49 protein-coding genes and 5 pseudogenes are annotated in these 57,671 nt (G+C 68.4%); 22 read left to right on the top strand and 32 right to left on the bottom strand.

The window, feature by feature from the left end; translation table 11 throughout:
* Nucleotides 1–60 precede the first annotated feature (60 nt).
* The 15 genes from ABT186_RS23385 to ABT186_RS23315 form a co-directional block, all read right to left on the bottom strand.
* Nucleotides 61–225 (bottom strand): hypothetical protein, encoded by a 165-nt coding sequence (locus ABT186_RS23385; protein WP_351926626.1) that lies wholly within the window; start codon nucleotides 223–225, stop codon nucleotides 61–63.
* Nucleotides 213–512, bottom strand: a complete 300-nt coding sequence (locus ABT186_RS23380; protein WP_351926624.1) for a helix-turn-helix domain-containing protein — start codon at nucleotides 510–512, stop codon at nucleotides 213–215. The genes ABT186_RS23385 and ABT186_RS23380 overlap by 13 nt, the downstream gene beginning before the upstream one ends.
* 149 nt (nucleotides 513–661) lie before the next feature.
* Complete coding sequence (locus tag ABT186_RS23375) at nucleotides 662–1,072, bottom strand: hypothetical protein (protein ID WP_351926622.1); 411 nt, start codon at nucleotides 1,070–1,072, stop codon at nucleotides 662–664.
* The gene (locus tag ABT186_RS23370) at nucleotides 1,069–1,836 is read right to left on the bottom strand and encodes a hypothetical protein (protein ID WP_351926620.1); all 768 of its coding nucleotides are present in this window, start codon (nucleotides 1,834–1,836) and stop codon (nucleotides 1,069–1,071) included. The genes ABT186_RS23375 and ABT186_RS23370 overlap by 4 nt, the downstream gene beginning before the upstream one ends.
* Nucleotides 1,833–3,863: a hypothetical protein gene (locus ABT186_RS23365; protein ID WP_351926618.1), complete on the bottom strand. Its 2,031-nt coding sequence runs from the start codon at nucleotides 3,861–3,863 to the stop codon at nucleotides 1,833–1,835. Before ABT186_RS23365 ends, ABT186_RS23370 begins: the two co-directional genes overlap by 4 nt.
* Nucleotides 3,860–4,678, bottom strand: coding sequence for a hypothetical protein (locus tag ABT186_RS23360; RefSeq protein WP_351926617.1), 819 nt, complete (start codon nucleotides 4,676–4,678; stop codon nucleotides 3,860–3,862). Before ABT186_RS23360 ends, ABT186_RS23365 begins: the two co-directional genes overlap by 4 nt.
* Nucleotides 4,679–4,791: 113 nt before the next feature.
* Complete coding sequence (locus tag ABT186_RS23355) at nucleotides 4,792–5,361, bottom strand: Crp/Fnr family transcriptional regulator (RefSeq protein WP_351926615.1); 570 nt, start codon at nucleotides 5,359–5,361, stop codon at nucleotides 4,792–4,794.
* Between the two features lie 129 nt (nucleotides 5,362–5,490).
* Complete coding sequence (locus tag ABT186_RS23350; protein WP_351926685.1) at nucleotides 5,491–6,000, bottom strand: Pycsar system effector family protein; 510 nt, start codon at nucleotides 5,998–6,000, stop codon at nucleotides 5,491–5,493.
* A 1-nt stretch (nucleotide 6,001) separates the two neighbouring features.
* Entirely contained in the window at nucleotides 6,002–6,412 is a 411-nt protein-coding gene (locus ABT186_RS23345; protein ID WP_351926613.1) for a hypothetical protein, read from the bottom strand.
* A 104-nt stretch (nucleotides 6,413–6,516) separates the two neighbouring features.
* Complete coding sequence (locus ABT186_RS23340; RefSeq protein WP_351926611.1) at nucleotides 6,517–7,560, bottom strand: hypothetical protein; 1,044 nt, start codon at nucleotides 7,558–7,560, stop codon at nucleotides 6,517–6,519.
* Between the two features lie 127 nt (nucleotides 7,561–7,687).
* Nucleotides 7,688–8,461, bottom strand: a complete 774-nt coding sequence (locus ABT186_RS23335) for an AAA family ATPase (RefSeq protein ID WP_351926609.1) — start codon at nucleotides 8,459–8,461, stop codon at nucleotides 7,688–7,690.
* Nucleotides 8,458–9,978 carry a transposase gene (locus tag ABT186_RS23330; RefSeq protein ID WP_502973293.1) on the bottom strand — a complete coding sequence of 507 codons (1,521 nt, stop codon included), beginning with the start codon at nucleotides 9,976–9,978 and terminating at the stop codon, nucleotides 8,458–8,460. Before ABT186_RS23330 ends, ABT186_RS23335 begins: the two co-directional genes overlap by 4 nt.
* Before the next feature lie 586 nt (nucleotides 9,979–10,564).
* Nucleotides 10,565–13,777, bottom strand: a complete 3,213-nt coding sequence (locus tag ABT186_RS23325; RefSeq protein ID WP_351926606.1) for an AAA family ATPase — start codon at nucleotides 13,775–13,777, stop codon at nucleotides 10,565–10,567.
* On the bottom strand, nucleotides 13,774–14,001 hold the full coding sequence (locus tag ABT186_RS23320; protein ID WP_351926604.1) for an AAA family ATPase: 228 nt from the start codon (nucleotides 13,999–14,001) through the stop codon (nucleotides 13,774–13,776). Before ABT186_RS23320 ends, ABT186_RS23325 begins: the two co-directional genes overlap by 4 nt.
* 5 nt (nucleotides 14,002–14,006) lie before the next feature.
* Nucleotides 14,007–15,251 (bottom strand): metallophosphoesterase family protein, encoded by a 1,245-nt coding sequence (locus ABT186_RS23315; RefSeq protein ID WP_351926602.1) that lies wholly within the window; start codon nucleotides 15,249–15,251, stop codon nucleotides 14,007–14,009.
* Nucleotides 15,252–15,683: 432 nt separating this feature from the next.
* Here ABT186_RS23315 and ABT186_RS23310 point away from each other — a divergent pair, with 432 nt between their 5' ends.
* The 4 genes from ABT186_RS23310 to ABT186_RS23295 all read left to right on the top strand — a co-directional run bounded on the left by ABT186_RS23310 (nucleotide 15,684) and on the right by ABT186_RS23295 (nucleotide 20,577).
* Nucleotides 15,684–16,523 carry a hypothetical protein gene (locus tag ABT186_RS23310; protein WP_351926600.1) on the top strand — a complete coding sequence of 280 codons (840 nt, stop codon included), beginning with the start codon at nucleotides 15,684–15,686 and terminating at the stop codon, nucleotides 16,521–16,523.
* 123 nt (nucleotides 16,524–16,646) lie between these two features.
* Nucleotides 16,647–17,717, top strand: a complete 1,071-nt coding sequence (locus tag ABT186_RS23305; protein ID WP_351926598.1) for a nuclease-related domain-containing protein — start codon at nucleotides 16,647–16,649, stop codon at nucleotides 17,715–17,717.
* Nucleotides 17,714–19,216, top strand: a complete 1,503-nt coding sequence (locus ABT186_RS23300; protein ID WP_351926596.1) for a hypothetical protein — start codon at nucleotides 17,714–17,716, stop codon at nucleotides 19,214–19,216. Before ABT186_RS23305 ends, ABT186_RS23300 begins: the two co-directional genes overlap by 4 nt.
* Complete coding sequence (locus ABT186_RS23295) at nucleotides 19,213–20,577, top strand: AAA family ATPase (RefSeq protein WP_351926594.1); 1,365 nt, start codon at nucleotides 19,213–19,215, stop codon at nucleotides 20,575–20,577. Before ABT186_RS23300 ends, ABT186_RS23295 begins: the two co-directional genes overlap by 4 nt.
* A gap of 283 nt (nucleotides 20,578–20,860) precedes the next feature.
* On the opposite strand, the gene ABT186_RS23290 is transcribed toward ABT186_RS23295, so the two are convergent.
* On the bottom strand, nucleotides 20,861–23,026 hold the full coding sequence (locus tag ABT186_RS23290; RefSeq protein WP_351926592.1) for a P-loop NTPase fold protein: 2,166 nt from the start codon (nucleotides 23,024–23,026) through the stop codon (nucleotides 20,861–20,863).
* A gap of 139 nt (nucleotides 23,027–23,165) precedes the next feature.
* On the opposite strand from ABT186_RS23290, the gene ABT186_RS23285 reads away from it, so the two are divergent.
* Complete coding sequence (locus ABT186_RS23285; RefSeq protein ID WP_351616142.1) at nucleotides 23,166–24,002, top strand: hypothetical protein; 837 nt, start codon at nucleotides 23,166–23,168, stop codon at nucleotides 24,000–24,002.
* Nucleotides 24,003–24,123: 121 nt separating this feature from the next.
* Here ABT186_RS23285 and ABT186_RS23280 read toward each other — a convergent pair whose 3' ends face one another.
* A complete protein-coding gene (locus tag ABT186_RS23280) occupies nucleotides 24,124–24,324 on the bottom strand; it encodes a hypothetical protein (protein ID WP_351926689.1) in 201 nt (66 codons plus the stop codon).
* Between the two features lie 71 nt (nucleotides 24,325–24,395).
* On the opposite strand from ABT186_RS23280, the pseudogene ABT186_RS23275 reads away from it, so the two are divergent.
* The 4 genes and pseudogenes from ABT186_RS23275 to ABT186_RS23260 all read left to right on the top strand — a co-directional run.
* Nucleotides 24,396–24,992: pseudogene (locus ABT186_RS23275) on the top strand (telomere-associated protein Tap); the annotation flags it as partial.
* Between the two features lie 10 nt (nucleotides 24,993–25,002).
* Nucleotides 25,003–25,558: pseudogene (tpg, locus tag ABT186_RS23270) on the top strand (telomere-protecting terminal protein Tpg); the annotation flags it as partial.
* A gap of 235 nt (nucleotides 25,559–25,793) precedes the next feature.
* On the top strand, nucleotides 25,794–27,146 hold the full coding sequence (locus tag ABT186_RS23265; protein WP_351926590.1) for an AlbA family DNA-binding domain-containing protein: 1,353 nt from the start codon (nucleotides 25,794–25,796) through the stop codon (nucleotides 27,144–27,146).
* A 153-nt stretch (nucleotides 27,147–27,299) separates the two neighbouring features.
* Entirely contained in the window at nucleotides 27,300–27,527 is a 228-nt protein-coding gene (locus tag ABT186_RS23260) for a hypothetical protein (RefSeq protein ID WP_351926588.1), read from the top strand.
* 138 nt (nucleotides 27,528–27,665) lie between these two features.
* Here the strand turns inward: ABT186_RS23260 and ABT186_RS23255 are convergent, their stop codons facing one another.
* From ABT186_RS23255 to ABT186_RS23245, 3 genes are read right to left on the bottom strand one after another with little or no spacing between them, the layout of a single operon-like run.
* Nucleotides 27,666–29,690: a DNA recombination protein RecN gene (locus ABT186_RS23255; RefSeq protein WP_351926683.1), complete on the bottom strand. Its 2,025-nt coding sequence runs from the start codon at nucleotides 29,688–29,690 to the stop codon at nucleotides 27,666–27,668.
* Nucleotides 29,691–29,695: 5 nt separating this feature from the next.
* Nucleotides 29,696–30,274 carry an ABC-three component system middle component 2 gene (locus ABT186_RS23250; protein WP_351926587.1) on the bottom strand — a complete coding sequence of 193 codons (579 nt, stop codon included), beginning with the start codon at nucleotides 30,272–30,274 and terminating at the stop codon, nucleotides 29,696–29,698.
* A gap of 49 nt (nucleotides 30,275–30,323) precedes the next feature.
* Nucleotides 30,324–31,196, bottom strand: a complete 873-nt coding sequence (locus tag ABT186_RS23245) for a serine/threonine protein kinase (protein WP_351926586.1) — start codon at nucleotides 31,194–31,196, stop codon at nucleotides 30,324–30,326.
* A gap of 1,724 nt (nucleotides 31,197–32,920) precedes the next feature.
* On the opposite strand from ABT186_RS23245, the gene ABT186_RS23240 reads away from it, so the two are divergent.
* The 4 genes from ABT186_RS23240 (at nucleotide 32,921) to ABT186_RS23225 (ending at nucleotide 37,647) form a co-directional block, all read left to right on the top strand.
* A complete protein-coding gene (locus tag ABT186_RS23240; RefSeq protein ID WP_351926585.1) occupies nucleotides 32,921–34,999 on the top strand; it encodes a DnaB-like helicase C-terminal domain-containing protein in 2,079 nt (692 codons plus the stop codon).
* Entirely contained in the window at nucleotides 35,000–35,620 is a 621-nt protein-coding gene (locus ABT186_RS23235) for a hypothetical protein (RefSeq protein WP_351926584.1), read from the top strand.
* 166 nt (nucleotides 35,621–35,786) lie between these two features.
* On the top strand, nucleotides 35,787–35,948 hold the full coding sequence (locus tag ABT186_RS23230; RefSeq protein WP_351926582.1) for a hypothetical protein: 162 nt from the start codon (nucleotides 35,787–35,789) through the stop codon (nucleotides 35,946–35,948).
* A 931-nt stretch (nucleotides 35,949–36,879) separates the two neighbouring features.
* On the top strand, nucleotides 36,880–37,647 hold the full coding sequence (locus ABT186_RS23225) for a hypothetical protein (protein WP_351926580.1): 768 nt from the start codon (nucleotides 36,880–36,882) through the stop codon (nucleotides 37,645–37,647).
* Between the two features lie 87 nt (nucleotides 37,648–37,734).
* Here ABT186_RS23225 and ABT186_RS23220 read toward each other — a convergent pair whose 3' ends face one another.
* Nucleotides 37,735–39,231 carry a hypothetical protein gene (locus tag ABT186_RS23220; protein ID WP_351926578.1) on the bottom strand — a complete coding sequence of 499 codons (1,497 nt, stop codon included), beginning with the start codon at nucleotides 39,229–39,231 and terminating at the stop codon, nucleotides 37,735–37,737.
* Between the two features lie 374 nt (nucleotides 39,232–39,605).
* Between ABT186_RS23220 and ABT186_RS23215 the strand changes: the two genes are divergently transcribed.
* Nucleotides 39,606–40,031 carry a hypothetical protein gene (locus ABT186_RS23215; protein WP_351926576.1) on the top strand — a complete coding sequence of 142 codons (426 nt, stop codon included), beginning with the start codon at nucleotides 39,606–39,608 and terminating at the stop codon, nucleotides 40,029–40,031.
* Between the two features lie 725 nt (nucleotides 40,032–40,756).
* Here the strand turns inward: ABT186_RS23215 and ABT186_RS23210 are convergent.
* The 7 genes from ABT186_RS23210 to ABT186_RS23180 all read right to left on the bottom strand — a co-directional run bounded on the left by ABT186_RS23210 (nucleotide 40,757) and on the right by ABT186_RS23180 (nucleotide 45,460).
* A complete protein-coding gene (locus ABT186_RS23210) occupies nucleotides 40,757–41,206 on the bottom strand; it encodes a hypothetical protein (protein ID WP_351926574.1) in 450 nt (149 codons plus the stop codon).
* A gap of 344 nt (nucleotides 41,207–41,550) precedes the next feature.
* On the bottom strand, nucleotides 41,551–42,729 hold the full coding sequence (locus ABT186_RS23205) for an aminotransferase-like domain-containing protein (RefSeq protein WP_351926572.1): 1,179 nt from the start codon (nucleotides 42,727–42,729) through the stop codon (nucleotides 41,551–41,553).
* 80 nt (nucleotides 42,730–42,809) lie between these two features.
* Nucleotides 42,810–43,238 carry a nuclear transport factor 2 family protein gene (locus ABT186_RS23200; RefSeq protein ID WP_351926570.1) on the bottom strand — a complete coding sequence of 143 codons (429 nt, stop codon included), beginning with the start codon at nucleotides 43,236–43,238 and terminating at the stop codon, nucleotides 42,810–42,812.
* 15 nt (nucleotides 43,239–43,253) lie between these two features.
* Nucleotides 43,254–43,676, bottom strand: a complete 423-nt coding sequence (locus ABT186_RS23195) for a nuclear transport factor 2 family protein (RefSeq protein ID WP_351926568.1) — start codon at nucleotides 43,674–43,676, stop codon at nucleotides 43,254–43,256.
* A 25-nt stretch (nucleotides 43,677–43,701) separates the two neighbouring features.
* Nucleotides 43,702–44,568, bottom strand: a complete 867-nt coding sequence (locus tag ABT186_RS23190) for a 2-phosphosulfolactate phosphatase (RefSeq protein WP_351926566.1) — start codon at nucleotides 44,566–44,568, stop codon at nucleotides 43,702–43,704.
* Nucleotides 44,565–45,176, bottom strand: a complete 612-nt coding sequence (locus ABT186_RS23185) for a hypothetical protein (RefSeq protein WP_351926564.1) — start codon at nucleotides 45,174–45,176, stop codon at nucleotides 44,565–44,567. The genes ABT186_RS23190 and ABT186_RS23185 overlap by 4 nt, the downstream gene beginning before the upstream one ends.
* A complete protein-coding gene (locus ABT186_RS23180) occupies nucleotides 45,173–45,460 on the bottom strand; it encodes a hypothetical protein (protein ID WP_351926562.1) in 288 nt (95 codons plus the stop codon). Before ABT186_RS23180 ends, ABT186_RS23185 begins: the two co-directional genes overlap by 4 nt.
* A 119-nt stretch (nucleotides 45,461–45,579) precedes the next feature.
* On the opposite strand from ABT186_RS23180, the gene ABT186_RS23175 reads away from it, so the two are divergent.
* The gene (locus ABT186_RS23175; RefSeq protein ID WP_351926560.1) at nucleotides 45,580–47,229 is read left to right on the top strand and encodes a hypothetical protein; all 1,650 of its coding nucleotides are present in this window, start codon (nucleotides 45,580–45,582) and stop codon (nucleotides 47,227–47,229) included.
* Here the strand turns inward: ABT186_RS23175 and ABT186_RS23170 are convergent.
* The 4 genes from ABT186_RS23170 to ABT186_RS23155 all read right to left on the bottom strand — a co-directional run bounded on the left by ABT186_RS23170 (nucleotide 47,226) and on the right by ABT186_RS23155 (nucleotide 51,690).
* The gene (locus ABT186_RS23170) at nucleotides 47,226–47,831 is read right to left on the bottom strand and encodes an HAD family hydrolase (protein WP_351926559.1); all 606 of its coding nucleotides are present in this window, start codon (nucleotides 47,829–47,831) and stop codon (nucleotides 47,226–47,228) included. The two genes, ABT186_RS23175 and ABT186_RS23170, sit on opposite strands and share 4 nt — an antisense overlap.
* Before the next feature lie 235 nt (nucleotides 47,832–48,066).
* Nucleotides 48,067–48,591, bottom strand: coding sequence for a hypothetical protein (locus ABT186_RS23165; protein WP_351926557.1), 525 nt, complete (start codon nucleotides 48,589–48,591; stop codon nucleotides 48,067–48,069).
* Nucleotides 48,592–48,593: 2 nt separating this feature from the next.
* The gene (locus ABT186_RS23160; RefSeq protein WP_351926555.1) at nucleotides 48,594–51,047 is read right to left on the bottom strand and encodes a hypothetical protein; all 2,454 of its coding nucleotides are present in this window, start codon (nucleotides 51,045–51,047) and stop codon (nucleotides 48,594–48,596) included.
* A 436-nt stretch (nucleotides 51,048–51,483) separates the two neighbouring features.
* Nucleotides 51,484–51,690, bottom strand: coding sequence for a hypothetical protein (locus tag ABT186_RS23155; protein WP_351926553.1), 207 nt, complete (start codon nucleotides 51,688–51,690; stop codon nucleotides 51,484–51,486).
* 177 nt (nucleotides 51,691–51,867) lie between these two features.
* Between ABT186_RS23155 and ABT186_RS23150 the strand changes: the two genes are divergently transcribed.
* From ABT186_RS23150 to ABT186_RS23120, 7 genes and pseudogenes are all read left to right on the top strand, one after another.
* Complete coding sequence (locus ABT186_RS23150) at nucleotides 51,868–52,041, top strand: hypothetical protein (RefSeq protein WP_351926552.1); 174 nt, start codon at nucleotides 51,868–51,870, stop codon at nucleotides 52,039–52,041.
* 57 nt (nucleotides 52,042–52,098) lie between these two features.
* A complete protein-coding gene (locus ABT186_RS23145; protein WP_351926550.1) occupies nucleotides 52,099–52,767 on the top strand; it encodes a hypothetical protein in 669 nt (222 codons plus the stop codon).
* A gap of 277 nt (nucleotides 52,768–53,044) precedes the next feature.
* Nucleotides 53,045–53,874 (top strand): annotated as a pseudogene (locus ABT186_RS23140) (telomere-associated protein Tap); the annotation flags it as partial.
* A gap of 6 nt (nucleotides 53,875–53,880) precedes the next feature.
* Nucleotides 53,881–54,439, top strand: a pseudogene (tpg, locus tag ABT186_RS23135) (telomere-protecting terminal protein Tpg).
* A gap of 827 nt (nucleotides 54,440–55,266) precedes the next feature.
* The gene (locus ABT186_RS23130; protein ID WP_351926546.1) at nucleotides 55,267–56,121 is read left to right on the top strand and encodes a helix-turn-helix domain-containing protein; all 855 of its coding nucleotides are present in this window, start codon (nucleotides 55,267–55,269) and stop codon (nucleotides 56,119–56,121) included.
* Between the two features lie 390 nt (nucleotides 56,122–56,511).
* Nucleotides 56,512–56,733, top strand: a complete 222-nt coding sequence (locus tag ABT186_RS23125) for a hypothetical protein (RefSeq protein WP_351926544.1) — start codon at nucleotides 56,512–56,514, stop codon at nucleotides 56,731–56,733.
* 846 nt (nucleotides 56,734–57,579) lie between these two features.
* Nucleotides 57,580–57,671: pseudogene (locus ABT186_RS23120) on the top strand (enoyl-CoA hydratase/isomerase family protein); the annotation flags it as partial.

Here is a 57,671-nt window from a genome sequence, read left to right as displayed (position 1 = left end):
GCGCGGCCAGGTGCAGCCGGTGGGCATCGTCGGGGCGAAGCCGGACTCGTCCAGAAAAGATCAGGTCGCGTTCTCCGGCGTGTGCGGCTTACCGCAAGGCCGCAAGTGCTCCAGCTGGGCCCGGGCAGCCTGCTGGAGAACGGGGGCGGCCTTGTGCCGCACGCTGTCACGGGTGCGCTTCCAGCGGAAACCCTCGCGGTGCAGCAACTCGCTCAGCCAGTCCACAGAGATCTCCACCTCGCGCTCGACCCGAGCCAGTCGCACACGGCCGGGGCGCTCCACGTGATCCCCGCCTCGGCGGAGACATCGAGCAACTCGGCCAGAGCGGACCGGTCGTCCGGCCCCAGGAGCTTTGCCGGACGACCCTGCCGAGGGGCATCGGGCAGCGCCTCGATCCCGCCGTCCGCGAAGCGGTAGACAGCGGCGCGGACCGCGGCCGGACGACACTCCAGCAGGTCGGCGACCTCCGGAAACAGACCTGCCGCGGTCCAGGAAACGGATGCACTCCGCACGCTGCCGGGTATAGGCGGTCAGATCGCGGCGAGCCAGCAACGCGTGCAGCTCACGTCGCTGACCGTCGGTCAGCTTGACACGCAGGCTCATCGGCATGACGTCCCTCCCAAAGGAAACCTACCCAACGCAACCGCTTCACCGGATCCGCTCAGGGCTGTTCGCGGGTTTGTGACCAGGGGGGTGGCGTCGCATGGTGCTGGTCGGCAGGGATCGGCGGGCGGCCCCAGTCCAGGACGTGGAGGCCTGTGCTGAGGATGAGGCCGGCGTCGAGTTGGAGGAGCTGGATGGGGGAGTGCCCGTGTCTGCGCAGCCACCTGAGGCGGCGTTGCTGTTCGGCTTGGCTCAGTGTGTGCCAGTGGTCGTAGTGGACGCCGGGGGCAGCGCCGGGGTTCTCGCGGGCCCAGGCGCGCACGAGGGTGGTTTCGTCTGGTGCGCTGTGCAGGGTGATCAGGGCCCAGGCGGTGTCGTACGACAGCGTCGGCCCGTGCCGGGCCATGAGCCGGCGGGTGCGCAGCTGGCGCACAGGGGCCAGGAACCAGCGTGCGGTATGGAGTTTCATGCCGGTGTGCTCCCGGGATCGTGAGGGCGGTGCCGGAGGACGGCGGCGGTGGCCAGGCGCTGGTGGCCGAGGGCCGTGAGGGTCTGGACGAGGGCCTGGACGAAGACCTCGCGTTGCTGCGGGGTGTGCAGGGTGGTGACGAGGTCGTCGGTGAAACGCCGAATGTCACCGCGCAGGTCGTCGTCCTGCGCCTCCTGCGGAGCAGGCAGCCCCTTCAGCGCCTGGGCCAGGTTGTCGAGGTCGTTGAAGCGGTCGGGGAACTGGGCCATCCACCACACGCGGCGTAGGTCCGGGTCGGCGAGCACCCGCTGCAGCTGGGCCAGGCGATGCAGCTCCTCGCCGTGTTCGAGGTCTGCCGCCTGCTGCCGGCGGGCATGTTCCTCGGCCAGGGCGCGGTCCGCTGCCGCGACGCTCAGCTCGGCCATGCCGCTGACCTCTAGCCCAGGCATGGGGAAACCGCGTTGTGTCAGGGACGAGTTGAGGGCGTCGTGGGCCGATGCGAGATCCAGAACGGAGTGCTGACACAGGATTCCCGCGGCCTGCCGGCGCAGGTGCGCACGCGCCAGCATCGCCAGGTCGCCCTGGCCCGTGTCACCGGGGTGCGTCGTCCACTGCCAGCTCCCTGTGATGCGGACGGTGAAGCGCACACTGCTGATGCGGCTGGCCATCCGCTCGTCACTCAGCACGAGCGGATGAGCCGTGCTCGTGCCTGCCGTATCTGCTGCGAGCTGGGCCGGTCTGCTGCGCCGGCGCAGCAGACTCACGCCGTCACGGCGGCGCCGTCACCACCGGACCGCGCCATGGCGCTGGGGCTCGCAGGGGAGGCCACCTCGGAGATCAGCTGGGCGAACAGCTGTGCGCGCCGGGCCCGTCCCAGCTCGGAGCTGTCGGGCGAGCCCACCAGCAGGCCGGATGGGCCTTCCTGGCCCAGATAACCGCGCAGCACCTGCGCCGCCAGGGGCAGGACCTGGTCGTCCTGGAGCTTGGGCGAGTCCAGCCAGGCCGCCAGATGCCGATACGCCGCCTGCGCTGCCCTGGGCTCCTGCAGGGCCGCGCGCCAGCCGCGAACGAACAGCTGACCGGCCAGCACATCGGGAGCGCCGACGGCCTCGCCGGTGCACTCGTGGTTCGCGGGCAGCGGCAGGAGGATGTCGCTGGTGATGTCGGTCAGGGCCAGGAACGTGCCCGCTCCGGCCTTACGAATGGTGCTGTCGCTGGATTCGGCCCATTCCACGATCTCCGACAGCACCAGGACGCGTTGCTCGGGAGTGCTCACCAGGGTGCGCACCGCGTCGGCGACGGTGTCTCGGGCCTGGTCGTCATCGCGGGAGGCCAGCAGCCGCAGCCGGGTCAGGGCGACCCGGGGATACCGCTGGCCCAGCTCGCCCGCGCAGACCGCGGCGACCGCGGCGATCAGCTGTTCGCTGGTTGTCTTCTGCTGGGCCCAGTCGTACAGCTGCTTACGTACGGCGACGCCCGCGACCGGATGGAGCGCCATGGTCTCCAGGATGTGGATGGCAAGCTGACGGTGCGCCACACGGTCGGTCTCGATCCACCGCCTGGCCACGGACAGCACGGTCGAGCCGCCGGGCAGCAACGCCAGCGGCACCAGACAGTCGGCGATGCGCTGCAGATGACGCACGGCGATCTTGTTGGGTGCGCTGATCTGGGAGGCCCACTCCAGCAGCACGGGCCGCAGCTGCGGCCGCTGCCGCCACACATACTTCAGTGCAGCCCCGGACAGCCCACGCTGCTTCTCCTCCAGGGAGATGCCCTCGTCATCCCTGTACGAGGCGCCGATGGCGGCCAGCCGCTTGTCCAGGTCACGACCGTACAGCGCACCGCCACGCGGCAGTTCACCACCGACCTGCGTGAACAACTGGTCCGCGGCCCCGAGTACGACGGCGGCCGGGGCCCCATCCAGCAGAGCGGCCGCAATTAGAAGCGCGCGCTCCTGCAGGTCTCCCGGTGCGGAGTGCTCCTCGAACCAGGTTTCCAGGTGCTTCTGCCAGTCGGTGAACTGCTTGCCGACTGCGGATTGGCCGTCGTCCTTGGCCTCGGCGATGAGGCGTGCCAGCCGGGCGCCGTCGGATGCCGGCGCTGCGGGGGCGAGCAGGTCGTGGAGTGAATCATGCGTCAGCCAGTCCACCCGGCCAACAGCGAGGTGGCGCAGATGAGCCTCGGCGACCAGTGCGGCCGAGGGGCGTGCGAGGTGCACGGTCGGCACGGTCGCGAGGGTCCTGGGGTTCCAGCCGTTCGGATCGGCCAGGATGACCAGAACGGCGTCGGCGGCCTGTGCCTGCTTCTGGTAGTCGGCAAGGGCGGTGTAGAAGTCCTCCGACAGATCGCGGTAGTCCGTCAGGTCCAGAACGAATGCGCGCCCCTCGGTGTGGGGGATTTGCTCGGTGCGCGGCTGGTCCCAGTCCAGGACCAGCCAGCTGATCTGCTTCCTGGGCACCCCCGCCTTCCGCAGCGCATGCAGCGCGGCGGTGCGCCGTCCCGTGCCGGCCTGCCCGCACAGCACCAGGACGTGGCTCTTGCCGTAGGGGCGGCTGAGCATACTGACGGCCTGCGCCACTTGGCCGGATCCCTGCGGCCCGGGGGGATCGACGAACGCGTGTTCCGCGAGGTCCAGTTCGCCGTCGTCGACACTGGCGCTGCGCAGGTACTGCCAGCCCCGGACGTACTGGTGGTGGTGCTCTTCGTAGTCGCCGGCGACCTGCGTCACCTGTGCCTGGCCGGACGCTTCGATCTGCTGCTGCACCGCTGCAGTGCCCTCGGCGTCGGTCATGACTGCTCCTGGCTGGGGATGTAGTCGCGGCCGACCTGGATCAGCCGGGCCTTGCCGCTGGCCTTGCCCTTCTGGCGTACGGCGCCGCTGCTCTCGTTCGCGGTGGTGGCCTTTGTGCTGTGCTGAGCGGCCTGGCTGGGGCGGCCGCCGGGTACGGCGCCGCTGTCCTGTGCGAGGTAGGGGGCGAGTACCGAGGGGACCAGCCCGGGGACGAAGAGCCAGCAGATCTGCTCAAAGCCCGGCTTGCCCTCGACGCGGGCGGTGGCCCGGTGGAAGTGATGCTCCTTGAGAGCTGGCGTGCGGCCCGCGGCGACCGTGCGGCCAAAGACGGTGTCCGACACCACGGCAGCCAGCAGCACTCCGTGGTCCACCGCGGCGGTCATGGCTCGGCGGGCCGCGTCGCTGTCGACCAGCCGGCAGGCGTCGTTGACCGCGTCCCCCCGGTGCTCCGGCGGCGCCAGGGGCCCGACGTGCACGCTGGCCCGCAGCCGGATCGTCGGCGCGCTGGCCAGCCGGGTCTGTTCGCGCCGCTCGAGTGCCTGACCGAGGTGGACGAGGAGAGGGTCGATCAACCGTGCCGCGTGCCGGGCCGGCAGCACGAAGATGGCACCGTCTCCACGGTCCTTGACGGCGCCGAGCAGCGTCGCGTCGCCGATCCCGCACTGAGCGAACACCGTCGACAGCATGCTGTCCAGATCGGCCCGCGCGGGCGCCATCTTCGCCTCGGGGAGCTTGCTGTACTCCTTCATATCGACGGTCAACAGAGCATGCTCCGGCGGCACATCGGTGACGTCGGACGGGACGAGAGAGGGCATGGGCAGCAGCCTTTCCATCGTGTCGGGGAAATCCGAGTGGGTGTGCTGCCTCATGCTGGATGCGCCCGGGCGACGGCGGTGCCCAGTGCTGGGCACCGCGCCGGTGCGGTCGGTCACGTCTGCGCGTGAGCGTGTGACTGGATCGATGTGATGTCGCGGATGATGAGTCCGCCAGCGGCCTCCGTGGCGAGCCATCCCTGCTCGCGCCACGGTTTCAAGGCCGTTCCCACGGCGTTGCGGGACGCGCCGATCAGCTGTGACAGCTCCAGCTGCGTCAGCCGCACGAGGCATTCGGCGCCGCCCGCCGACGCGGCCTGGAGCAGCCGTGCGAGCGCCGAGGCCAGGCGCACGGGCACGGCCGAAGTGGCCATCTCGAGACGTACGGTCTCCGCTTCGCGTACCCGCGCGATGGCGTGACGCAGCAGCGCGGCCTGCAGATCGTGGCGGTCCACGAAGGCCAGGAAGTCAGGGGCAGGGATGATGTGCACCCGGCAGTCCTCTGCGGCGATGACCGACGCGGTGCGTGGCTGGTTGTCCAACACCGCCAGCTCGCCCAGCAGTTCACCTGCGCCGCGTACCGCCAGCAGCGTCCGTTCGCCATGCGATCCGGTGAGCGTGATCAAGGTTGATCCGGAGACCAGCAGGATGACGTGGGTGCCCGGATCCCCCTGCCGTAACAGCACGCTCCTGGCCGGGCGCACACGGACCGGAGCCAGCTGACACAACTGCGACCAAAGATCATCACCGATGACCGAGACATGCGGCTGATACATACACCCCCCGAGTGTGGTACCCGGCACGCCACGATGTTCTCAAGCAGTGATGTATCCGCTCAACAATCCAATTCCGGCCATGCCTATGGCAGTTGCCGTTAAATCGACTGCCCACTTCACCGCACGGAACTTCCGCTGCGCCAAGCCGGCGAACAACACCAGCCGCTCCGCCTCCGCCCGCGCAGGCTGGCCAGAGACCATCGCCGAGAACGTCGACACGAGTTCCTCGGCTCCGCTCTGTTCTGGGAGAGGACCTACGAACACCCTGAATCCACCGTGCCGTGGCAGCACAGGGCGGATCGCGGACAGGGCAACGACGAGTGCCGCACCAAGAAGAGCCGCAGCACACGCCAGCGCAGCCACCGACAGCCAACTGGACCCCGGCACAGTCGACAGCGTCGCAGCGTCCACGGCCAGCAGGCCGCCAGTCACGCCGCACAACGTCGTCGCCTTTGTGTCCGCCCGCTGCATCTCAACGAACATCTCCGCTGCCGCATCCCCAAGCCGCCGGCAACCCATGCAGTCAGCTGGAGTGAACCCCCCGCCCATGTCAGCCACGTCGTTCCTCCATCGGGGCTTCGGTTCTGCATCGCTCGGTTTTGCTCCACACCGTGCAGGAATCACGTCGGGGCCTGGGCACACTGCAGTGCATCACGCATGCCGAATCCGTCACAGTCCGGCTGCGCCCATGCGTCAGGGGCACCGAGCCGGGCTCCTCGGCGTGGGCGCCTGCCCGGCCCTGGCAGATGATCTCCACGCGGGGATGCGCGGTGAGCCACGCGGCGAGCGGTCCCGCTTCATGTCCGGACAGGACATCGGTCGGACGATGGCGTTTACCGTCCGTGATCGCAGTGGCGTACGACTGTCCGTGCCAGGTGGCGAAATCATCCATACCCAGCACCCGTGGCGTGCTGGGCTGCGGATCTGGCAGCGACATGACCCGGCGCAGCAAGGTCAGCATCTGCCCCATCCCCCGTCGCCCTCCGGCCGTGGGCGGCGGTGCCTGACGCGAACGGTGGCCTTAGCTGTGCCGTGTCTGTGGCGCGCAGCGGGCGGCACCCCAGCTCAAGGGACGAGGGCGCCGGCGGGCAGGGACAGGTCGAGCCGGGGCAGACGTCCGGCGTGCGCGCGCAGATGCCGGGCTTCGGCGAGCATGACGGGGGCGAACACGCTGTCCCCGGGCGGGCGGCCCGTCAGTCGGTGGTGGGCGCGGGTGCCGGCCAGTAGCGGGCGGGCCCAGGCAGGGACGGCGTGGAAAGGGCAGTGCCGATGGCCGACCCCGTGGAGCTTGACGGCGGAGACGTCGCCGGTGATGTCGAGGTCGCGGGTGAAGCGCAGGCTGCCCAGGCTGGCCCGGGTGAAGGCCAGCACGCTCAGCGTTCCGGCGATGAGCGGGTGTGCGAGAGTGGCTAGAGCGGCGGCCTCCTCGGACGCGATCTCGATGGCAGGAGCGGCCTGGACCAGCTGCGCCGTGGCCAGCGCACCGGCACAGGGGTGACCCCGCTGGCCGGGCCTCATCGACGCCGCCTCGGTCCCGCCCGGCTGCGGGGCGGCTGACTGCCTCGCGGCCACCGCCGTCGCCGCCGCTCCCGTCTTCGCCGGGAGAGCAGGAGGGAAGGACGGGCGCGCGGGTATCGGTCCCGGCTCGGCGAGGAGCGCCTTGAACTGGTCCCGGCCGCTGACGCGGCGCTCCACGCGGGCCAGCGCCGGCGGCAGTCCGCGCGGCGGCTTCTGCCACAGCAGCGTCAGCTGAGCTCCCGTCATCTCACGCCAGGCGAGCAGTTGGTCGATCCGGCGGATGGTCAGCAGATGGGCGCGGGGGACCAGGACGTGCCGCACTCCGGTCGCGACCGTCCAGGCGGCCGCGGCGAGCCAGGCCGTGTTCACCGAGTCCAGCCACACGTCGGGGGAGTGGGGCCCGGGAGCCAGCCGCTTGCCCAGCGCATACAGCATGTCGTGCGCCAGCGCGGCAGGGCTGCCGCTGGCCGGCGTCGGCTGCACGGTGATGCGGCCTTCCCCAGGCCGGTGCGCCTGCAGCGCCGCCCGGGTGTAGAACAGGTCGTCCCGCTCGTCCACCACGATCGTCACGTCGCTGTACGCCACTGCCACCGCCCTCTCCCGGCCGCGCCCCGCCACACCGCCCCGGACCGGCCAGGCACCAGGCCGGTCCGTACGGCGCGCCCGGTGGTCGGCGGCGGCCCGGGCTCGCCGGGCCGCCGCGCATGCGCGGCCGTTGCTACATACCGCCCAGCTTGCTGTACACCCAGTTGACGAGGTCCTGCTTGACCTCGGTCAGGCCTTTCATCTTCATGCCATTGAGCATGTGCTTGGTGATGGTGGCCCAGTTGCGGAAGTTCCCGTGGGCCGCGGCCCGGTCGATGTTGCGGATCATCTGCGGGGCAACCTTGGCCCACAGGGAGTGGAACGCCGGCAGCGTGGCGACGACCTCGTCCTCGGGCATGCGCGTGAACTTCTGCCAGATGAAGATCCGTGACGCCAGCATCGGTTCACGCTTGAGGACCTTGTAGCAGCCATCGCCGCCGGCGAAGATCACCGCGATGTCGGTGTTGCGGTCGTCCCACAGGTGGCGCCAGTACTCGAACGAACTGCGGCCCATCCACTGGGCCTCGTCGCACACCAGCACGCGGAACGTCTGCGACAGCGTCTCCTTCAGGAGGGTGTCGAATTCGATCGGCCGGGTCGGCGGTTCCCCGGGCAGCCCCAGGGCGTGGAACAGTCCGTGGCGGATGTCGCGGGGAGTCGGGCCCGAGCGCAGCTCCAGGCGGTAGGTGTTGTCGGGGGCGATTTTGCGCAGTGCCGAGTTCACCGACATCGTCTTGCCGTATCCGGCCGCTCCGTAGGCGACCATCATGGCCTTGGCGTCGATTGTCGCCTGGACGTCGTCCAGGGTCGTCATGAGCGTGTCGGTGGCCACCAGATGCGCATCGAGGCGGTGGAAGTGGTCCTCGTCCTCGGCGGGCAGCCTGCCGTAGTCCATGTCGCCGCTCACGCGTTCTCCTCGGGGGTGTCGTCTTCCGGCTCGTCCGCGGCCGGTGGGATCGGGCGGGCCCAGCCGTCCGGGACGGGCTGGTGCGGGATGTAGTCCGGATCGGCCCGCCGCAGGCCTGCGGCGGCCGAGTCAGCCAGTTCTGCCTCGGCCTCCGCCTCGGTCAGCGCACCCAGGCGCTCGGGCGGGGTGGCGGTGGTGACGGCCTCGAAGCGTTCGCGGCGCAGCCGTTCCGCGGCCTTCATGTCCGCGCGAAGCCGCCGCGCCTTGGCGGTGCGGGCGTTGCGGACCTTTTTGACCTGCTCCTCGCTGGCCGCCTCGGCCAGAACGGCGCTGCCCAGGTGCGCGCCGTCCAGGCCGAAGACCTCGATGGTCATGTCGTGGTGGGGCAGGTGGCGCACCGCGACGCGGACGCCGGCCTGGCCGACCATCCAGGGGGCGATGTAGTGGCGGTTGCGCCACCGCACGCCCTGCGTGGTGATGGTGCGGGTGCGTCCGTCGTCCTCGAGCCCGAAATGGGCCAACTGTTCGGCGGGAACATCGTGCAGGGGAGTGGGGTCGCACGACCACGCCTCCATCGGGGTGCGGCCGCCCAGCCCCCTGGGCTGGTGCTCGGTGTTCCACCAGTGCACCCACTTCAGCAGCAGCTCCACGAACGCCTCGAAGGAGAGCGCGGGCTCGTTGGGATCCGCGGTGCGGCCGCCGGTGAGCGTCTGCCGGTGCACGTAGCGCGGCATGGAGACGAACAGCATGTCCTCGACCGCGCCGTTGAGCGCCTCGATGGTGCCCTTCAGATGCGGGCTGTAGGCCGGGAGATCGACGACGGGCACGGCGAAGGCGCCCAGGGCCGAGGCCACGGTGGCACACAGGAACTCTTTGCCGCGGTCCACTCGGATCAGGCCCGGCAGGCCGCCGGCCGGGCCGAAGGGCTCGGCACGGTCCAGGGCCATCCGCAGGGCCGCCAGCACCGCATCTGCGCTGGGTGCGTGGGGCGTCACAGCCACCCCCGTGACGACTTTGGTGCGGCAGTCGATGAACCAGGTCACCCAGGGCTGCACGAGCTGGTCCTCGAGCAACACCCGCACGGGCACACACTTGTGGTCGCCCTCCCAGGCGGCGTTGCGGTGCGTGGGAGGGCGCTGTGCGAACACGTCGAAGGCCCGCCGGGCGGTCTCCCCCTTGGCGAGCCCGGCCCGCTCCCCAAGCGTCAGGTCCCGCCGCAGCGCCCGGTGGATCGTCGACAGCGACGGGGCCGCAGGCAGCCGGGGATCGGCCAGGGCCCGCTGCTTAAGCTCGCGGTGCACGGCGGAGGCGTTGCCTCCCCACAGCACCAGCAGCCGCCGGATCTCCGGGGTGACGCTGAACCGTGTCCGGGACGCCGCGTCGACGTGGCCGGTGGCGCGCGCTTTGGCAACCCACCGCCACACCGCCCGCTCCGAGCGGCCCACGGCCGTGGCGACCAGCTTCACGTGCGCGCTGGTCAGCTCGCCGCTCTGGTCCAGCGACAGCAACCGCGGCAGCGCGGCCAGCCGCCCCGAGCGGGCGGTGAAAACCGCTTTGCCGGCACCCTGCGTGCCGGCAGAAGAGTCATTCATGCGGTCTGCTCCTTACATGGATACGAATCGCGGAAGGGCCACAAGTGCCGTGCTTCCTCGGGGTGTTGGGGGTGTTCGGGCAGGACGTTGCGGGCGACGCCCGGCCGTCAGGGCCGTGAGGTGGCGTCATGCCAGGGGAGGCGGGCACGGCGGAGCCGTCAGCCTGCGCCGGGTGCGAGCGTCAGCAACTTCGCTGGGAAGGGGGGCGTGTTCCTCGATGGCCCGGCTGTTCCAAGGAGCACTCGCGTGCGCCGGGATACCGGGGAGGATCCGGCACTGGCCGTCCTGCTGCGGTGCCGTCGGGTGGGAGGCTGCGCTCGGCGCTGAGCCAGTTCTTGTCAGCGCCGGCCGCGGGCATGCAGGGGCGGCCTGTGATGCGCCGGGAAGGAAGTGCCGGGCCCGCCGGTCACCGCACGGGGGAGCTGCCGGCGCCCGAAGAGGCTGTTCGAGGGCCGGGAGATGGGCTTCTCGGCGACTGTGGTGCCCGGTTTGGTACTGGTACTGGTACTGCTCAGGTGTTTTCCAGCAGGCGCCGGATCCCGTCGTGGATGACTGAGGTGTGTTGTTGCGGTGTGAGCCAGGCGGCCGTGGAGCCCTGGTCGGTCTTGTTGACGAGCAGGACGTCGTCGACGACCTCGGCCACCGGGTACAGGTGGCTGATGACGATGACCCTCGTGTCCTGGGCCACGCTGTCGCTCAGGACAGCGAGGGTGTCGCCCAGGCGGGTGTTGTCCAGCGAGCCGAAGCCTTCGTCCAGGAACAGGCTTTCCAGCTTGTTGTGGCTGGTGTTGTGGAGTTCGACGAGCGCCAGCGCCAGCGCGAGGGAGGTCTGGAAGGTCTCTCCGCCGGAGAGGGTCTCCGGGTCGCGCGCGTGATTGGTGGCGCGATCAACGACCTTGAAGTCCTCAGTGAACGCGTAGTCACCCATGGAGATCTGCCGGAGGATCCTGCTGCCGTGCCTGAGCAGCGAATGGGTGCGCTGATCGGTGAGATAGGTGAGGAACCTCCCGTCGGTGAGCTGGTCGCTCACGCTCTTCCACACCGCGGCCTGCCGGTGGGCGGCTTCGAGGGCGGCGCCCAGCGCGTCGGCGTAGGGGATTTGGGACTGTGCGGTGCTCAGATCGGCCTTGGCCGTGTCGTGCGCTGCTTCGGCTTGGATGGTCTTGCGGCTGAGCGGGTCGAGAACGGCGGGGGCGAGCAGGTCGCTCTTCTCGGGCACCGGGAAGCCGGGTTCCGGGTCCGTCTCGTCGGCGGTGGCGCCGGCTTGGCGGATCAGCTCCTTCTCGAATGCGCGGACCTCGTCGGTGGCGTGCTGCGCGGCCTGCCCGAGCGTGCCGGTCAGACGCTGATGCAGCGAGGCGAGGGCCATGCAGTAGGTGTCGACGGCGGCCAGGTCGCCTGCGTCCGGGACGGGAGGCAGGTCGGGGGATGCCTCCACCTCGAGAAGGCCTGCGGCATCGGTGGCCGTGTCCGCCCAGCGCTCCAGCTGCTTGATGAGCTTGCGCGCGGGGGTCTCGATTGTGCGCCGGCGGCGTGCGTCCAGGGCCTGCAGGTTTTCGCTGTGCAGCGTGAGGGCCTGCCGGGCGTCGTCACGCTCCACTGTCTTCTGCTCGAGCCGTTCGAGGCGCTGGCCGGCCGCCTCCTTAGCGGAGGCGATGTCTTGCAGGGAGGGCAGCTGTGACGGGGAGGACTGGGCGGGGCGGATGGAGGGCGGCAGTTCGCCGACCTCCTTCAGCAGACTCGCCAGCTCGGTCTCGTACTGCAGCAGGGTCTTGTCCAGCCGTTTGCGTTCACGCTGCAAACGGCCGCGCTGGCGTTTGAGCTCGGCCCGGGCCGCCTCATGTTCGGCCTGCGCCGCCCCCAGCTCCGCCTGGGCGCTCGTGTGTGCCGTGAGGGCCTCACCCTCCGCGTCGCGTAGCAGCTGGGCAAGTGCTTTGACCGCACGGGTGATCTCCGCCCGGCCTACTGGTTCGCCCTCGGCAAGGGCATGCGCCTGAGCCGTCGCCTGCCCGCCCAGCGTGTTCAGGGCGGTGGCCGGGGCCGGAGCGCCGGCCGGGTGCACCGCATCTACGAGCTCTTGCACCTGGAGCAATGCCGCGTCCATGCGCTCGCGGGCGGCCAGGTGTCCGCGGCGGTGCTTTTCGACCTTCTGCTCGGACACCTTCAGCTGGGCGGCCGCCTCCGCCCTGGCCTCCACCGCCGCTTCAACGGCGTTCGAGCGTGTGGTGACCTTGCGTCTGGCCTGAGTAAGCGCCTTGCCGTCCAACAGCGGCGGGGGAGTGAAGTCGCTTGGGACGGGCCGGGTGCACACCGTGCAGGCGTCCCCGGGCGCCAGACCGGCGCCCGCCGCGTGGGCGGCCTCCCGGCGCTGCAGCGCAGCGAGGTCGTCCTGGGCTGCTTCCAGAGCGCCGCGCCGCTTCTTCAACTCGCTCTCCAGGCCGGCGCTGTGGCGGCGCTGTTCCTCCACCGTCTCAAGCGTCGTGCGCTGCGTCTGCAGATGCCCGGCCGCGGTGTTGGCCTCCTGCAGCGCTGCCCGGACGGCCTCCTGGATCTGTTCGGTGTGCGTGCGTGCCTCGCTCACCATGCGCTCGGCCCGGCCGGCGGCCTCGACGAGGGCCGCGTTGCGCTGCTCGTGCTTTTCCAGTTCCTGCCGTGCCTGCGTGTGCTCCTGGTCGTGCTCGGTGTGCTGTTCCTGCTCCTGCTTCAGCCGCTGTTCGACGGCGTCCAGGCCGGTTGCACGCTCCGGCAGGCGGGACAGGACAGCGAACGCGTTGGACAGGGATCGAAGCGTGTCACCGGCCTGTGCGGCCGTGTCCAGGGCGCCCTGCGCCGCCTCCAGTTTCGCGGTCAGGTCGCGTCCGGTGGTCTCCTGTTCTGCTGCCTCGGCATCGAGTTCCCTCTTCTTCCGCGCCAGCGCAGCCGTCGTGATGCTCGCATCCGCCACAGCGCGCTCACGCAGCAGCCGCGCCGCTTTGTCCACGCCCGTCTTGCGGTGCTTGTGCCCGACGGCCCGGTCCTGGGCCGCGCGCAGCGCATCCAGTCGCTCGCGCCGGCGCGCCGCGATACCCCGGGTGCGTTCCAGGTCCAGCAGCGCTTGGGAAGCGGCAGCATGAGGATCCGGCAGGAGAATCGCGCGGGCCCTGGTGGCCTCGGTGATCTGCGTATTCAGGCGCTCCAGTCGCACGCCCGCCCGCTTGCGTACACGCTCGAGCTCGTTGATGCCGAAAATGTGCCGCAGGATGTCGGCACGGATGGCCCTGGGGGCCTTGAGGAGGGTGCCGAACTTTCCCTGGCGCAGCAGGACCGTGCTGACAAAGCCGTCCCAGTTCAGCCCGATGATCCGGGTCACCGCCTGCGTCACCGCGGCCTTGCCGTCGACCCGCATGTCGGCGCTGTCTTCGGCGAGGGACTCGAGCACGGCCTGCGGCCCCTTCTTGCCGTCCGCATGCAGGGTGCGGCGCACACTCCATTCGCGGCCGTTCGCCGAGAACTCGAACGCCACGTCCATGCTGGGGCATCCCTTGCCGATCAGCTCGTAGGCGGCCTTGGGATCCTTGGACCACGAACACGTCCCGTACAGGGCGAAGATGATCGCCTCGAGGATGGTGGACTTGCCCACGCCGGTGTTGCCCAGGATGGCGAGCAGGCGCTTGCCGGTGAAGTCGATGCTGCAGGTGCCGGCGTAGCTGCGCACGCCCGTGAGGGTGAGCCGCAAGGGCTTCACGATGCCTCCATCCCGGTGTCTTCCAGCGCGGTGCACGGCAGTTCCTCAAAACCCCTGCTGTCCTTCGGCCACGGGCACGCCTCGTACAGCGCGAAAGCGATCGCCTCGAGGACGGCGGACTTGCCCGCGCCGGTATCGCCAGCGGTGCCAGGCAGATGCTTGCCGGTGACGTCGATGGTGCTGGCGCCGGGGTAACTGCGTACTGCTGTGAGGGTGAGCTGCAAGGGCCTCATGACGCCTCCGTCCAGGGGTTTTCCAGCGCGGCGCGCAGCTGTTCCTCGGCCGGGACCGGGGTCAGCGTCTCGTCGTCGAGTTCGTTGAGCAGGTGGAGGAATGCGGTGACGGTCGACTCCGCGGCATCTGCGTCCACTCCCTCACGTGCCAGGTAGGCCCGGAATGCGTCGGGGAGTTCCGGCTCGTCGCCCAGGTCACCGTCCAGGACGGCGCCGGCGGCCGCTTCCCGTGCCGGGGCCGGGTTGATGAGGATCGCGTTCGGGACGATGTCGGCGATCTTCTGGCTGAGGAGCCCGTCGGGCTCCTCGCCGGTGATCACCGGTTTGAGGAAGGTCCCGTCGTACTGGTCGGCGGCGGCCTTCAGCTCCTCGAGGGTTCCGGTGAAGTGGGTCAGCCGCCGGCCGCTGGAGAGCCGGCGCGGCAGTACCCGCACCGGCCGTCCCGGGTCGGCGTCGACGATCACGACGCTCTTGGTCTCGTCGGCTTCACCGAAGTCCATGGCAAGCGGGCTGCCCGCGTAGCGGGCGGTGAACTTCAGGCCCTCGATGGCCTGCGGGCGGTGGATGTGTCCGAGAGCGGCGTACGACACCACCGGAAGATCTTCGGGAGGGGTCTCGAAGGCCTCGTCCACGGCCCGTTCGCTCGGGGAGGTCCTGGCGCCTGTGATGAACACATGGGCCGTGAACAGCAGGATGTCCCGGTCGGGGTCGTACTCCTCGTGCAAGGCCTCCGTCAGTTCCCCCTGCAGGCCGCGCATCGCCGCGGTGTAGTCGGCATACGACGTGCCGGTGGTGGAATCGCGCCGCCAGAACCGGTTCGGGTGCACGAAGGGCAGGACAGCCAGCCGGATGCGCTGCTCACCGCCGCAGGCCTCGAAGGTCATCACGCCCCCGTCGTGTGCCGGGCGGAGCCGGTCGACGAAGAACAGGCCCCGGCCGTAGGAGGGACCGTTCATGGAGTGGAAGAACTCGAAGTAGTCGGGGGAGTCGTGGTTGCCGGCCACGACCACGGTGGGGGCGATGGCGGCGAGTTCGCGCAGGGTGCGCATGGCGCGGAACATGTCGCGGACGGTGGGACGGGAGGAGTGGAACAGATCGCCGCTGTGGACGATCAGGTCCGGTTTGCTCTCCTGGGCGATGGCCACGATCTCGGCCAAGACGGCGTCGAAGTCCTCGTCGCGTGGATGCCCGTGCAGGATGTGGCCTAAATGCCAGTCGGAGGTGTGGAGCAGTCTGCTCATGCCTTCATGCGCCCTTCTGGAAGCGAGGCGTAGGAGGGCACCGGTGGTGCCTTATGAGCCCGGGACTGTACATCAAAATCCCTGGAGTAAAACTGGACTTCCCGAGCATTCGTCGGCGTCCGGTATGGACGAGCACCTGATCGCTCTCGAGAAGCGCATGCAGCAGCTGCAGGAGGCGGTCCGGCAGGCGCTCGCGCAACACGGTACTTTCCAAGTGCGCCGCCTGACTGCGGATTTGACACGCAGTCGATGCGCCTGGAAGGTTCTGTGCGGGCTCGGTGATGTCCCGGACGCGGCCCAGCTGACGCCCGCGTTGATGGTCGCCGAGCCCCACCCGGGCGTACCCAATAGGCGACCAGATCCACCAGATGTCGGTCTTCGCGATTGCCTGGGGTAAAACTGGGAGTCCCGAGTGACTGCTAGCATGCGGGCATGGATGAGCATCTGGTCGCTCTCGAGAAGCGCATGCAGCAGCTGCAAGAGGCGCTCCGGCAGGCGCTCACGCAACACGACGACGCTCAAGTGAAGGTTCTGGGCGAGGAGTTGACCCGCACTCGGCACGCGTGGAACGTTCTGTGCGGGCTCAGTGAGGTCCCGGACACGGCCCAGCCGGAGGTCCAGCCAGGGGCCCGGCCGGAGCCCGCGCAGACGGTCACCGAGTCCAACCAGGGCGTGCCCGTACGCGACCAGGTCCACCAGGCGCTGGCCCTCCTCACCGTCCCCGCCTCGCCGAAACTGCTCAGCCAGGTCCACCAGGCGTTCTTTTCCAGCCCGCTGAACACGGCACGTCTGACCACCCTGCGCCGCGACGAGGAACGCTCCTTCCGCTCCGCCCCCTACGGCCGCGCCTATTACATCTGCCCTGCGCTGACCTCCGATCTGCTCTCACCGGCCCGCGGGTTGCTCGCCCTGAGCACCTGGCCGCTGGAGCAGCGCCTGGTGGGGCCGCTCACCCAGCGCGTCCACTTCCTCACCTCGGCCCTGCGGCTCGCGGACGCCGCCGAACACCTCGCCGACGAGAAGGGGATGCCGCAGCCCGTCCAGCAACTCCTGCTGCACTACAGCCGCAACATCCACGGCGACACCCCCCGGGGCCCGCTCGACCTGGATGCGCTGCGCCGGGCCGCCGCAGCGGAACTGGAGATCCACGCCGACGACGACGCCGACACCCGTGCCGAAGCGGCGCACCGCGCACGCGGGCAACTCGGCGACGTGGAGCAGATCTTCGGCAATATCCTGCGCGACACCGCCCGCCTGCGCCGCACTTCGTAAACCCGCCCCTGCAACCAGCACGGCTGTGCCCTGTCTTGCCCAAGGAAAACAGTGAGTTCGCTCGACGCACGACTGGGCGTATTACGCGGAACCGCGCCGCCCATCCCGCACAATGCACGCACCTTGGCAGCGCTGACCGCCAATCCGAGCTGCGACCGCCGCTCCCTGCTGGACGCGGCCGGCATCGACAAAGACGCCCTCGCCGCCCATCTGGGCCTGCCGCGGCCGCTGAGAAAATCCCAGCTCGCCCTCGACTACGGCCTCACCTTCGAACGCGAGGTCACCGCCCAAGCCGGAGCACCCCTGGTGCCGCTGCTCCGCCAAGCCCTGAGCCTGACCCCGTCCGAGGTGTCCTACGAGGACGTCAACAGCGTCGGCAGCGATGACGACAAGTCCCCCCTGAGGCTACGCCGCGCCCACACCCGCTCCCGCATCCTCAGCGCAGCACGCCGAAAGCCGGCTCCCCGCACCCTGCTCGACCACCCCGTACTGCGTCTGACCGTCGCCGGCCACCAGGCCTACCTCGAGCCCGACGTCATCGCCTTCCACCGCGACGGCCTCTTCCACGTCGTGGAGATCAAATCCTTCCCCGTCATCCACGGACAGCCCGACCCCATCAAGACCAACGCAGCGCTGACCCAGGCCGCAGCCTACGTCCTGGCCCTGCGGGAACTCCTCGCGGACAACGGCCTCCCGCCAGAGCGCGTCTCCGACACCGTGATCCTGGTCAACCCGCGCAACTTCACCCGCCACCCCACCGCCACGCCCTTCAGCGCCCACAAGCAGATCAAGAACCTGAGCCGCCACCTCGGCAGACTCCGGCGCCTGCCCGAACTGCTGGACAAGCTTCCCCCCGGCACCACCTTCGACCTGGCGCCCGGCCCCGACCAGAGACCGACCCGACCCCGCGGTGAACTCGTTGCCGCACTCGCCACCGTGCGGCCGTACTACACCCCCGGCTGCCGCCACCACTGCGACCTGGCCTTCCACTGCCGCACCGAGGCCCGCAACCAGGGCAGGACCGCGGCCCTGGGCACCGCAGTCCGCGACGACCTCGCGGGAATCGACATCATCGCCACGGCCCTGGCCCTCACCGACGGGCACCTGCACCCCTCACGGGGCCAGAAAGACATCACCCAGGCCCTGCGCCACGCACAGCGCATCCACGCAGACCTCCAGACGGACACCGCATGATCCGGCTCACCTCACTCCTGCGGATGCGCGCCGCCCACACCGGCAACGCCCAACGCACCAGCCAACTGCGCCACCTCCACCTCAGCGACCAGCCGCTGATGCTGCTGGCGCTGAAGCAATCCGGGCCCGCCGCACGACCGCTGGCCGTCATGCTGGGCACCGACCCGCGCCGCCCCCGGCTCCTGCTCGCGCCGCCCTCAGGCAGCACCGCCCCCATGCTCGCCACCCTGGCAGACGCCGTCACCGCATACATCGACGCCTGCCAGCGGCACAGCGAACACCTGCCCGCCACCTCCAGCAAGCCGGCACGCCGGCGCTACACCGACGCCCCCCAGATCCTCGTCCCCAACCCCCAGACCGTGCAGCACCTGAAAGACCTCGGAGACGCCCTGCGATTCCGCAGCGCCGACGGCCACAATCCCGACTCCCGAGCCGTCCAGCGCCTGGGACACTGGCTCACCTATCTCACCGACCGCGCCGACCTCCCCGGCTCAGCCGCCCTCATCCCCATGACCAGCTTCCTCGGCATGCACTGGGTCAGCGGCCAAAGCCCCCAGGAGGACGAGGACCTGGCCACCCTGCTGGCCTGGATCGACCCGCCCCGCCACGCAGCCTCGGGACGCGACGCCGCACTAGAAGCAGAAGACCCGGCCACCCACCGCCCGGCGGGACCAGCCACCGACGCCGCCTTCGACAACGACCAACTGGCGCCCCTGTTCGACGCCTACGCCCGCGCCCGACGCCAGGCCCGGGGCCAGGAGCAGACCCGCACCCTGCAAGAACTCGACCGCCTGCTGGCCACCTACATGCAGCCCACCTGGGATTTGATGTGGCAGGCCTACACGCTTCTGCAAGCTCTCCCCGAAGCCAAGGGCACCGCACGCCGCTGGGACTACGAACGTACTGCCTTCACCGACGAATGCATCTACCTGGCCCAGGACGGACGCCCCCGGCCGGCCCGCGACCACGCCGTCACCGCGGCCGTCCGCCTGGCCCACATGGAACGCGCAGCCGCCGCCTTCGCCGCCGAACGCGCCGCCGACGAGCCCTTCGTACGGGCAGAACTGCGCACTACCGGTGAAGCCTTCGGTGGTCCCGTCACCACGATCGACCCGGAGCACACCCTTCGCGGACCCACCGGACGAGCACAATGGCGGCCCCGCCTCGCCGTGTCCACCTCGGACCCCGTGCCCATGGAACCCGGCCAGCTCCTGGCCTGCCACACCCACCGCAACGCCCGCTACAAGATCTGCGAGGTCACTCCGGCCGACGGCGACACCCTCGTCGAACTCGAGATCACCGCCGGCATGGGCACAGTGGCCCGCCCCAACCATGCCGTCCTGCCCGAAGCCGGCGCCTTCCTCGTGTTCACCATCGCACCCGACCACTACCGGATGCCGGAATTCCCCTCACGAGACCAGACACCCTGGACCCACGGCGGGCCTCCTGCCGACCAACCGGACGACAGCGACGAGGACGAGGGCGAGGAAGAACAGTGACACCGCCCCATCAGGCATCGCCGCAGCAGCGGATGGACACGGCCGCCCGCGCCATCCTGGAGCAACTACCCACGCTCACCCACCGCGGACTCGTCGTGGACTCCCCGCCCGGCGCCGGAAAATCCACCCTGGTCGCCCAGGCTGCCGACGCCCTCGCGCAAGCCAGCGCCCCCTGCGTCGTCATCGCCCAGACCAACAGCCAGGTGGACCATCTCGTGCGGCGATTCGCCCGGCACCACCCGCATCTGCGCACCGCCCGGCTCACCGGAACGGAACACACCGTCCCGGATGACCTGCAGGCACATCCCGGCATCCGTATCGGCATCCGCATCGAAAACCTCGAAAAGACGGCCGACGTCATCGTGGGAACCGCCATGAAATGGGCCACGGTCACCGACCGCCGATGGCCATGGGCGATCATCGACGAGGCCTACCAGATGCGCTCCGACATGCTTTTGTGGACCGCCGGCCTCTTCGACCGGGCACTCTTCGTCGGAGATCCCGGCCAACTCGACCCCTTCTCCGCGGTCGAAACCGACCGCTTCCAAGGCCTGTCCCATGACCCCATGAACAGCGCGGTCGCCGTCCTGCTCGCCAACAACCGCGACCTGCCCGTCCACTCCCTGCCCGTGTCCTGGCGCCTGCCGCCCTCAGCCGTCCCCCCGATCAGCAACGCCTTCTACCCCTCCACGCCCTTCCACGCCGCAAGCCATGAAGCCGACCGCACCCTCACGTTCCCCATCACTGGCATGCGCACCCCCACCGACGAGGTCATCGAACACGCCGCCCGAACCGGATGGGCACTGTTCGAACTAGCGGCCCGCATCACCGGCCAGCTCGACATCGAAGCCTTCCACGCCGTCCTCGGCATCGCCGAGCGGCTGCTGACCCGGCGCGCCATCACCACCTGCGAGGAAAACCCCCAGGGGCACGCCCTGCAGCCCGGTGACATCGCCATCGGCATCGCCCACCGCAGTCAGGCCCACCACATCCGCGCTCTCCTGACCCGCCACTACCCCCGACTCCACGGCATCACCGTCGACACCGCCAACCGGCTCCAGGGCTGCGAATTCCGCGTCACCATCGTCCTGCACCCCCTCTCCGGCCGCGGCGACGCCTCCGCCTTCCACCTGGAAGCCGGCCGCCTGTGCGTCCTCACCTCACGCCACCGCCACGCCTGCATCGTCGTCGCCCGCGCCGGCATCACCGAACTCCTCGACGCCCACCCCTCCAACGACCCCGCATACCCCGGAGCCGCCTCCAAGGTCGCCGACGGCTGGGAGGCCAACCACGCAGTCCTCGCCCACCTGGCCGACCACACCATCCACGCCCGGGCACGGCCCGGCCGCCGACGCAGATGAGCAGCACGCGTCCGCAGCGTGCGCGTCGGCTGGGCTGCGGGCGCTGTGCATCAGGCTCCGGCCGTGACGAACGCCGTCAACACGCCGGAACTGCGTGCCGGTCCGGTGTCCGGGAAGCCGACATCCCCTCTACGCCCCGAGTCCACGCCCCACAGCAGGAAGAACAGAGAAGTGGGTGGGGGACAGGGCGCCGGGCAGGGGCGAGGGATCGGGGCGCCGCTGGTGCTCCTTGCACGCGACGGCGGGGCCGCGCGCGATGCGGGACGGACAAGCCGCCCGCCGGTCAGGGGGTCGTTGGCTGCTGCGGGTTTTGGTCGCGGTATCGGCGGAGGGTACTGAGGATGTGCTGCTGGTGCAGGTCCGGGGTTGCGAGGGTGGTGGAGAGCGGTAGCTGGGGCGGGGTGGCATCGATCTGGGGCGCGAGTTGGGCCATGATGCGATCGAGCCCGATGAGGACGTTGAACCGATCGAGGTCCACGGGGCTCAGGAGGGGCATCCCGTTCATGAGCTGGCGGGGCGTCAGGCTGACGAGTAGAGCGAGGAGTTCCCAGTCCTGATTGTCCAGGCGCTCTCGAGTCCATTCACCTGCCTGGTCCGGGGCAAGCATCGTCCAGGCGAGAAGCAGTTCGCGCTGTACGGGTGTGAGTTGGTCGGCGTCGTGTTGTGCCGCGGGCAGCAGGTGGTGGGCAAGGTGCGTGGCTAGGACGTCGCGGGCTGTGCGGGCCCAGGCAGCCAGGTTCGCATCTGTGGCGAGGTCGCCAGTCTGCTGCTCTGTGGGGTAGGCGGTGTTACGGAGGGTCTGGACGGCGAGTACGCCGCCGTCCGGGGTCTGGGCCATGCGGGCCAGTGCCTCAGGGCGCTGCTCGCTTGGCAGGTCGGCCAGGACGCGCCGCGCGAGGTGCTGGACGGCTGATTCGGGCCGGAGCAGGCCGAAGGCCTCGGCTGGGCCCTGGACGTGGCCGTACTCGTCCGCCAGCAGGGCCAGCAGCGCCTCGGATTCGGTGGCAGCCAGTGGGAGGCGCTGTTCGAGGCGGCGTATCACGCGGTGCGTATCAGTGCGCAGCCTCTCGAACAGGGCAGTTGCCTCGTCTGAAGTCTGTCCGCTGACGATCTGCTGGACGGCGCGGTCGAACGTGGCTTCCGGGAGGTCGTCGTCCGGCACACGGAAGGAGGTGTAGCGATCGAAGTAGTCGCTGCTGCCGATGCCGTGGCGCCGTTCCGCGTCGCCCGCCGCGGTTGCCTGCCAACTCTCCAGCACGTTGGCTACCGGGCTGAAGAGCATTCCGAGCAGGCCGATTACGGTGTCGATGTGCTGGTCCGCGACATCGGCGCGCTGGACGCGGTCTCGCCAGAGCTTCAGCCCATCAAGCTGAGTGTGGTGCCTGGGCGTGTAGGTGGTGCCCGTCAGTTCCGCACGGTGCCGCTTGATCATCGCGTACACGCCGGGTTCCATGGTTCGCAGGAACGTCACCAGCATGAAGTCGACGAGGTCCACGTCACCAACGACTGAGCCGAGGCTCGCGTCAGCCTGACCCATGAACCGCTTGATCGACCGTGGCGTCTGCAGACGCTGCTGCAGATACGACGCATACGCCTCGCCGAGTCGGGACATGTCCGTCGGCGTCAACTGCCGCTCATGGCGCTCAAGGAGCGCGGCGACATACAGATTCATCAGAGCGAGCGCCTCTTGCTCGCGAAAGGCTGGCAAGTCGAGGCGGACTTGCACGATCTTCTCCAGGAACTCCCGGGCTCGCGAGACCTCGCCGCCAACCAGGTCGCTGCGGGTGAGCACATCGAGCAGTGTGTGCTCGTCGTAGCTGAGCAGGTAGTGCACATTGGGCAGGCGCCCGATCAGCCGCACGAGCTTGAAGACTAGGAGCAACTCGTCGGGGGTGAGGCGGTCCAGGTCGTCCATCACGACCAAGATGGGAGTGTCGGCCTCGCGTAGCACGGCCTCGACTTTACGCTTCGTCGCCGTCGCGCTGGTCTCGCCCGCGATGCGCTTGCCTATTACCTTCATAACCCCCGAGGCGTTCACACCCGGGAGACCCGTCAGGCTGCCCAGCGGGGATACCTCCTGAGCGAACTTCCCCAGGTTCTCCCTCGCCGTCGACCACCGCTTGTCCTTAGGCAATGCGGCGCGGATCTCCGCGAACAGCCCCGACGTTAGCGATTCCAGGTCTGGGTACAACCACGGGTTGATCTCTGCAATCAGCCAGCGCTCTGTCCCAGCCGATTCCTCGCGCAGCGCGTCCATCGTCATCGTCAGCACGGACGACTTCCCAGACCCCCATGCTCCGATCAGCGCCAGCACACTTGAGTCGCTCTGCGTGCGGACGCTGCGCACAAGAGCTGCTGCCTCGCGCGCGTAGCTTCGGCGGCCCAGCAGATCAGGAGCAGAGGGCGATCCGTCGACGGGGTCATCGCTGAACAACGACAGGGAAGGCATGCCGGACATCATTGCGTATCCGCCGCTCTGCAGCCCGCTCTCGTACCGACGCGCAACGGCCTCAGTGCCACGTCCATGTCCGGTCAGCCGCATAGGAAACCCCGTCGTAGCGGCAAGGGCTGCGGAGTACGGTCGTCCTGTGAAGCGGAAGAAGCCAGTCGCGCCGGCCCCGGAGGAGCTCCGGGCGGAGGCTGCCGTCAACGAGATCTTGGGAACCTGGCGGGACGGCCACGACGACCAGACCGAGAACGGAATGGTGGACTTCCTCCTCGAGCCCGCCGTCGACGGAGCCGGGCCGAAGGTCGCGCTGGAGGTGTCCTCCACGATCGACCCAGACCGCCAGAACCTGTGGGCCGGCCTTGACCGCCAGTACGACCACCCGGTTCCGGGACTGCAAGGCGACTGGATCGTTGAGTTCACCCCCCAGGCACAGCTCAAGAAGATCTCGGGGCCCCTAGCGGCCCTCCTGCTGCGCCAGGAACAGGCGAATCTGGACACGATCGGCCTGAACGGCTGGGACGACAGCACCCCGGACGGTCAGTTGCCTACCCCGCCGCACGCGGCCGACCTTCAAGAGCTCGCCCAGCTCCAGGTCGTGCGGGCGCTTCGGATCCGCAGCGACAAGGCGTCGGGCCGGATCCTTCCCACCGAGTTGAACTTCGCCGTGGCCAGCAGCACCGTTGACACCATCTCGCCCTACGTCGACGCGTTCCTCGCCTCGAAGGGCGAGAACAAGGTGAAGAAGCTGGCCCGCCATCCCGACCGGGAGGGGCACCTCTTCCTGTGGGCCGATCCCGCCCATCTGGACATCACCATGTCGCTGTCCCGCGGGTTCGTGCCCACGGACAGCCCGAATGTTCCGGCAGAGGTGCACACGATCTGGCTTGGCTCGTTCCACGTCGACCAGGCAGTGTTCCGATGGACCCGCTCGGGATGGTCGATTCTCGAAGTGACTTCGTGGAGTGGACAGGTGTAGGCCCATGCTGCCCGTCAACTGCCCCACTGCTGCGAGTGGTAGCCCACTGCAAGCAGCACAATTCCCCGGGCCTCGAAAGGCGCGGATACCGGGGACAGGGAGGGAGCAGTCAGAGACTGTCTCAGTAGGAGTCCTCCCGTTCGGAGGGCGGCCCGTACTGCTCGATGAGGTCGCAGGTGCAGGTGCCGCCCTCGTGCAACTCCTTGTCGCACTCATCGTGGTGGTTCCGCTGCGGCAGTGGCTTCACCGGAACAGGATGCGTGGTGTCTGCGGTGGGCCGGGCTGGGGCGGGCCGGTCGGCGGCCCGGAGTTCGATGTCCACGACAGCGGAGGCGATTTCGTCTTTGCGCCATTGTTGGGGGAGTTGCGATTCACCAGGCCGCCTGCGTAGGCCATGCGGACGGCTGGCACAACCGGCTGCGCGACGCCTTCCTCGCCACAATGGCCGACCTCGGCGCGCACGCCGATACGCCGCCGGCCGACCTCCTCGCCGCGACGGACGGCTGGCGCGGCCCGTAGCTGGCGATCGTCGTGGACGCGGTCAAGGCGACGGTCAAGGGAGGGCCGGGCAAGCTGCGCGAGCGGCCCCGGGGCGAGGGTTGGAGGCCGGGCGAGCCGTGGCGGGCGCTGTCCCGGCCGACGTGGCGGCCGGACATCCGCGCGGCGATCATCTCCCGCACGCGGATCAATTTCCACCGGAAGATCGTCAAGCATGCGGCGTTCACCGGGCAGTACCCGGTGGCGATCCTGTCCGACTGCGTTGTGTACGCGGTCGATGGCGAGATGCCGCTGGACTTCCTGCCCTACCGGAACGGCAAGCCGCTGCCCGGCGGCTTCAAGCTCGGCATCAACCCGGGCCTGGTGAAGTGGGAGGGCACCCAGAGCGGGCTGTGGGGCGAGGGCGTGCGCGAGCAGTTCAACGCCCCGGAGCTCAACCTCACCCAGTACATCAAGGACGGCACCGTCACCGACCAGGACACCGGGGAGTAGGTAGAGCGCGATGAGCCTGTTCGGGGGACGGCCTGGACGCCGCGGTGCAGAAGGCGTTCACCCGCCCCGCGCCCAAGAGCGCGGGCGCGCAGATGCGCTACCTGGTCAAGCAGCTCAAGGGCACTAAGGCGATCGCCCAGATGCTGCGGATCTCGCAGCGCACCGTGGAGCGGTACGTGAAAGACCAGATCAAGAAACCCCGCCCGGACCTCGCCGCCCGCCTGGAGCGTGAGGTGAAGAAGCGGTGGCAGCCGCAGATCCGCGCCAAGGCGCGACAGAAGGCGGCGACCACCGGCGGCATCGTCATCGAAACCCGCGCACGGATCGGCTACACCGCGCCTATCGGCACGACGGACGAGGACCGGCTCCGGCACCTGACGGTCGCGCTGCCACCCCAGTACGCCGCCCAGCTCTTTGAGGCCCAGGAGCAGGGTGCCAGCGACCAGCAGCTCCAGCAGATCGCCGCCGAAGCGCTCAAGGAGGTGTACTTCCAGGACGGTGACCGCCGCGCCGGCCAGTTCGATCTCTGCCCCGGCCGCGGCGACGAACGCTCCGACTTCCGGTTGCATTTGACGTGCGCCCTGGGCGGAATGGGCGACGCGGGCGTCCCGGGGACCAGGCGGGCTCACCGATGTTGCGCGTCGGTGGGCCGCCGCCCCAGCAGCTCGGGCAACGGGCGCCAAGTGGCTGTCGGGGGGAGAGTATCCGGTTCGTCGGACAGCGGCTTGCGCACTAGATTTCTTCACCCGTGGCGAGGTCGAGCCGGTTTCGCCTTCGCACCTGAGCAAGGGGATACGCGGCATGAACGCCCGCAGCATCGATCTCGACACTCTCCGCCGCGACCTGGAGACCAGTGAGCAGGATGCGTACGTGCGGGCGATGGCTGTGCGAACAGGTACGGGATGGGGGCTCTATCACTGTTGGGCGCTCATCGGGGCCGAGCCGCCCCAGTGGTCGGAAGCCCTATGGGAATACCAGGACCATGCCTTCGTCGCGTGCCGTGTGCCCGCGGCGGTGCTGGCGGGCCTGTGCTCACCGGAGGCAGGCTCGGCTCTCGCTCTCGGGCCTCTTGCCGTATCGGTTCCGGCAGCGATTGGCCCCGCATACAAAAACCGGCACCCCAGCTACGCCCGGCATGAACGTGCTCCGCTGCCGGTCCCGGCAGAGGACGTCATGATCGCGCCAGCAGACCGGGGATCGCGCAACGTGCCGCAGACGATCCTGGTGGGCGAGGGCGTTCCGTCGTTCCCGGAACCCAACAGCGCTTGGCGCGCCTTTTTCGAGGGCGACTTCTCACTCATCGGCGCGCAGGGCCCGCCCGACGACCTGGCCCGGCTGCGTTTCGCCGAGGGAGGCGCCTGGCTCGGCCGAGTGCACGTGACTCCGACGCAACTGGTCGTCGTCGTGGAAGGCAGCCGTGTGAACGGCGCGGAACTCGAGCTGTTCGGGGAGTCCGAGCGCAGCAGCCGTCGGCTCGAAGCGGCGGGCGAGGTCACCTTCCCGCTCGTGCACGGCCTGCCTGCGCACGCGTGGCTGTGGCTGAAGCGAGGCACCATGTGGCTCGACTACCGCTCGATCGATCCCGGGTCCGGCTGGACGGGCGATCTGGACCGGGCAGGGGTGGAGATCGAGATGCCAGTCGAGCCGCAGGTCCGCATCGAGGCCCTGATCGCCTCCGGTGAGGGACCCCAGGTCGAATTCAAGGAGTGCCTTCCGACCAAGCAGGGCCGGCGGACCCTGAAGACCGTCGCGGCATTCGCCAACGGGGACGGCGGAACCATGGTCTTCGGCATCAACCGTGATGAGGTCACGGTCACTGGCGTGAACGAGGACAAGCCGCCCACCAAGCTGCGCGACCACCTGGTCGACCTGGTACGGGGCACCGTGTTTCCGATGCCCCACGTGGAGGCCCGGGACTACAGGATCGACGGCAAGCTGATCCTGGTTCTTGAGGTATCGCCGGGCACACACCCGCCCTACGGGCTGTCCACACCCGACACACGCGACAAGCCCGAGTACTTCGTCCGCCGCGGCGCCAGCACCTTTCCCGCACAGCCGAACGACCTGAGCGAAGCCGTTCTCAGCAGGAGACGCACCGAGGGCGACGCCTCCAGCGGGTTCACACGCTTTCGGTCAGCGCGGACCGGCGCCTGACGGCGTCGAGAGCTACGGCAGGCCCCAGCCCTGCATCAGCGTGAACCGGCGGCGATCTCGGCTTCGGCCTGCTGTCCCTGCCTCGCCCGGTTCTCATCGACCAACTCCCTCGCCTTGCCCGGCGCTTCGCGCTGCCGCTGGGCACGGTTGGCGATGGCCTGGGCCCATCCCTACGCGGACAGCTGGACGGAGGCGGCCCGGTTGGCCGGTGCCGCCGATCCGGAGGCCTTCGGCGAGCGGGTCCGCCGCAAGCTGAAACGGCTCGGTGACCGGTACACCCAGCGCGCTGCTGCCGTCCTGGGGCGGGCCGTCGTGTTACCGCCCGGGGCGGCGGTGTTGGGGATGGAAGAATCCTCATCACCGCAGGGAAGGCGGCACTGACCCACTGCGGCAGCTGGACCGCACCACGCGGTCTGCACTCGAGTAGTACGGCTGTTTGCAAGCTAAAGGCGCCGTCCTGGTCTGTACCGGAATAGAGCGTCCGGAGGGGCCAAGGCCACGCTGCGGTGTCGTGGAGTTCTACTGTCTGGCCTCTTCTGGTTCTGCGCTGGTCTCGTCCTCGATCAGCCCGTAGGGGGGCTGGTCCTCGTTGCGGCTGTAGCGGGCTACCACGCTGCCTTCCGCGAGCAGTGGCGGGCTGTTGTCGACGATGATGAGCTGCGCCTTGGCGCCTCGGTCTGCCAGCCAGACGGAGAGGTGGTGGTAGAAGTCGTCGATGGCGACGGCATCGGCGATCACCGCATCGAGGGTGCCCACGCCGTGACCGAGGTTCTTCTGCGGGCTGTCGATCATGAGGAAGCCAGGGTGCGCGGCGCTGGTTTCGACGGCGATCTCGAAGACAGCCAGCTGCCAGGCCAAGGTCAGGAGCGTGCGGGCGCCAGAGGACGCCTCCTGGTAGGGCTCCCCGCGGACGAACGGTGTGAGGTCGGGCTTGATAAAGGGCTGGCTGAGCTTGGGGTAGCGCCACTCACGCAGGAGGTCGCCGTAGCGGCTGCTCACCTGGGCGATGATGCGGTCACGGTCGTACGTCGCGTCACCGAGCTGCTCGAGTTCCTCCTTCAAGCGGGCAATCTGCGCCTCGTGCCGCTCTACGACGGCCGCGCGCTTGGCGAGCCCTTCCTGGAGTCTTGCGGTGCTTTCAGCCTGGTCGATGAGGCGGAGTACCTGCTCTCGCCGACGGTGGAGGTCGTCGCGGGCGACAAGGAATGGCGATACCGAGGGCGACGTTGCCTCGTCCAGCGCGGCGGCCGCCTGCTCCTCAACAACGGCCGCCTCTTCGGCCTGTAGTTTGAGCGTGGCCAGTGCCTCGTCCAGGTCCTCGATGTAGTTGGTGATCTCTTTCAGACGGGCCTTGGTCGATCGGATCTCGGCCGCGACATTGACGCGGTTGCCCTCGGCTTGGCTGCTGGTGTCCGCGTCCCCCAGGGTTAGTGCCCCGTCAGCATCGGGCAGGTCGTGGCTACACATGCTGCACTGCCCGTCCGCGGCGGTCGGTGGGGCCGGCAGGCGATTCAGGCAGGCCGGGCAGGTGGTGACGCTCAGGGGGTCGAAGAGCTGCTGGGCCTCGCCCAGCATGCCGAGCTTGAGCAGATCGTCCGCGTACTGCGCTCGCAGCGGCATCAGGCGCGCGATCTGTGTCTCGCAGTCCCGAAGCACCGATGCCGCCCGGCGGGAGTTGCGTGCGGCCTGCTGGTGCTCGCGACGTAGTTGGGCAGCAAACTCTGTCCCTGCCTGAGCTGCTTGGTCGAGGGCCTCGAGCTGGGAGGTGATGTCAGCCAGCTCCTGTTCGTACGTGAGGGGCGACGAGACAGCCTCGCCGTGGGTGACGGCGGTGGGAGCTTGTTCCTGAACGAAGGAACGCGCTGCTGCGAGTTCGGCCTTGGCCTGGGTGAGCCGGCCGCCAAGTTCCCGGATCCGCTGGCCGAGCTCGACAGCACGGTCGTCGTGGACGCCGAAGACGACGTCGACTACCTGCCGCAGCTTGTGCTTGCGCATGTAGTCGTTCTCGAAGAGGAAGTTCTTGTCCGCGACGCGTTCGTTGGGCAGGAACGCCAACCACATCAGGTCACGGAAGCTGAGCGGATCCGTGCGGGACTCACGACTGGTAGGGGCTTCCCGCAACTGGACACCTTCAAGCTTGCAGTGGCCCAGAAGGAGAGCCGACAGGCTCTCTGGTGCCCCGGCCGGATCGATCGGCCTGCTCTCGCCCTTAGACGCGGGCCGACTGTCCAGCGTTCCGCGACGCACGAAGGCGACCTTCGAGGGCTCGCCCACCGACCGCTCGATCACGTGCGGTTCACCGGAAAGCTCAATCTCCAAGAGGCAGGAGCGGACCCTTCGCAGTACCTCTTGATGACGGGGGTGCCGCTTGGCACCGAGCCCGTACGCAATGAACTCGAGCACCGCGGTCTTGCCCGAGCTGAACGCCCCAGCGATCACAGACAGGCTCCGCACCTGCTGTTCGATCGTGAAGTCGACGTCATAGGACCGGTCGATCCCCGCCAACCGCAGGCGTCGGATCCGGATGCCGGGAAGCGGCTCCATGACGATCAACCCTCCCAAGACGTTGCCGACACGCGGGGGCCCGGGCCCAGGACACTCATGAGGGCAGCCGCGGGACCGCCGTGTCCGTCTGGCCGAAGCCACCGCGCGGTCTGCTCCCGCAGCCCCTTGTCACTGAGCTTTCGAAGACGACGAACGACGATGCTGGCCGCTGTACGGAACGAGGTGGCGTAGGTGGCCGTGAACTGTCCGCCGAGTTCCTTCCCAGCCGTCGTGATCGAGTAGGCGAGAGCGCCATCGCGGTTATCGACCTGGCAGCACCCATATGCGACCAGGAGCGCGAGGTCGTGCTGGATGCGTTCTCGACGACTGGTGAACCGTTGCGACGAAGAGGCGTACGCCAACACTTGAGGGTCGAACCCGGCCAGCCGCAGGAGGCTGGCCTCTCGTCCCTCGGAGGGGACCACGAGGAAGGGGTTCGCGGACAGGAAGTCGTAGTAGCCGATGCGCTCCAAGCTCGCACCGCTCGCGTCCTGCTCGGTAACAGCGGCAAGGAGCAGCAGCAGCTGAGCGAGCCGAAAGGGCACCTCGTCCTCTGGCATCACTACCGGCCGGTGTGCTTCCACGACGGGCTCCTCATCAGTTGTCTAGCGGTGGGCAGGCAGTCATGAGACTTCAGCCGTCGGGATGACTGCTCGCGATCTGCCGCCAGTGCTTGACCCAGCCAGCCCGACGGTTGTCGACCAGCCGGTGGACCAACCCCCAGCTGTGCACCAACTCGAGACGCAGCACTTTCGGCAGCTTGTCGTGCTCGCTGCGCACCTCGCGCCAGACCCGCCCATGGAGAGCTTTGATGGCATCCTCGGCAGAGCACTCGTTGAACTGCATTTCCCACACGCCGTGCAGGGTGGCATCAGTAGACCGCAGCGCAGCCACCTCTGCAGGCACAGCCTTGTGCGCGATCTCCCGTGCGACCAGATCGGCGTTGAAGAACTGCTGCTTGGCGGAGTCCAGCTCAACGTGGCCGGCCTCCATCATCTGCCGCACGAACAGAGCCGAGTCGAGCTCCGCCGCCTTGTCGTCCTCCACGTCCAGAACCAGTCGAAGCTGCTCCTGGACGGGTGCGGCAGGCGCTGGCGTGAAGGGCTCGTAGTAGGCGCGGCGCACCTGGTCGCCCTCGGGGCTTTGGAGCTTTTTCACGAGCGCGGTCTCGTCCCACAACTCGATGACGATGTTGTGCTCCCTCTCCTGTTCCTTTTTCCACCGGTCCCACCACTTCGCTGCAGGGCCGTCCATGCTGGAGGGGATACACAGGATCCAGATCGCGATGGTGTGACCGTTTGTCGCTGCTGCCTTCAGCCCATTTGCGAGCGACTCACGGATCTGCTGCGACTGTTTGGTCGTGGTGATAGGCATGAAGTACTTGGACTGCCAGACCGTGATGGCGCCCCCGAGGTTGCCAGCGAAGGCGTCGATGCCCCAGTCACCCGGGTTAGCCGCGATCATGCGAACGTTCGGAGTTGTGGCGCTGGCGAGCTGAGCGAGCATCTTCTCGAAGTCTGCTCGCGCACCATCCGCACTTCCCGTACGGACCTCGTGCACCCCGAAATGGATAGGCGGAACGCCCGCTGCCACGGCTATGGAGCTATCCAACCCGGCAACCCCCACTTCCCGGCAGGCAGCCCCGGCTATTGGCGTTCAGCCGAGTGTTTCCGCTGCGCCACACACAGTAGCCGCTCTCAGCGTAGTGGTCTTAGAGACAACCGATCAAGGCGCACGACGCGGGTAGCAGCCGGTGCGGAGGGAAGCCATCTCTGAGCGCGCGCGAGGCTGGCCACCTGCGGACCTCGTTCAACGGCACATCCATTCGTGGGATCAGCAGGGCACGGCGGCGACCGGCGGTGGCGCTCTCGCGCACTGCTCCCTCGCTTTTGATGGCCCGCGGGGGAGCGTCAGTTGAACTTCGTTGCCTGAGCGTCAGTGGTACAGGCAGGCGACCAGGCCGCTGACACTGACGGGTTGCGCTCACCCGTCAGTGCTGACATGAACGCCATGCCATTCTCACGTCTCACGCGACCGTCGCTCCATCCTCGGCGTTACATACTCTGGCCAACATTATGTACCGTCAGCTAGACTGGGCGGTAGCGTTACATTTTTGGCGGCGCGGTCGCTCCGCACCTGCTGGCGGCCGCTGCCGATCCCACTGCCGACCTTCCCGTCGCAACCCGTTTGCGCTTCTGCTTTGGAGTCCCCGGGTGTCCTCCTCGCGTTCATCCCGCACCGCCGGTGAGGCGCCTTCCGGCGCTGCCGTGCCGGACAACGCCGCCCACACTGCCCCGCCCGCAGCCCTGGCAGAGCCGTCCGACCCGGCTCCGCGCTGGGCGGGCAACTGGCCCCTGAGTTTCCCGATGCCTCCCACCCTGTCCGCGGCGGCCAAGACGGCCTACGAAGATGCCGGCCGCCGACACGGCGAGAACAGTCAACCCGAGTCAGGTGAGGGCCCATTGGAGGAGCCGGGAACAACCTCTACCGCCCCTGACGCGAAAACACCACACACCCAGGTACGCACCGGCCCGGCGACGCTGCACGAGGCCCGCAGCACACTCCGACAGATGATCGACTCCGCCATCGAAGGGCAACCCACACCTCTGACTCGCGGCCCGCACCATGCACTGCTCACCGCCCTCGCCCACGCAACCGAAGTGGGCTGGGACCCCACTCAAGCCACCACCCACAGTTTCGCGGACGCCCGCAAAAAGCTCGGGGATCTGATTCAGTACAGCGCCGAGGGCCACCCCCAGGTGCTGTGCCGCCACAAGACCCCCGTCGCCGTACTGCTCCCCGCAACCGCGGCTGGCACCCCGATCTCGCCCGCACCTCAAGCCGAGCCCGCACCAGACACAGCAGTTCCGGCTTCATCAGCCCCGGAACCCACCACACTCCCGAAGGGTCGGCAAGCAGCCCAGAACCCCCTTCCGACCACAGCAGCCGAAGCCGCCAAAGACCTCGCACCCGCGCCGACAACTACCCCGGCCGAAGAGGCCGCTGCACCCACCACACCCTCAGTACCGCAGCCGGAACCGGCGTCGGCAGCCCAAGACACGCCTGCGCCTGCCAATACACCCCCCGCCTCACCCGAGACCACCCCAGCCCCACCGGCCCCAACCACCGACTCGCCGGCTGCTACCGCTCCAACCCCCGCCACCCCCACACCCAGCACTGCGCCACTCCAGCACCCGGTCACACCGCCGACCGTCTTCCCCGCGCCTCCCTTGACCCCATCCGAGCCGAGCCTGCCGGCCCCCGCTCCCGCGACGCACGGCTCTGGCCACGAGACCACCATCCCGGCCAGCGGCCCACCAGCCACCACTGCGCCGCGCACCCCGCGACGGCTGGCCGCACTCGCCCAAGCCCTGGACACCGTCCTTCCCACCACCGTCCCCACCGGTGAAACCACCACGCCCACACCCCTGATGGGCCTGCCGACGGGTATCCGCACCCTGGACGACGCCCTCGGTGGCCTCCAGCCCGGCCGCTTCTATCTCGTCGCCGCCGCCCCAGGCGCCGGATCCAGCCTGATCGCTACCGCCGCCGCACGCACCAGCGCCCTCGACCAGCATCAACCCGTCCTGTACGCCGCCTCCGGACTCACCCGAGCCGACATCGCCGCACGCATCGTCGCCGCGCACCTGCCCGTCGACTACCGCCGACTGCGAGCCGGCCGGCTCACCCCCACCGAGCAGGACGACACCGCGGCCCTCCACCACCACCTGGCTTCAGCCCCGCTGTACATCGACGACGGCACCGACCTGACCACCGACGCGATCGCCGAAAGCGTTCCGGACCTGCCCGGCCTGGCTCTCGTCGTGGTCGACCGCCTTCAGACCGCTGAAGACCCCCGGCTGCCGCTGTCCGGCCCGGTCCGGATCACTGACGCTGCCCAGGCCCTCGCCCATCTAGCCCGCACCCACGAGCTCCCCGTCCTCGCCGCCGTCGACACCGATGACCCCCACCTCATCGCCGCGCTCAGCCTCGACATCACCATCACCCTGACCCGCGACGCCGACCAGATCCACGCCACCATCACCGAACGCGACCTCGGTCCGCAGGCCACCCTCACCCTCCACGCCGACCTCGCCCACGCCCGCATTACCGATGCCACCAACCCCTACGCCAGCCCCATCACTCCTACCCCAGCGCCACAGACACCACCGCCGGCCGCGACCCCGCACACCTCCGCACAGACCCCGCAGGAAGCCCCCACCAGCCCAACCCCGGACCGCACCCCCACCGAGCCCGCCCCGACAGCCCACACAGCCGCTCCACGCAGGTCATCGCCCCGCCGCACCGCCCCACCCCCGCCCGAGGGCGGCTACGCAAACCGGGACTACAGTTACTTCACCGGCATGATCACCCGCGCTGTCGACGAAGCCCTCCACGACCATGACGGTGACGTCACCGCCGCAACCGAAGCCCTGGTGAAAAAGGCTGTACCGAACGCAATGGCCCTGTTCGAAGCAACCCGCGTCGGCGGAAATTACGAGCACACCGTCTACCCGGAAACCCTCGAATTCCTCAGAAAGAAATCCAAAGACGGCGCCGACGAAATCTGGGAAGGCCGCCACAACTGGACCAACACCCGCCTCATGGACGCCCTCCAAAACGGCACCCACCCCCCGATCACCGTCAACGCACTCGACACCAACGCCAGCTTCCTGTCCGCCTTCAAGACCCATCTGCCCATCGGCGCCCTGATCCACGACCCCAACGGAGGCTTCGACCCCAAGCGCTCCGGCATCTACCGCCTCCCCACCCGTCCCACCTGGCACCACCCCCACCTGCCCGACCCCATCGGCAACCGCCGCGAAGACGGCCCCGTCCTCCTCGACGACGCCACCATCCGCCTCCTCATCCGCTGCGCCCGCCTCGGCCTGTGCGAGGCCCCGCACATCACCGAGCGCTGGACCTCCGGCGCCAGCGAAGGCCTCCTCGAAAAATTCCGCCGCGTCCTGACCGAGGCCCGCACAAACGCCATTGAAGCCGACGACACGCTGACCGTCGAATACATCAAAGCCATGTACTCGAAATTCACCTCCACCATCGGAGAATCAAGCGTCAACCGCGACATCCGCCGACCCGACTGGATGCACATCATCCGATCCCAGGCATTCGCCAACCTCTGGTATAAATCCCACCGGGCCCACAGCAACGGCCTGACCGTCGTCCGCGTCCGCGGCACCGACGAACTCCACGTCGCCGGCGACTGGCGCACCGTATTCACCGAAGGCCGCCTCACCACCCAGATGAAACAAAAAGACCAATACCCCCTGCCGAGGAAGAGCGCCCGATAGATGTCGACCGACGGATGGAAAAACTTCGGCAACTACGGCGCAGACCGCGACCCCGGAAACGTCCACGGCAAAATCGCCCTCGCCCGCGCCCTCGAAGACGCCCTCGAACGCCTGATCATCGACGGCGGAATCAAATCCCCAGTCGGCACCCGCCGCGGCCTAAAAGCCCGCATGCGCTACCTCACTACCACCAAAGGCGGCCCCCAAGCCCTGGCCGACGCCGGCATCCACGCCACCCCCGCCACGATCCGCGCCTGGACCCGCGGCACCCAGCGCCCGCGCCCGGCCAACCTCGAAGCGATCGACACCGCCTACTGGAACCTACGAGCCCACAACGTGCTCACCAACCCCGGCGCCCTCAAACAGCACCTCAACCGCAATGGCCGCGGCACCCGCATCGAGATCCACCCCGTCAACCAGGCCGCCGTCGACGAGCCACGCCGCCGCGACAACCTGAGGATCCAACACCGGCAGGTCCGCTACATCTGGGACGACGCCGTCGACGCCCTCGTCGCCAGCGACCTGGACACCCTGGAAGACCTCTGGGACGACATCATCGCCGAACTCGACTCCGACTGGGGCGCCTACACCTACGTCTCCTACATCGGCATCGGCGCCTGACACGACCGCCCGCGGCCGACCTGACCGGCCCAAAGCGGCGCTCGGCGCCCCGCAAGACTGATGGTCTGCGGGGGAGTGTCGGTTGAGCGTCGTCGTCTGGGCGTCAGTGGCGCAGGTGCGGTGACCTGGTCGTTGACGCTGGCGGGTGGTGCTCATTCGTTGCTGCATGAGTGACGAAAGGCCATGTCATTCTCACGCCGACCACTACGCCAAAGCGCACACCAAGCACCGCTCCAGCCAGCCCCCCGAGACACACGCCCGCCTGGTCGCCGCCCTGTTCGACGGCGACTGGACGGCCGAAGACGCCGCCCCCGCCGTCCTGGTGTAGGCGCTGCACAAATGGCTACCTCTTGTCAGAGCCTGCGCTCTACCGTGGGCGGACAGGAGCACGCAGACCTTCAACGGCGCCTACCTTCTGCCTCTGTTCCGCGCGATCGAGCAGGCCCGCGGGGAGGGCGCCGACTGGCAGTTGCCCGCCCCGCACCCGGCTGGCTGCCGACGACGCTCCGCTGGGCTCCTACGCCGTCTGGCCGGGCCCTGAGAGAGTCGAACGTACGCGGGTACCGCTCCTGGACCTGGTGCAGGGAGAAGTCGTCCCAATCCATGCGGAGCACGCTGGCCGCGGCGGGGAACGCCGGGCAGAACACCGCGCCTTCCTGCTCGGCGAAGTGGCTGGCGCCGCTTGAGCTGTCGTAGGCCGGCTGTCCACAGACGCTGCAGACGCCGATCTCACCCTTGTAGGTGCGGATGCTGGCACCGGGAGTGGTGAGGGGCAGGCGGCGGGCTTGGGTGTAGCGGGTACCAGAGGCAGCTGCAGCAGCGCGGGTGTCCAGCTTCCGGCGGCGGTTGCGAGTCATCGCGGGATCCTCCTTGGCACGCCCACGCCCGCGCCGAAGCGAGGAAAAGACCGGTGAATGTGCGCGATTCGGAGAACCTTCTCCGCCTGCGGGGCGTGGGTGCTGGTCCGCGGGGAGTCTGGCGTGCGCGCCGCCTCGCCGGGGAGCATACACGCGTCGGCGCCGCGCCGGCCCAGGGTTCCGCGACGGTGTAGGCAGGCGGCCGACAAAAGGCGACTGTCGCACTGCGGGAACGCGAGTGCTGTGCGGCTTTGCAGGCCGGGGGCTCGCGGGCGGCGAGGTGCGCTAGAGCCGGACCGCAGTTCAGCCGCCGATCCAGGCGACTAGACGCACCGCACCGACTCGGGCCGCACTCCAAAACCGCTACCCCGTGCCAGGTCCCAGGTCCTACCGTGGCCGGATATGAGCACGCAGGCCTTCAACGGCGCCTACCTGTTGCCCTTGTTCGCCGAGATCGAGCAGGCCCGGGCAGAAGGTGCCTATCGGCAGCTGCCTGCCCCGGCCCCGGCGAGCAGTCTGGCCGCCGACGACGCACCGCTGGGCCCGTATGCGGCCGCGCACCTGATCCGCAACTCCTACACCGCCGGCCTGGCCCATGCCGACGCGCTGCGCCGCCTTACGGTGGCCGGTGAGATCGACCCGACCAGTCCGTGGACGCTGCTGCGCGGCGCCCTGGAGAACTTCGCCACCGGCCTGTGGCTCCCCGACGGCTCCGGCCGGGCCGAACGACGGCGCCGCGCGCTGTCGTTGTGGGAGGAGGACATGCGCAACCGGCACCAGCACGAACAGGACACCGGCCACCTCCCGACCGGTGGAGGTATGACCGGAGCGCAGCGCCGGGCCGAGATCCGCACCCTCGCCGACAGCCTCGGCCTTGCCCCGCTCACCGCGCCCAAGACGAATCTGATCCTGCTCGCCGCCGCTCCCGCAGCGGGCCTCACCGCTGTCAAGGTGTGCGCTGCCTGGCGTGCGGCCTCCGGGTTCGCGCACAGCCGCTACTGGCCCAACCTCCGCGCCTCCCAGCCTCGCGCTGCGATACCGGGAGCCGACGGCATCCACACCGTTGCGCTGGTCATCGACGAGGACCAGCACCGGCCGCTGGCCGACTACTGCCGCACCATGCTGAACCGGCTACAGGAGGACTACACCGCGCGCGCCCGGGCTCGCTGACAGGCGGCTCCCGGGGCCGGGGCAACATCCCCTGTGCCGCGGCGACTGGGCGCGCACTGCCGACAACGCAAGGGCGGTGATCGGCTGTTACCGGCCCGGTGCGCGTCCGCCTTCGCGGTGGCTGCCGGGTTGGGCACCGGGTGGTGGGGGTCGGGGCCGGTAGGCGGCGTGGACGTCCGCCACCACTTTCTGCCAGGCAGCCTGGGCGGCCGGTCCGCGGTCCGGTTGCCGGTTCAGGTGCTGGTAGTGGGGGTGTGGGGTCCCGTTGCCGGTGGTGATCAGGGCTGCCAGCGGCTGTCCGGCACGGGAGGGGGCGCAGGCTGTCTTCAGCGCCCGGCGCTGCTGCTCCTCGTTCAGCTGTCGCAGTCCTTTGACCTGCGCGCACAGCAGCTCGAAGGGGATGGTCTTGCCGAGCCGGGCGGCGTGTTCGAGGACGTCGCGGGCGGCGTCCGCGACCAGGTCCAGGTCCGTTGGCCGGGCAGAGGGTATCTCCTCGTGGCGTTCTCGCTTCGGCTTGCGTCTCACCTCGGGCACGGATGCAGGCGCCGGGCCGACGGCGGCCGGTGGCAGCGACGGCAGTGGTGCTGCTGCTTTCCTGGGGGCCGGCGGGTTCTGAGGTGTCCGGTTCTTCCATTCGGTGATCTTCTTGCGCTGGCGGCCGGTCAGCCAGGGTTCGGCGTGGCGTGCCTTGTTCTCCAGCTGGGCGACCAGGCGCTGTTGCTCGCCGAGGAGGAAGTGGCCGCGGCGCCGGTCGAGGGCGTCCAGCAGGTCGGTGACTGCCTCGGCCGCGCGCTGTGCCTCGCCGGTCGCTGTGGAGCCTGTCTTCGCTGGCCGGGGCTGGGGCCGTGACAGCCGGCCGCGTCGGGCGGGTGGGGGTGGCGCGCTGACGCCCACGCCGCGGTCCTTGCGCAGCAGCAGGTCGGTGGCGCGGCGCAGCAACTCGTTCTCCACCGCGCTCGCGCCGCCACGCACAGTGGCCTCCGCGCGGGTGAGACAGTGACGCAGCTCGCGCACTGACCTGTCCGTCTCGACGGCCTGCTGCAGGGCAGCGAAGGCCACGGCGCGGTCCTCGTGCGCCTGAACAGCGGCCACCGGCCGAGCCGCAGGCGCAGGCTTGGCCGGTGCGGCGCGGGGCGGGACGATGCCGAGGGGGCGGACGGTGCCACGCAGCCGTCGTACTTCCTCCACGGCCGGGGTGGACAGCCCCCACGGCATGAGGCGGCATTCGTCAAGGCCGAACCACTGGGTGCCGTCGTGGGTCTGGGTGCCGATCAGGACGCGGCGGCCGGTGGCGTCAGCGTCGCAGCGGATGCGCAGCACAAAGCCGTCGACGGTCAGCCGGTACGGGTCGTGCGCGACCTGCGGGCCGAGCAGCAACTGCGTGCCGTCCACGGCCGCGGGCAGCGTGGCCTGCGTATCGAGCAGCACCCGCAGGCATCCGTGCCCGCCCGGCTCGAAGAACACCTCCCCACCGACCCGCTCGGTGTCCTCCGGGATGCTCGCGCGGGCGGTGACGGACTGACCGGCCAGCCAGGCAAGGATCTGCTGCTTGATGTGGAGGTGGTCGGCGCTGGCGACACCCACCGCGGCCCGGTGGCACGGACCCCGACCAGGGTCGGGGATGTGGGTGAAGTGGCAGACCCGGTCCTCGTATGTCTTGATCGTCAGGCGGCCTCCGCATCCGCCCAGCTACCTCCCGCACCAGAAGGTGTCCGCCGCGTGCGAGCGACGGAACAGGGCCACCTCGCCAGCCTGCATGGGCAGCACGACCGGTATCTCCGACTCTGTATGGCCGATCACCGCCGTCTGTACCAGGCGCTGGTCCCGCGGCACGCCACCTCCCGGCTCTGGACGGTCTGCTGCCCCCTCAAGTGTCCTACGTCGGGCTGCGGTTGGAGAGGCAGTGTCGCACCCCCACTCTATTGCGCGTGGCGCAATTTTTTGCGATGGTCGTAATCATGGATCTGATTGAGGACCTCGCAGCCATCCACATCCCTCTGCCGACACCTGGGAGCGTGACCCCCGAGGGCTGTTTCCCCGACGCCCTTGAACAGGCGCTCAGGGACCGTCAGGAGTACGCCGGGAGTCTTGAGGCCATGTGTGACGACCTGGAAGAAGACCCCCTGCTGGTGGCGCTCGGCAACGCCCGTGCCCGCAAGGAGGCCGCCGAGACGGAAATCCGCGAACTCCTCGCCTACGCACGCGAATTTCACGGAGATCGTCCCTACAAGCTCGAGCCGCTCGCCGAGGCCAGCGGCATGTCAGTCTCCGGCATCCGCACCGCCTACAAGGACGGCGAGGTCGACGCCGTCACCCTGCAGGTCGGCAGGAAGCCCGACAGCCGCCGCACCCGGCCCCCCGCCGCCGGCACCGCACGGGTATGAACCGCCGGAACGGGCCCGCCCCGGCGCCTGCTTCCGGTGCCGGGGGTCCTGTACCCCGGCGTGGCCCGCCCTGACCGCTGTCATCGACGCCCCTACACCGTCATGCGCGCGCCCTCCCACAGCCCGCTGCGCCGGATGCGGCAGCCCCTATCTGGGGCCGTGGAAGCGGGTGGTCGTGCCGGCTTCGAAGGCCGCGTGAGAGCGGAGCCTGGACGACCACCGGGCCAGTGCGGAAGCGGGGGAGCGGCGGACCGGGCGGATGCTCCGGATCTGGGACTGTCCGTCCGATGGGCCGCTCGTGCGGATCGGGAGCGTGACGGTTCCCGGCCCGGGCACCTGGCAGCGTCAGCGCACCGCTCATGACACCTTGGCCACACGGCTGGCAGGACCTGATGAACCAGTTCGGCCACACCCCGCATCTGGAGCCGGATTGCCGCGAGCTGCTCGCATGCCAAGGCCTTCCCCGCTGGGGAAGAACGTCGTGACCTCCACGCACTCCACACCCTGCGCTCCGTACGGAGCATCCTCGGCCCTGCAACAGCCAGCTCACCAGATGCCGCTGACACGCCTTCCTCCCGCTCGCAGCCCCATGCCGATGCCGCCTACACGCCTCCGAGCTCGCGCGCATACCGTCCACACGGGACCCTTTACGCGCTCCTTCGGTGAACCGGTGTGACCTGCAGAAGTAGCGGCAGGCCAGCACCGGTTCCCGACGCTGACAGCGGTCAGGAGGCCCGTACGGCTTCGGCGTAGGTGGTGAAGAAGCGGTCGGCGGTCAGCTTGTGGTGCGCGAGCTGTTCGCGGACGGCTTGTTCGTCCGCCCAGCGGATCGGGTTGCTGGCGAGCGCGGCCGCGTAACTGGTCACGGCTTCCCTCAGCTTCCCGAACGTGGCCGGCGTGACCACGCGCATGCCCGGCACCGCGGTGGCCTTGTCGTCGCTGACCCAGCTGGGGTGCAGCATGACCGGCAAGGCCTCCCCCGCCGGGTTGTGATCGTTGAGCCAGCGAACGCTGCCGCCGAGCCGGTCCATGTCCTTCTTCGCGATGGTGTCGGTGGTGCACCCCGTCTTCAGCTCGACGACCGCCTGCCGCGCCGCCCGGGGCGCCCACAAGTTGTCCGGGGCCGTGCTGGCGAACCCGAGGTGCTCGCCCAGAGCCTGCCAGGCCCACACCACGTCCTCGAACAGCTCCTGGCTGAAGAGCGCGGCCAGGCACCCTGCTGAAGGCGGTGGACGCCTACCGGCCCGATGGTCGGTGGGATCCGCAGGAGGTGCTGCAGCGCATGCGGCAGGCCGCCGACGAACTGCGCGTCGAGCTCGACACACCCGGCGGCTACCACCGGCGCCGGGCCAAGGGCGTGGCCGAGCGGGTAATGGACCCAACGCCTGGGCGCCGCACAGGAAAACGTCCTGGACGCATGGGGCAAGCTGTACGCAGCCACTTCCAACGTGGTCCACGGCAGCGCCTCGCAGCAGGCCGCCGCCCGCTTCCAGTAAGTCGTGCGTCTGGCTGGTGGACATCAGTAGAACGTGTCACTGCCTGGCGCTGGGAAAACGGCTGGAGGCCCCGCAGCGTCACGGCTGACGACCACCTCATTCATGGCGGCGGAGACGGCGTCAGCCAGCTGACGCGCTGCGCCAGCCAGCCGGTCAGCTGGCTCGAAGCTGTATGACACGCGAAGAGCCCTCGTCACCCGCCCGTCGACTGAAAACAGAGAGCCGGGCAGCACCATCACACCGGCCGCAGCGCAATTGCTGCACACCTTCGCGGGATTGACCGCGCCCGGAAGTTCGATCCACATGAAGAATCCACCCGATGGCACTGCCCACCGGCAGGCGGGGGCGAGGTGGTTGGCGAGCTGCTCAGCCAGGGCATCGCGGCGCTCGCCGTAGCGGACCCGCAGCGCGGCCCGGTGAAGCCTGATGTCGAAGTCGTCGAGCATGGCCGACACGATCTCGGTGACGAGCGGGGCGGTGCCGCCGACCGGCTTGAGCGCGACGATCGCTTTGGCCAACCACAGCGGGGCAGCGACGACCGCGAGTCGAAGCCCTGGGGCCAGCACTTTTGACAACGTGCGGACATGCACCACGTGGTCGGGCGCCAAGCGGTGCAGTGTCTCGGGCGCCGAGTCCGAGAAGAAGATGTCTCGGTATGCGTCGTCCTCGATGAGGATGAATCCGGTCCGTTCGGCCAGGGCCGCGAGCCGCTGGCGCCGCCCGATGGGAAGGCAGGTTCCCGTGGGATTCGCGCTGGTGGGCACCTGGTACAGGGCTCGCACTCGCCTGCCTGAGGCCGACACGGCATCGATGATCTGTTCAGCGGCGTCGACGTCGATGCCGCCGAGATCGGCTGGCACACCAATGACCACGGCGCCGGCGGCACGAGCAACTGGCAGGATGCCGGCAAAAGTCGCCTGCTCGACCAGGAGCACATCTCCGGGCTCGAACAGTGCCATGCAGACCAACTCCAGAGCCTCCATGGCGCCGTTGGTGGTCAAGACGGTGGCCTTCGGGTCGATGTCCTCGGCGTACAGGCTGTCGATGAGCCTGGCGACGGCCTCACGGTTTCCGAGCGGATCTCCGTAGGACAGGGCCATCGCAGCCCATTCGGGCTGCCCCAACACCCGCCCGGCGGCCTCGGCAAGCGGGCCGGTCGGGAAGGTGGCGCGGTCGGGCAGCCCGTAGTCGAGCCTGACCATGCCGGGTGCTGAGGGGGCGCCCGGCATGAACGCCGTCGTGGCCCTCAGCACGGCTCGCGTGCTCGGCTGCGAGGCCCTGCTCATCGTGCACCCGCTGCGAGTCGTGCGGCCGTCGTCGTTTCGTGGCATACGAGAAGGTCGATGATCTTGTGGTTCTTGTTCACGACGAACTTGAGCGCCGTCGGCAAGGTGACCTCGAACGTCCCGCGGGCTATCACCGGCCCGAACGCGGTACCGGCGCGGAAGCGCAGCGCGCTATTGACGATGGCGTAGATCGTGTTGTCCTGCACGGAGATGCCGATCACTTCGAAAGCCCGTCGCTCTGTCCGGTCCCAGAATCCGCGGCAGAACGTCGTGAGGGCGTCTGGGCCGGTGTGCTCCGGGCTGGCGGCGTTCTTGATGCGCGGGTTCTCGCTGAACAGGGCCGAGATGCTCTCGGAGTCAGCTTGTTCCTCGGCCACGAGGTAGCGGTCGACGATCTCGGTGGCGGTGGAGAGGTCGATGGGCATCTTGGCTCCTTCTGTTCAGGCGACGGCGTGCTGCGCCGCGGCGAGGGTCACCGTGGTGGTCTGGTGGATGATGTGGACGGTCTGAATGAGGCCTGCCTGGTCGAAGGCGAAGACGTCGATGCCCTCGATCTCGGCGGAGAAGGGCTCGGCGAGGATGCGGCCAGCCACCGTGCTGCCTGCTTTGAAGGTCAACGTTGCTGTCCACCAGGCGAACGAGTGGGTGCTCCCCACGGCGGTGCCGTGGACGAGGAAAGTGCGCTCGGTGGTGCGGGTGAAGAAGTCATCTACGAGGGTGCGGGCGGCCGCGGGCCCGCTCAGCTCGGGGTTGGCCGCGTTCTTGATGTAGGGCGACTCGGCGAAGAGGCCGACGATGCCGTTGGAATCACCATGGTTCAGCAACTCGAACCAGCGGAGCATGGTGGCGGTGTGGTCGTTCATCTTGTTCTCCTTGTTGTTGTCGGGCTCAGGAACGGGCCGTGACCACGGGGATGTCACCGACCCACGTCGCAACAGGCACGGTGTGGCGCATGCGCGTCCACAGAGCGGTGTCGACTCCGCGTCCTGTGACGGCGGCGTCGATGTCGTCGGCGTGGCCGTAGTGGGCGAGCGCGGTGCCGATGCGGTGGCGGTGCAGGGTCATGAGCAGCTCGGCGTCGTCGCCGAACCGATCAGCCGCCAGCGCCATCAGGAGAGCGTCGTCGTCGAGCTGATCGTTGGGGAGTCCGAGGCTGCGCAGGATGCGGCCGCCGACGACGGCGTCTTCCAATGAGCATCGGCCGTAGAAGGCGCTGTTCACGATGACGACCTGGCGCCCGCGCTCGCGCAGGCGTGCGGCTACAGCGGCGTGGTTAGCGAAGGTGGCAAGGAAGATGGCAGGCTTCGAACTGCCGGCGAGCAGCTGCTTCACGGTGGTGAAGGCATGGCCGCCGTTGGTCGAGTACTTGATCGCGACTGCCCCGTCGACCCTCGCCGGCACGAGGTCGGCAAGGATGCTGTTGCCGAAGGCGGCCCCCGGGAGGGGCCTTCCGTGCTTCTCGCCGCCGATCACGAACAAGGTCCCGTCCTTGAACAGGTGGCGATACTGGGCCGCGACGTCGACGGTGACGTCCTCGGGCGGCTTCGCCTTGATGAGCAGGTGGGTGGCGCCGGCAGCGAGCACGGCTACGTCGGTCGTCGTCGAGCGCAACGCATCGATGATCACGACGTCGCTCTCGGGCCGGAGCAGATGGGGCTGGATGGTGTTCGGGCTGCTGATGCCGATCGCCGCGTAGGAGAGGTCGATTTGTTGGATGACGTCATTGGGCATCGCTGTGGGAGGAGTTGTGGTCACGGCTGTCGTCCCTCCTGGCGCAGTTGGTCCTCTGTGGCCGAGAGGCGGGCGATGTTCGGGCAGGTGAACGTCATGGCGCTGTCGGGATCACTCCGGCTGATCAGCTCGACGATTTGGCCAAACCTGTCGGTGAGGAATATCTGGGCGAGGTCCTCATCGGCGGCGAGCCTGCCGGCCTGCCAGCCCGCTGCAGTCCACGCGGCCATCGAGGCGTCGACGTCGGTCACTGAGACGGCGATGTGGTGAGGGACATCCGTGCCGCGCGCCTTCAGGTGCTCCGTGAGTTGGTCACACTCACTCGCCGGTGCGGCCAGCACGATCAGGCCCTGCTCCGCTGCCACCGTGGCTATGTGCTTGCGCCACCCTGGGTGCACGGGCTGATCCGGGCAGACGTCGTCGGGGAAGAGATGGGGCTCCTCCGCGACACGCCCGCCGCGGAGGACAAGCCGTTCGGTCTCGTGCATGAGCACGCTCACGTCGGGCAGCACATGCACGTAGTGGTCGAGCTTGACGCGACGGCCAAGCAGCACAGTCTGGAAGTCGAAGTCGAGCCCGGCGCATGGGTCGGTGCAGGTGAAGGAGATGTGGTCGTGCTCGGCTCGAATCATTGCCCGCTCCGGCTCAGCTCGTGCTCTGCGAGGGTCCAGGCGTCCGAGTAGTCGAGCGAGGCGTCGGTCGTCACGATGACGACGACAGCCGCAGGGGACAGTGAAATCTCGCTGACGATCGCCTCTGCGGCGCCGCGGCGCGGCACCGCAGCTGTGGCGGCAGCCGGGGTAGCGATCGTCAGAATCTTCCGTCCGAATCGGGAGGCCGGGCCAACGTCAGCGGCGCGGCAGAGAGCGTTGGTGGACGGGATCCAGGTGTGCGTAGCGGCGAGCATGGAGGACACTGGGAGCATCTCCTTCGCGTATTGGAAAAGAGGGAGAACTCCAGGAAACACGGCGCGTACCTGCACTGATAGGCCGACAAGCGGGACACAAACCGGGTCATGATCTGGAAGGTGGTCGCATGGTCAAGCAGGCCCTCTCCACGAGCAGTAAAGATCCCTTGGTCAAGGAACTTTCAGAGGTTCGTCGGCGCGGAATTGATAGGGTCGACGAGAATAGCCGGACAGTAAGTCCTCTTGAGCTCAAGGTGCTCAGGGAAATCATCGGATCACCGCAGACATTCATTCTTGATCTGCGCAAGCTCATCTCAGATGCCATCGACGGTACAGGCGACATCCCCGGTATTCGAGACTCACGACTGAAGCGTGTGGCCAGGTTCCTGTACGGTTTGGAAACAGGAGAGGGAAGCCCCACCGAGTGGAGAGAGCAGGCGGCCCGAGCCTACGACGAGGAAAAGTACGGGAATTTTGTATCCGACACGTGGCGCAAGGCTCAGGTCGAAGATGAGATCGAGAACTCTATCGCAACACGTATTCGGGCCCTCAGCAGGGAAGTCCGGATTCCGCCGCCATCCGAAATTTCCGGGTCATTGCAAGAGCGCGACGAGCGTACGCGGATCGAATTCAAGAGCGTACGAGAAGCAGCGGCGACCAACCCGAAAAGGATCATAGCTGCAGCCATCTCGCATCACGATCACGAGCGTCGGGACAGGGGAATCCCGCTACTTACACAAGAGGGTTGGATTCCGTCTGGGCCGCTTCCGTTGCAGCAGGTGTTGCTTGAGTACGTAGAAGACCCAGGATCCGACTACCTGCACCAAGCGCGCGCGCAACTCATCCACTACTGGCCGACTGCCGCCGGGCAGCCGACACGGCGCTACTCTGACGCGGTTCAACGCTACGACCGGCCGGGATCCTTCTTCGACGGTACGTCCTATCGTCTGCTTGGTGTGCAGCCCTCGGATCACTCTCCGAAGCTGACGTTCACGACGACTCAATACTGGGATCACTTCGACACGGGCGAAGCACTGCTATTCGAAGCAGCCTGGCAGCGGGAACACTCATTTTCGGACGAAATCGACGGGCCGTTCCGCCAATGGCTCGGCGACCCATTCGACCTTTCTCGACGCAGCGGAATACCAGGGATCAATACACTGACGGTTAGACGCTCTCCTGACGGACTGATGTTCTACCTCGTACAGAGAGGCAACGTCGCCACCGCCATGGGGACCGTCCACGTAATCCCGGCTGGCGAGTTCCAGCCATCCCGCGATGGAGCGCCACACCCGGAGGAGTTGAAGATCGAGGCGACAATGGTTCGCGAATACGTCGAGGAGATGCTCGATCACAAGGAGGCAAGGGATCCGGCTCTGCCTCCGATTGACGTCGCACAAGACGAGCCGTATCACCCAATCTACGATGAGATATCGTCGGGTAGGGCGTCTGCATGGTACCTCGGTATAGGGCTATATCCAGTCACCTGGAAGCCCGAGATCTTGACGGTGTGCGTGTTCGATCGAGAAGAGTTTGACACGTTGTTCGCGAAGATGCAGAAAACGGGTCAGGAAGGTACAATTATTGGCCCAGACGAGCGAGTCGAATTCGCAGGCATCAACTACGACTTCAAGGAAGATCGTCCCTATAAAGGGATTCCGTTTACGGAAAAGTCTGTCAAGCACTACGCAACTCACCCAGGCACTCTTCCTGCCGGGCGCGCGTGTCTTTCCCTAGCTTGGCGACATCGGCACGAACTGGGCCTGATTGTCGATTAGCAGGATGCATGAAGGAGTCGTCCAACATCGCCAGGATCGGCGAACAGGAAGGCGCGTAGTCCGGCGACTGCGGCGCCCGCAACGTTGTCCCGGCGATCATCAAAGAAATGAACATCTTCTGGCCGCGCTCGTAGTTGCAGGAGCGCGGCTTCGTAACAGCGAACGTCGGGCTTCGTCAAGCCGAGTCGGCAGCTGAAAACAAACTGTTCAAAGGAACTCAGCCAGGGCAGCTGCTCGACGGCATCGGCCAGTTCGGGTGGAGCGTTGGAGAGAATGGCGAGCCGAAAGTCGCTCGCCCTTAGTTCGGGAACGAGTTCCAGCAGGCTTTGATTAGGTCGAAGCCAGCTGGCGACATCAAGTCGAATCAACTCTGTGATTTGCGGGGGTGTCCACTTCACTTGCAATCTCGTGCCGATGCGCGACCAGTACTCCTCGGCAGAGATGGTGCCGGCGTCGTAGGGTTGCCGCTCGCGCCAGTACTCTTCCCAGAAACTGCTGGCTTCGACGCCTGCAGTTTCCAACATGTACCGTCTATCCCGCTCCGACTGATGCAGGCCAAGGACACCTGCGAAGTCGAACAGCACCCACTTGGCACCAGGCATACAGAAGACGGTACAGCTGAACTCCTGCTCGGCCACCGGCCACGGCCCCGGAGTGTTTCGGGAATATTCGGTTTTGGTCGCCGCACACCTGGCGACGGCCTACGCCGCACCGACGTCCCCAGGCCTCGGTGCGGTCCCTCTTGCGCTCTGACTCCCACGCCCACCTGCAGGGTGCTCCCGGCACGCCTGGAAGCAGCGGCTGGGGAGCACTCGTTCGCGGACCGGGGCCGGTCCGTCAGGCCGGTATCGCCGACCGGTCACCAGTGTCGTCCCCGGCAGGCCGGGGACGGACGATCCGTGGCGCGGGCCGGGAGGTGACCAGGGCGAGCCACTGGGCCTGGGTGACCGCGGGCCACGTGCGCGGGCCCATGCGGCCGCGCAGCCCGATCAGGTCGGCGGCCCGGCCCTCAGCGGCCTTGATCGCCTTCGGTGGGCTGAACGGGTCGGCCGCCACGGCGAACACTCCCGCGAAGACCCGTGCCCGCTCGGGATGCCGGAAGTGATCTTGCAGCCGTCCACCGATGCCGCCGTCGCGGTGGGCTTTGCCCAGCCACCGAAGCCGCCCGTCGGCGTCGAGTGCCAGGTACAGCCCGGCGAGCACCTCGTCCAGCACCGCGAGGCTCTCCGCCCGCTGGTGGGGCTCCAGGCTGTACAGGACGGGCCAGTCGCCGCGCACCAGCGGGCCCAGCGCCGTCCAGGCATGGCGCAGCACCCGCGCGTCGACCACCGGCCCGGCTACCGGCTCCGTGCAGCAGTCCACGCTCACAGCGACATCACCGCCAGGGTGGCCGCGTCCAGCAGCGGCGCGATCTTCGCGGCCTCCTCTTTGATCTTGCCGAAGTCCTTCACGTACAGCTTCTGCACCTCGGCGGGCTCCTCCGGGGCGCAGGCGTCCTCACGGGCGCGAACGGCGTCCTCGATGATCGCCAGGAGCTGGCCGATCTGCTCGGCCACGGCGGCGACGCTCTCCGTGTTGCTACTCACCGCAGAGGCCAGTTCCGCGCGCAGGCGGGTCATGCGGGCCAGCGGACCCTCCGGGATCTCCTCCTCGAGTTCCACGGTGTCTCCGCCACTGCCCTCGTCCTTGGCACCGGTGGCGTCGTCCGCAGGCGGCTTCTGGCGCTCGCCCTTGCGGAACGACGTCAGGGGGAAGAGGTTGTCGAACCACTCCTTGTCGGCGAGGACCCCCTCGCGCGGATCACCGAGGGGGTCCGGAGCCCAGAAGGTACCCGGCACCAAGCCGTCCCCGGCCGCAGAGTCCGGGGCGCGCAGCACTGCCTCGGCGAACGCGAGCAGCAGTTCACGCGTGACACCCTGGGGCGGGTCGGTGTAAGCGTTCACCAGCGACTGGACCGCGTTGGACGGCGCACGCCGCACACCCTTACGGTCCGCGCTCTTGAACGAGCCCTCGTTGGGCGTGACGAACGGCTCAGCACCGCTGATCATGCCGGGCACCAGATGCCGCCGTACCAGGGTCTCCCAGGCCGCAGCATCCCCCTGACGGCAGGCGGTCAGCAGCGAGGCGAGGCTGCGTGCATCGGGCCGCACCCCGAACTGCACCTCGGGCTTGCCGAACAGGCCCTCGGCGGCGGCGAGGGGACCGGGCCGGAGAAAGTGCTGAGCGACCACGGCCGCCCAGATCTCCGTCCGCCGCTTGGCCCTCGGGCCGTTCTCCTGGCTCCAGGAGGCTTCCTGCAGGGCGGCACGAACCACCGGCCAGTACCGGCCGGTGGGCATCGGCGCGCGCGGCGCGAGGTTCTCCGGACGCGGCGGGACCGGAGGGAACAGCATGACAGTGGCGCAACGGATCGCCACGTCCCGCAGGGTCATGGGGATCACCTCGTCTCCCGGCGACAGCAGGACCTCGAGTGCGTCAAGCGCGCGGGCCCCGACCAAAGCGTCGGCGATCGCGTCCTCGTCCAGCTCACCGACCGCAACGCGGCCCTGGGCGACCTCCTGGGCGAGCAACTCACCCAGCAGCCCCTCGGCCTGGTAGGCCTTGACCAACGTCGACCACAGCCCCAGGGAGCGGTCCATGTCCTCGTAGTCCAGCTGGCCGCGCAGGTGCTCGTGCACATTCAGCTGGCGCAGCGACTCCTCCAGCCGTTCCGGCTTCTTGGCGCCGACCACGACACGGGCCGGCACCTGCGCGATCCGCACCGCCCGCTGCGCACGCCCTTCCGGATCCCGGTCGGGGTCGGCGTACTCGGCGTTGAGCAGGGCGCTGATCCGCCGCAGGATCTCACCCAGCCCCCGCACGACCATCCGCCGGTTCTCCTCCTCCCCGGGCAGCCGCAGCAGAGCCTGCGGCACCCCGGTCAGAAGCTGCAGCGCCGACACCCCGAAGGTCTCCAGCCGCGCATCGGCCCGATTGGCCCCCGTGGCCTGCTGACCCCGCCAGACGTATCGCGGCGACCCGTCCGGGTCGATCACCGGAGTCCGCTGCAGCACGACCACGGTGGAATCCCGCTGGCCCTCCTGCACCAGGGACTCCACCAGGTCGTAGGGACGCTGCCGCGCCCGACGCCGCAGCATCTCCACGGCGTACCGCTGCACCTCGGCGGCCACCTCCGCACGGACCTCCTCCGTCGTGAGAGCCGCGAGCGGGGCCCCGTCCTCGGTGACGGCCCGCACCACCGGCAGCGGACGCCGCTTGCCCAGCGCCTGCTCGCACGCCTCCAGCTCCCGCCGCGCACGCGCCAGTTCTCCCTCGGCGATCTCCACCGCGGCTACCGCCGCGTCTTTCTCCGCCGACGTCGCGGTCGAGGCCAGCGCCCGCCGCGCTGCCTTCGCACGCTCCACCCCGACGGTCCACGCGGCCACCAGTCGCTGCTGGTCGACGAGCTCCTCTAGGCGCTCCTGGTTCTCGGCAGACGGATGCAACCACGCGCTGCGCGTACGGTCGTTGATGACCCAGGGCAGCGTCGCCGCACCGTGCAGCTCCACCTTCAGCACCAGCAACGCCCCGTCGGTGTCGCGCTGCTCGATGTGGTAGGCCGTGGCGCGCAGGAACCGGTTCCCGCGGCGGCGCTCGATGACGCGCTTGGCCTCGCCCCGGCCGAGCGCCGGAGCGAGACCTTCCAGCACGGCCTGGCGGGGAACGGGCGCGAAACCCTCTGCCACACAGGTGTTGAAGATGGCCTCGTAAAGGTTCTCCGCCCAGGTCGAGTGGGTCGGAGACGGGAAGGACCCCTCAGGGGTCTCTTGGACAGACATGGGAAACAGACGGTCCCTAACTCCGGGAGCCCTCGTGGCCCCGGGCGCGACTCGGCGCATCCGGCGGCGCCGGGTGCGGCACGCACCCGAACTGCATGGCACTCCAGTCCAGGGAGCACCGGCGAGGGCCGCCGTCACCGTCACGCACCTCGTAGCGGCGAAGACCGTCTGCCCCTTCGAGTCCACCATCGGAGACTGTGCACGCCACCGGAAGCTCACCCTCGAACAGCGGGGGCCCCGCGGCGCACGGCTCGCGCCTTCTCCGCCGACGGCGGCACGGGGCTGGCAGGTCGTCAGGACCACTGACGTGCCCTGACAGAGTGCCAGTTACCATACAAATCAGACAAGTTGGATTAAATAATCCATGGAGGACGCGCGTAGAGCCATGGCTCATGGACTGCGGCCGTACGGGAAACTGCGCCGCCGGCCAGCTCCCTCAAGGATTTTTCAGATCGTTGTCTGTGCGGCTGCCCACCGCTCTTGCTGCACACGGCAGTTCACGCACGGCCCGCAACCAGCTCTCGCCGAAGCCCACGGGCCCCGTCGCGTCGCCGGGAATGCGGAAGATGTCCGGGTCTTCGCCGAGCTGTTCCATGAGCGCCTCGTACGGGTTGTCGAAGGGCGGCTCCAGGCAGACGGCCACGCTCTCGGCGAGCTGCGGTGGTGGCGTACGCCTTCGCCGTCAGGATGAGCAGGCACCGGGGCGGGCCGGGGGCGCGGGATCGACCCGGCGTTGGCGGCGGCATGCCGACGCCCTCGGCCCCGCACGGTCGTCCCTGTTGTCGGGTCGGCCTGCGCGGGGCCGGCGGCAGCCGTTACGTTGCCGTTCGGCGAGTACGGCCAGGACGACGACGGTGGCGAGGAGGTGCCGTACGCGACGGGCGGCACCGTGTCCCCGCCCCAGCTGCGCGCGAGGCTGGATGAGCCGGTGGTGCCGTGCGCGCTGCCGCCCCGGCGTCTGGCTGAGGCGCTGCGCATCATGAGCCGGCGCTGAGCCCACCGTCGACGACACCGAGACGGTCATTCGCCCAACCACCGAGAGGAACCCAACGTGCAGCACCTAGCCGATGACAACCAGCTCGCCCAAGTCCACCTGCAGGCCGCCGTCGCCCATGCCATCCTCGGCGAGGTGAAGGAGGCCGAGCGCCACCTTGACGCGGTGCTGGCACTACCGGTCGGCGACCTGCTGGCGATGGGCCACGCGGCCGCCGCCTACATCCACGCGATCACAGGGCAGGAGGGTGTCGACTGGGCGACTGGCGAGCCTGCCGAGGAAGAGACGAGGAGACCGGTCGGGCGGGCGACGCCCGCCCGGGGGCTCACCCTGCGCCTGATGTCCGCCTGGTCCCCCGAAGACCCGGAGTCCTTCGATGCGCTGTTCACCGAGGCGGCCTGCGTCCCGGCCGCCGCCGGCGACCTGCGGGACCTGTTCGTCTACGCGCTGGAGTGGACCGAGGTCATCGCGGGCGAATCGGTCGTGCCGCAGCTGCTCGTCAAGACGGTGAGCAAGGCGCTGAAGGAACACGGACCCAAGCGACAGCTGACTTGGGATGAACAGGAGAGCATCGTCGCTGACCTGATCAACGGCATCGAGACTCTGACCGAGGAAGAGCATGAGGAGCTGTATAAGCAGCTCGACGCTGACCACCAGATGGAAGTGGACGAAGCCGTCCGCAACTTCGCTAACAACGCGGTGGGCTCCGATGATTGGGATCGGTGAACAGGGTGTCCGATCGTTGAGCTGACGGCACGGCGACGTGACCGGTGACGGGCAGGCCATCGGCCGCGCTCTTGCCGCGCTGGCGCCGCGTGTCCGGCGAGCCGCCGATGCGCGGCAGAGCGTGATGGTCTGCGGGGGAGTGTCGGTTGAGCGTCGTCGTCTGGGCGTCAGTGGCGCAGGTGCGGTGACCTGGTCGTTGACGCTGGCGGGTGGTGCTCATTCGTTGCTGGCATGAGTGACGAAGGGCCATGTCATCCTCATGCCGACCACCACCTGGTTCGATGCGGCGCTGCCCGGCTCGTGGCTGGTCGACCTCTCCCACGTCGACCTCTCCCGCGTTGAGATCAATGGCCGCACCGTCGACGCCGACCGTCTCCCCTCGCCGTTCACACCGACCGGCGAGCGCCCCGAGGACCCGGCCTGGTACGCCACCCCGACCGTCGCCTACGCCCAGGAGTTGGGCTTCGACGTCGCGCCGATCGAGGCGTACGTGCGCACCCAGACCGGCCGCTACCTGGACCCCTGGTACAAGCGGCTGCGCCACGCATACGTGGCGACGATGGCCGACCTCGGCGTCACCACGGACATGGGCGGGAGCGAGTTCCTGAACGCGATGACCCGCTCCAAGGACGTCGACCCGGCCCTGGCCCTGGTGCTGAAGGCGATCAAGGCCACCGCGAAGGGCGGGATCGGCAAGCTGCGGCAGCGCAACCGGGGCCAGGTCCCGTACTACGAGCCGTGGCCGGCCCTGGAGCGCAAGACGTGGCGTCCCGACATCCGGGCCGCCGTGCTGGCCAGTGTCCGGATCAGCATGCACCGCAAGATGATGAAGACTGCGGCCGCGGCCGACGTCTACCCGGTCGCGATCGGCACCGACGCCCTCGTCTACTCCTCGCCGGGGGTCACTCCCCGCTGGACTTCCTGCCGTACACGGCCGAGGGCAAGCCCGCCCCGGGCTCGTTCCGGTTCGGTGTCTCGCCCGGCATGGTCAAGCACCAGGGCACCCAGACCGTGCTGTGGGCGGAGCAGCAGTTCGAGGAGCAGGGAGGCGTGTTCAACATCGCCAACCTCATCAAGACCGACCAGACGGCCAGGGAAGGGGAGTAACCGGCGATGGTGGACTCGATCGGGGACAGCCTGGACCGCGCGCTGGAAGGGGCGTTCACCCGCCCCGCCCCCCAAGAGCGCACAGGCGCAGATGAAGTACCTGGTCAAGCAGCTCAAGGGCACCAAGCCGGTCGCCCAGCTGCTGGGGGTGTCCCAGCGCACCGTGGAGCGGTACGTGGTCGGCACACTCAAGCGGCCCCGCCGGGAGCTGCGCGAGCGCATAGACCGCGAGGTCAAGAAGCGGTGGCAGCCGCAGGTCAGGGCGAAGGCGAAGAAGAAGGCCGCCACCACCGCCGGGCTGGTCGTCTCCACCCGCGCCCGCTTCGGGTTCACCGGCACGCCGGGCACGACCGACAACGCCCGGATCCGCGACATCACCCAAGCTCTGCCACCCGAGTTCGCGGACCGCCTGTTCACCGCCCGGGTGCAGGGCGCCACCGAACAGCAACTCCAGCAGATCGCGGCCGAGGGCCTCGCTCAGATGTACTTCCGCGCCAACAACACCCGCGCGCACGGCCTGGGCGTGGAGTACACCGACATTGAGGACATCGGCATCGAGCTGTAGCCGGACGAGTGAGAGGTAAGACGGAACCGGAAACTAAGCCGAAGAGCCGGAATCCTTCTGGATTCCGGCTCTTGCTGTGGGGCCGTGAGCCAACACGACCCCACAAAGTCCCTGGGAGCTGTGGTTGGAGCCATTAGCAATCAGGGGAGGTGGCCCCGCAGGGGCCTTGGTTGGGATGGTCGCAGGTCATGAACGTCTGCCGCAAACGAACTGTGCCAATAATGAACGAATATGCCGTCGGCGCAGCATCTGATGCGGCGTCCCATGGGTGCGGTACGACGTTATACCTGGTTGGGTGCGGTACGACGTTATACCTGGTCAGGTAACGCGCCACCATTACTCCGCGTTGAAGCTGTGGCCAATATCCAGCGGGGATTGCCAACTTGCCCCTTCAGCCCTACACGGGACAGACGTGAATTAAGGAGCCCGTTCGGGCCTCAGTGCCCCTCGAACGCTGGCAGCATGCTGTGCACCGTACGGCGGGGCCAAACGCCGTGCGGCATGTGGTTGGAGCCATAGCCGTATATCCGGCTGCCCTGCACCGGAATGATTCGAGGGGGAAGTATGCCTGCACAGCGTTCCCTGGCCGCCTGCACGACCGGGCCCAGGTCCGGGATGAGGGCCGGTGAGTGCGCCGTCGCCATCGTCATCATCGTGGTTGCGGTCATTGTGCGCCTCCGAGGTGTCCCGCTGGCCCACGTGACAGCCCTTCTCTACAGCGCCGGGCTGCTCGCCGTGCTTGTGACGCGGATGGGATCGCTTGGCGTCTCACGTGCGCTTCGCACTGTCTTGTGTCTGCTGCTGGCTGGCCAGCAGCAGACAGAACGATGACACCGCGACGGGGGCGCCCGATTGAGCCTGTCCCCGACCCCAAGCACGGCCCAGGCCGACTCGCCGAGGAACTGCGCCGCGGCAGAAGGCAGCGCGGCCTGACCCGCCCGGAGCTGGCCCAGAAGATCGACCGCTCCATAGCCACCGTCCAGCGTGCCGAGGCTGGTCATGTCCGCCCGCCGTGGCCGGTGGTCCAAGCCATCGCAGAGGCCTGTCGACTGGACCTCGCAACAGTAGAGGCCTTGTGGAAGGAGGCGTGCGCGCCCGCCCCTGACAGAGTTGACGCGCCACACCTGAAGCTGGTGCACACGCCGGCGGACCTGGCGGCAGCCCTGCGAGGCGCATGGCTGGAGAACGGCGAGCCATCGGTGCGACAGATGGAGAGGCGGGCGGAGGCCCGGGCCTCGGAATTCACGCCGCTTTCCCGTATGTCGGCCTGGCGTATCCGGGAGCGCAAGCAACCAACTGCCTCGCTGCGCCAGCTGCATGCCTACCTCGTTGCCTGTGATGTCCGGGACGAAGTCTTCCCCGCTTGGACGGAAGCCTGGATCCGTATCCGACGGCGCGAGGAAGCGGCAGGCAATGGCAGAGGGGTCAACCGGGACACCGACGTCACCGGACACGCCTCGCCGGACGCCTCAGGGGTGAAGCGACTCCACAGGATCACTGCCGCCGATGCTGTAGCGGTCATGCGGCGAGCCGGACTTCAACCGATCGATCCCTTCCCTGGAACGTATAGGCCTTGGACAGCCAAGTGCTTGACGTGCGAGCAGGTCAGCCGGTTCAGGTATGCCAGCGTCCATGACCGTGGATCCAGTTGCCCGTACTGCGCACGCGTTCAAGCTGCTTGACCATAGGGGCCCGAACCACCGGCTCGGGCCCCGGACGCGTATCGGGGAGAGTGTTCATGCATGCGTCTCCGGGCCGTCGGCCGGCCCGGCAGAGCGCCAGCGGATGACACCCGGCAGCCGCCGGGAGCTGGCGGCTGGGATGAAGGACAGGCCGACCATGCCCAGGTCGGTGACCACCAGGCTCGGTGTTGGGGGTCAGCCGCTGCTGTAGTTCGGTGGGTACGGTGCGGCGGCGTTGGCGGTGAGGCGGGTGGCACGCCATCGGTACTCGGCTGCGTGATGGTCTGCGGGGGAGTGTCGGTTGAGCGTCGTCGTCTGGGCGTCAGTGGCGCAGGTGCGGTGACCTGGTCGTTGACGCTGGCGGGTGGTGCTCCCTTGGTGCTGGCATGAGTGACGAAGGGCCATGTCATTCTCACGCCGACCATCAGCGTTGTCTTCGACATCGAGATGGAGACGGAACGCAAGCTGTTGTGTCTGGAGGCCGAACAGCTCCTCGGCGCAGCGGAGCTGATGATGCGGCGGGCCGCGGGGCACGCCGGCCGTGACGCGAAGGCGGATATGCGGTGCTCGCAGATAGCGGCGGAACTGGCCAACGATGCGTACGAGTTCTAGCAAGGATCGCGACGACGGGTGATGTGCCTGCCGTTGGCTGTCGCGGGCTGGCGGCGTGCCTGCTGGCAGGAGTGAGCGTCGTACGGCGTCGCCCGAGGGTGTGGCCCGCGACGAACTCGTCGACGCGGTAAGGCGTCCGGGACGCGAGCGCGGTCAGGGGTTGGTTGATGGCGATGGTGAAGACGGTTCCGTCTCGTGTCGACCGCCAGACTGCTCGAAAGCACCATTGGGCGGTACCACGGCGACGAACCGGCGGAAGACACAAAGGCCCTACGGGCCTCCCACCAGCTCCCACACACCTCCCGAGAACCGGCCAAAGAAACCCGAGCACAAGAAAAACGAGCCCCGAATTAGGTCCTGATATTCTGCTTCGCACACAACGATTCACCCCTTTGGAGAACACCATCCGGAGAGAATCGGTATAGAATAACCAACATCCCACAAGAAAACAGGCAATGCGACGGGAGTGAATGCACTCTCTTGGCGAGTTACAGAATCCCTCTGGGAGGTTTTCTGTATGCCTTTCAGGCGTCGAGTGTTTCACCAGAGGTTCAGACCACTCCTCCCAACACAAAGAGTAGCCGTTACATACTATGTACCGACCCCGAGAGCGTTACATAGTATTGAGGCAGGAAGGGCGCCGGAGGGCGCTTGGCAAGTCAGCTCCACCTTGCCACCAGGGTCGAGCGCCCCCAGAGAATTAAATCGCAGGTCAGAAACTCACAAGAGCACCCGAACAAAACGATGCCGCCACGCCCCGCACCTAATTATGTAACGGCAAGCGAGGGCCGGCGTCGGTCCACCTAGCCAGCCTGTAACGTCGCGGAGCGACGGTGCAACGCTCCGAACGACTTCCGTGTCATGCGCGCCGACCGCGCCTTCTGGTGTCTGCCCGAGGCCGACATCAACATCCCCTTCCCGCCCGGCATGGCCGCCCT

The sequence above is a fragment of the Streptomyces sp. NPDC001634 genome, from assembly GCF_040298185.1.
Classification (GTDB): domain Bacteria; phylum Actinomycetota; class Actinomycetes; order Streptomycetales; family Streptomycetaceae; genus Streptomyces.
Note: the sequence above shows the minus strand (reverse complement) of the source record. Positions and strands in the feature narration are given on the sequence as shown.

Bases quoted from the DNA above. Each gene is read 5' to 3' on its own strand.
- ABT186_RS23375 (WP_351926622.1), bottom strand. From the start codon at position 1,072: ATGAAACTCCATACCGCACGCTGGTTCCTGGCCCCTGTGCGCCAGCTG.
- ABT186_RS23365 (WP_351926618.1), bottom strand. From the start codon at position 3,863: ATGACCGACGCCGAGGGCACTGCAGCGGTGCAGCAGCAGATCGAAGCG.
- ABT186_RS23360 (WP_351926617.1), bottom strand. From the start codon at position 4,678: ATGCCCTCTCTCGTCCCGTCCGACGTCACCGATGTGCCGCCGGAGCAT.
- ABT186_RS23350 (WP_351926685.1), bottom strand. From the start codon at position 6,000: ATGGGCGGGGGGTTCACTCCAGCTGACTGCATGGGTTGCCGGCGGCTT.
- ABT186_RS23345 (WP_351926613.1), bottom strand. From the start codon at position 6,412: ATGCTGACCTTGCTGCGCCGGGTCATGTCGCTGCCAGATCCGCAGCCC.
- ABT186_RS23315 (WP_351926602.1), bottom strand. From the start codon at position 15,251: ATGAGCAGACTGCTCCACACCTCCGACTGGCATTTAGGCCACATCCTG.
- ABT186_RS23310 (WP_351926600.1), top strand. From the start codon at position 15,684: ATGGATGAGCATCTGGTCGCTCTCGAGAAGCGCATGCAGCAGCTGCAA.
- ABT186_RS23300 (WP_351926596.1), top strand. From the start codon at position 17,714: ATGATCCGGCTCACCTCACTCCTGCGGATGCGCGCCGCCCACACCGGC.
- ABT186_RS23290 (WP_351926592.1), bottom strand. From the start codon at position 23,026: ATGCCTTCCCTGTCGTTGTTCAGCGATGACCCCGTCGACGGATCGCCC.
- ABT186_RS23265 (WP_351926590.1), top strand. From the start codon at position 25,794: ATGAACGCCCGCAGCATCGATCTCGACACTCTCCGCCGCGACCTGGAG.
- ABT186_RS23260 (WP_351926588.1), top strand. From the start codon at position 27,300: ATGGCCTGGGCCCATCCCTACGCGGACAGCTGGACGGAGGCGGCCCGG.
- ABT186_RS23255 (WP_351926683.1), bottom strand. From the start codon at position 29,690: ATGGAGCCGCTTCCCGGCATCCGGATCCGACGCCTGCGGTTGGCGGGG.
- ABT186_RS23245 (WP_351926586.1), bottom strand. From the start codon at position 31,196: ATGCTCGCTCAGCTCGCCAGCGCCACAACTCCGAACGTTCGCATGATC.
- ABT186_RS23235 (WP_351926584.1), top strand. From the start codon at position 35,000: ATGTCGACCGACGGATGGAAAAACTTCGGCAACTACGGCGCAGACCGC.
- ABT186_RS23230 (WP_351926582.1), top strand. From the start codon at position 35,787: ATGAGTGACGAAAGGCCATGTCATTCTCACGCCGACCACTACGCCAAA.
- ABT186_RS23225 (WP_351926580.1), top strand. From the start codon at position 36,880: ATGAGCACGCAGGCCTTCAACGGCGCCTACCTGTTGCCCTTGTTCGCC.
- ABT186_RS23215 (WP_351926576.1), top strand. From the start codon at position 39,606: ATGGATCTGATTGAGGACCTCGCAGCCATCCACATCCCTCTGCCGACA.
- ABT186_RS23205 (WP_351926572.1), bottom strand. From the start codon at position 42,729: ATGGTCAGGCTCGACTACGGGCTGCCCGACCGCGCCACCTTCCCGACC.
- ABT186_RS23200 (WP_351926570.1), bottom strand. From the start codon at position 43,238: ATGCCCATCGACCTCTCCACCGCCACCGAGATCGTCGACCGCTACCTC.
- ABT186_RS23195 (WP_351926568.1), bottom strand. From the start codon at position 43,676: ATGAACGACCACACCGCCACCATGCTCCGCTGGTTCGAGTTGCTGAAC.
- ABT186_RS23185 (WP_351926564.1), bottom strand. From the start codon at position 45,176: ATGATTCGAGCCGAGCACGACCACATCTCCTTCACCTGCACCGACCCA.
- ABT186_RS23175 (WP_351926560.1), top strand. From the start codon at position 45,580: ATGGTCAAGCAGGCCCTCTCCACGAGCAGTAAAGATCCCTTGGTCAAG.
- ABT186_RS23170 (WP_351926559.1), bottom strand. From the start codon at position 47,831: ATGCCTGGTGCCAAGTGGGTGCTGTTCGACTTCGCAGGTGTCCTTGGC.
- ABT186_RS23160 (WP_351926555.1), bottom strand. From the start codon at position 51,047: ATGTCTGTCCAAGAGACCCCTGAGGGGTCCTTCCCGTCTCCGACCCAC.
- ABT186_RS23130 (WP_351926546.1), top strand. From the start codon at position 55,267: ATGACACCGCGACGGGGGCGCCCGATTGAGCCTGTCCCCGACCCCAAG.